45 protein-coding genes and 1 riboswitch are annotated in these 53,320 nt (G+C 63.7%); of the genes, 26 read left to right on the forward strand and 19 right to left on the reverse strand.

Going from position 1 to position 53,320, the window contains the following annotated elements; genetic code table 11:
• A partial coding sequence (gene tilS, locus NKI06_RS24355) for a tRNA lysidine(34) synthetase TilS (RefSeq protein WP_352987463.1) occupies nucleotides 1-1,220 on the forward strand: 1,220 nt, incomplete at its 5' end.
• Between the two features lie 103 nt (nucleotides 1,221-1,323).
• Nucleotides 1,324-3,249, forward strand: a complete 1,926-nt coding sequence (gene ftsH, locus NKI06_RS24360) for an ATP-dependent zinc metalloprotease FtsH (RefSeq protein WP_023673598.1) — start codon at nucleotides 1,324-1,326, stop codon at nucleotides 3,247-3,249.
• 67 nt (nucleotides 3,250-3,316) lie between these two features.
• On the opposite strand, the gene NKI06_RS24365 is transcribed toward ftsH, so the two are convergent.
• The gene (locus tag NKI06_RS24365) at nucleotides 3,317-3,655 is read right to left on the reverse strand and encodes a winged helix-turn-helix transcriptional regulator (RefSeq protein WP_348626559.1); all 339 of its coding nucleotides are present in this window, start codon (nucleotides 3,653-3,655) and stop codon (nucleotides 3,317-3,319) included.
• Between the two features lie 215 nt (nucleotides 3,656-3,870).
• Here NKI06_RS24365 and NKI06_RS24370 point away from each other — a divergent pair, with 215 nt between their 5' ends.
• Nucleotides 3,871-4,635, forward strand: coding sequence for an SDR family oxidoreductase (locus NKI06_RS24370; protein WP_023742245.1), 765 nt, complete (start codon nucleotides 3,871-3,873; stop codon nucleotides 4,633-4,635).
• A 27-nt stretch (nucleotides 4,636-4,662) separates the two neighbouring features.
• On the forward strand, nucleotides 4,663-5,538 hold the full coding sequence (locus tag NKI06_RS24375; protein ID WP_352987464.1) for an NAD(P)-dependent oxidoreductase: 876 nt from the start codon (nucleotides 4,663-4,665) through the stop codon (nucleotides 5,536-5,538).
• A gap of 73 nt (nucleotides 5,539-5,611) precedes the next feature.
• Here NKI06_RS24375 and NKI06_RS24380 read toward each other — a convergent pair whose 3' ends face one another.
• A complete protein-coding gene (locus tag NKI06_RS24380; protein WP_023834647.1) occupies nucleotides 5,612-6,064 on the reverse strand; it encodes a hypothetical protein in 453 nt (150 codons plus the stop codon).
• A 241-nt stretch (nucleotides 6,065-6,305) separates the two neighbouring features.
• A complete protein-coding gene (locus tag NKI06_RS24385; RefSeq protein WP_352987465.1) occupies nucleotides 6,306-7,307 on the reverse strand; it encodes a hypothetical protein in 1,002 nt (333 codons plus the stop codon).
• 343 nt (nucleotides 7,308-7,650) lie between these two features.
• Here NKI06_RS24385 and glmM point away from each other — a divergent pair, with 343 nt between their 5' ends.
• The 5 genes from glmM (at nucleotide 7,651) to serA (ending at nucleotide 14,137) form a co-directional block, all read left to right on the forward strand.
• Complete coding sequence (gene glmM, locus NKI06_RS24390; protein WP_023728611.1) at nucleotides 7,651-9,003, forward strand: phosphoglucosamine mutase; 1,353 nt, start codon at nucleotides 7,651-7,653, stop codon at nucleotides 9,001-9,003.
• Nucleotides 9,004-9,254: 251 nt separating this feature from the next.
• Entirely contained in the window at nucleotides 9,255-10,100 is an 846-nt protein-coding gene (locus NKI06_RS24395) for an outer membrane protein (protein WP_352987466.1), read from the forward strand.
• A gap of 229 nt (nucleotides 10,101-10,329) precedes the next feature.
• Nucleotides 10,330-11,100 carry an outer membrane protein gene (locus tag NKI06_RS24400; protein WP_023684192.1) on the forward strand — a complete coding sequence of 257 codons (771 nt, stop codon included), beginning with the start codon at nucleotides 10,330-10,332 and terminating at the stop codon, nucleotides 11,098-11,100.
• A gap of 201 nt (nucleotides 11,101-11,301) precedes the next feature.
• On the forward strand, nucleotides 11,302-12,477 hold the full coding sequence (locus NKI06_RS24405; protein WP_023742248.1) for a phosphoserine transaminase: 1,176 nt from the start codon (nucleotides 11,302-11,304) through the stop codon (nucleotides 12,475-12,477).
• Between the two features lie 58 nt (nucleotides 12,478-12,535).
• The gene (gene serA, locus NKI06_RS24410) at nucleotides 12,536-14,137 is read left to right on the forward strand and encodes a phosphoglycerate dehydrogenase (RefSeq protein WP_023688974.1); all 1,602 of its coding nucleotides are present in this window, start codon (nucleotides 12,536-12,538) and stop codon (nucleotides 14,135-14,137) included.
• A 64-nt stretch (nucleotides 14,138-14,201) separates the two neighbouring features.
• Here the strand turns inward: serA and NKI06_RS24415 are convergent, their stop codons facing one another.
• Both NKI06_RS24415 and NKI06_RS24420 read right to left on the reverse strand, forming a co-directional pair.
• Nucleotides 14,202-14,666 (reverse strand): DUF2231 domain-containing protein, encoded by a 465-nt coding sequence (locus NKI06_RS24415; protein ID WP_352987480.1) that lies wholly within the window; start codon nucleotides 14,664-14,666, stop codon nucleotides 14,202-14,204.
• Between the two features lie 105 nt (nucleotides 14,667-14,771).
• Nucleotides 14,772-15,677 (reverse strand): DMT family transporter, encoded by a 906-nt coding sequence (locus NKI06_RS24420; protein WP_352987467.1) that lies wholly within the window; start codon nucleotides 15,675-15,677, stop codon nucleotides 14,772-14,774.
• A gap of 208 nt (nucleotides 15,678-15,885) precedes the next feature.
• Between NKI06_RS24420 and NKI06_RS24425 the strand changes: the two genes are divergently transcribed.
• Both NKI06_RS24425 and NKI06_RS24430 read left to right on the forward strand, forming a co-directional pair.
• On the forward strand, nucleotides 15,886-17,184 hold the full coding sequence (locus tag NKI06_RS24425) for an adenylosuccinate synthase (RefSeq protein WP_023684197.1): 1,299 nt from the start codon (nucleotides 15,886-15,888) through the stop codon (nucleotides 17,182-17,184).
• Between the two features lie 76 nt (nucleotides 17,185-17,260).
• Nucleotides 17,261-18,919, forward strand: a complete 1,659-nt coding sequence (locus NKI06_RS24430; protein WP_352987469.1) for a hypothetical protein — start codon at nucleotides 17,261-17,263, stop codon at nucleotides 18,917-18,919.
• Between the two features lie 26 nt (nucleotides 18,920-18,945).
• Here NKI06_RS24430 and NKI06_RS24435 read toward each other — a convergent pair whose 3' ends face one another.
• From NKI06_RS24435 to NKI06_RS24450, 4 genes are read right to left on the reverse strand one after another with little or no spacing between them, the layout of a single operon-like run.
• Entirely contained in the window at nucleotides 18,946-19,245 is a 300-nt protein-coding gene (locus tag NKI06_RS24435) for a CcdB family protein (RefSeq protein ID WP_023673676.1), read from the reverse strand.
• The gene (locus tag NKI06_RS24440) at nucleotides 19,245-19,487 is read right to left on the reverse strand and encodes a type II toxin-antitoxin system CcdA family antitoxin (protein WP_031215587.1); all 243 of its coding nucleotides are present in this window, start codon (nucleotides 19,485-19,487) and stop codon (nucleotides 19,245-19,247) included. Before NKI06_RS24440 ends, NKI06_RS24435 begins: the two co-directional genes overlap by 1 nt.
• A gap of 55 nt (nucleotides 19,488-19,542) precedes the next feature.
• A complete protein-coding gene (locus NKI06_RS24445) occupies nucleotides 19,543-21,363 on the reverse strand; it encodes an ABC-F family ATP-binding cassette domain-containing protein (protein ID WP_023690493.1) in 1,821 nt (606 codons plus the stop codon).
• A 1-nt stretch (nucleotide 21,364) separates the two neighbouring features.
• Nucleotides 21,365-22,021, reverse strand: coding sequence for a thiamine diphosphokinase (locus NKI06_RS24450; protein ID WP_352987470.1), 657 nt, complete (start codon nucleotides 22,019-22,021; stop codon nucleotides 21,365-21,367).
• Nucleotides 22,022-22,183: 162 nt separating this feature from the next.
• A riboswitch (TPP riboswitch) is annotated at nucleotides 22,184-22,298 on the forward strand.
• 43 nt (nucleotides 22,299-22,341) lie between these two features.
• Between NKI06_RS24450 and thiB the strand changes: the two genes are divergently transcribed.
• The 4 genes from thiB (at nucleotide 22,342) to NKI06_RS24470 (ending at nucleotide 27,703) form a co-directional block, all read left to right on the forward strand.
• The gene (gene thiB / locus NKI06_RS24455) at nucleotides 22,342-23,349 is read left to right on the forward strand and encodes a thiamine ABC transporter substrate binding subunit (RefSeq protein ID WP_352987471.1); all 1,008 of its coding nucleotides are present in this window, start codon (nucleotides 22,342-22,344) and stop codon (nucleotides 23,347-23,349) included.
• 249 nt (nucleotides 23,350-23,598) lie between these two features.
• Entirely contained in the window at nucleotides 23,599-25,206 is a 1,608-nt protein-coding gene (gene thiP / locus NKI06_RS24460; RefSeq protein WP_352987472.1) for a thiamine/thiamine pyrophosphate ABC transporter permease, read from the forward strand.
• A complete protein-coding gene (thiQ, locus tag NKI06_RS24465; RefSeq protein WP_352987473.1) occupies nucleotides 25,203-25,967 on the forward strand; it encodes a thiamine ABC transporter ATP-binding protein in 765 nt (254 codons plus the stop codon). The genes thiP and thiQ overlap by 4 nt, the downstream gene beginning before the upstream one ends.
• A gap of 329 nt (nucleotides 25,968-26,296) precedes the next feature.
• Entirely contained in the window at nucleotides 26,297-27,703 is a 1,407-nt protein-coding gene (locus NKI06_RS24470) for a M48 family metalloprotease (RefSeq protein WP_245260366.1), read from the forward strand.
• 96 nt (nucleotides 27,704-27,799) lie between these two features.
• On the opposite strand, the gene NKI06_RS24475 is transcribed toward NKI06_RS24470, so the two are convergent.
• Nucleotides 27,800-28,657: an RNA polymerase factor sigma-32 gene (locus NKI06_RS24475; RefSeq protein WP_023731851.1), complete on the reverse strand. Its 858-nt coding sequence runs from the start codon at nucleotides 28,655-28,657 to the stop codon at nucleotides 27,800-27,802.
• 397 nt (nucleotides 28,658-29,054) lie between these two features.
• On the opposite strand from NKI06_RS24475, the gene NKI06_RS24480 reads away from it, so the two are divergent.
• From NKI06_RS24480 to NKI06_RS24490, 3 genes are all read left to right on the forward strand, one after another.
• Nucleotides 29,055-29,828, forward strand: a complete 774-nt coding sequence (locus NKI06_RS24480; protein WP_023673667.1) for an amino acid ABC transporter substrate-binding protein — start codon at nucleotides 29,055-29,057, stop codon at nucleotides 29,826-29,828.
• A gap of 137 nt (nucleotides 29,829-29,965) precedes the next feature.
• Nucleotides 29,966-30,646, forward strand: coding sequence for an amino acid ABC transporter permease (locus NKI06_RS24485; protein WP_352987474.1), 681 nt, complete (start codon nucleotides 29,966-29,968; stop codon nucleotides 30,644-30,646).
• The gene (locus NKI06_RS24490) at nucleotides 30,643-31,410 is read left to right on the forward strand and encodes an amino acid ABC transporter ATP-binding protein (RefSeq protein ID WP_023673665.1); all 768 of its coding nucleotides are present in this window, start codon (nucleotides 30,643-30,645) and stop codon (nucleotides 31,408-31,410) included. Before NKI06_RS24485 ends, NKI06_RS24490 begins: the two co-directional genes overlap by 4 nt.
• A gap of 190 nt (nucleotides 31,411-31,600) precedes the next feature.
• Here NKI06_RS24490 and NKI06_RS24495 read toward each other — a convergent pair whose 3' ends face one another.
• The 6 genes from NKI06_RS24495 to NKI06_RS24520 all read right to left on the reverse strand — a co-directional run bounded on the left by NKI06_RS24495 (nucleotide 31,601) and on the right by NKI06_RS24520 (nucleotide 39,904).
• A complete protein-coding gene (locus NKI06_RS24495; RefSeq protein ID WP_023673664.1) occupies nucleotides 31,601-32,182 on the reverse strand; it encodes a CarD family transcriptional regulator in 582 nt (193 codons plus the stop codon).
• Between the two features lie 427 nt (nucleotides 32,183-32,609).
• Nucleotides 32,610-32,948, reverse strand: coding sequence for a ferredoxin FdxA (fdxA, locus tag NKI06_RS24500; RefSeq protein ID WP_013529180.1), 339 nt, complete (start codon nucleotides 32,946-32,948; stop codon nucleotides 32,610-32,612).
• Nucleotides 32,949-33,201: 253 nt separating this feature from the next.
• A complete protein-coding gene (locus tag NKI06_RS24505; RefSeq protein ID WP_023699303.1) occupies nucleotides 33,202-33,588 on the reverse strand; it encodes an RNA-binding S4 domain-containing protein in 387 nt (128 codons plus the stop codon).
• Between the two features lie 75 nt (nucleotides 33,589-33,663).
• Complete coding sequence (locus NKI06_RS24510) at nucleotides 33,664-37,170, reverse strand: helicase-related protein (protein WP_352987482.1); 3,507 nt, start codon at nucleotides 37,168-37,170, stop codon at nucleotides 33,664-33,666.
• A 694-nt stretch (nucleotides 37,171-37,864) separates the two neighbouring features.
• Nucleotides 37,865-38,590 carry an acetoacetyl-CoA reductase gene (gene phbB, locus NKI06_RS24515; RefSeq protein ID WP_023707257.1) on the reverse strand — a complete coding sequence of 242 codons (726 nt, stop codon included), beginning with the start codon at nucleotides 38,588-38,590 and terminating at the stop codon, nucleotides 37,865-37,867.
• A gap of 129 nt (nucleotides 38,591-38,719) precedes the next feature.
• The gene (locus tag NKI06_RS24520; protein ID WP_352652190.1) at nucleotides 38,720-39,904 is read right to left on the reverse strand and encodes an acetyl-CoA C-acetyltransferase; all 1,185 of its coding nucleotides are present in this window, start codon (nucleotides 39,902-39,904) and stop codon (nucleotides 38,720-38,722) included.
• A gap of 302 nt (nucleotides 39,905-40,206) precedes the next feature.
• Here NKI06_RS24520 and phaR point away from each other — a divergent pair, with 302 nt between their 5' ends.
• The gene (gene phaR / locus NKI06_RS24525; protein WP_023685813.1) at nucleotides 40,207-40,821 is read left to right on the forward strand and encodes a polyhydroxyalkanoate synthesis repressor PhaR; all 615 of its coding nucleotides are present in this window, start codon (nucleotides 40,207-40,209) and stop codon (nucleotides 40,819-40,821) included.
• Between the two features lie 45 nt (nucleotides 40,822-40,866).
• Here phaR and NKI06_RS24530 read toward each other — a convergent pair whose 3' ends face one another.
• Together NKI06_RS24530 and NKI06_RS24535 are read right to left on the reverse strand one after the other, a co-directional pair.
• Nucleotides 40,867-41,322, reverse strand: coding sequence for a GNAT family N-acetyltransferase (locus tag NKI06_RS24530; RefSeq protein WP_031194243.1), 456 nt, complete (start codon nucleotides 41,320-41,322; stop codon nucleotides 40,867-40,869).
• Between the two features lie 50 nt (nucleotides 41,323-41,372).
• On the reverse strand, nucleotides 41,373-41,792 hold the full coding sequence (locus NKI06_RS24535) for a rhodanese-like domain-containing protein (protein ID WP_352987475.1): 420 nt from the start codon (nucleotides 41,790-41,792) through the stop codon (nucleotides 41,373-41,375).
• A gap of 89 nt (nucleotides 41,793-41,881) precedes the next feature.
• Between NKI06_RS24535 and ftrA the strand changes: the two genes are divergently transcribed.
• Entirely contained in the window at nucleotides 41,882-42,874 is a 993-nt protein-coding gene (ftrA, locus tag NKI06_RS24540; protein ID WP_023737350.1) for a transcriptional regulator FtrA, read from the forward strand.
• Here the strand turns inward: ftrA and NKI06_RS24545 are convergent.
• On the reverse strand, nucleotides 42,871-44,010 hold the full coding sequence (locus NKI06_RS24545) for a citrate synthase (protein WP_352987476.1): 1,140 nt from the start codon (nucleotides 44,008-44,010) through the stop codon (nucleotides 42,871-42,873). The two genes, ftrA and NKI06_RS24545, sit on opposite strands and share 4 nt — an antisense overlap.
• A 93-nt stretch (nucleotides 44,011-44,103) precedes the next feature.
• On the opposite strand from NKI06_RS24545, the gene NKI06_RS24550 reads away from it, so the two are divergent.
• The 6 genes from NKI06_RS24550 (at nucleotide 44,104) to NKI06_RS24575 (ending at nucleotide 52,656) form a co-directional block, all read left to right on the forward strand.
• Nucleotides 44,104-45,192: a citrate synthase/methylcitrate synthase gene (locus tag NKI06_RS24550; RefSeq protein ID WP_023702794.1), complete on the forward strand. Its 1,089-nt coding sequence runs from the start codon at nucleotides 44,104-44,106 to the stop codon at nucleotides 45,190-45,192.
• A 386-nt stretch (nucleotides 45,193-45,578) separates the two neighbouring features.
• Nucleotides 45,579-46,709: a patatin-like phospholipase family protein gene (locus NKI06_RS24555; RefSeq protein WP_352987477.1), complete on the forward strand. Its 1,131-nt coding sequence runs from the start codon at nucleotides 45,579-45,581 to the stop codon at nucleotides 46,707-46,709.
• A gap of 518 nt (nucleotides 46,710-47,227) precedes the next feature.
• Nucleotides 47,228-48,406, forward strand: a complete 1,179-nt coding sequence (locus NKI06_RS24560) for an efflux RND transporter periplasmic adaptor subunit (protein WP_023816386.1) — start codon at nucleotides 47,228-47,230, stop codon at nucleotides 48,404-48,406.
• A 65-nt stretch (nucleotides 48,407-48,471) separates the two neighbouring features.
• On the forward strand, nucleotides 48,472-51,636 hold the full coding sequence (locus NKI06_RS24565; protein ID WP_352987478.1) for an efflux RND transporter permease subunit: 3,165 nt from the start codon (nucleotides 48,472-48,474) through the stop codon (nucleotides 51,634-51,636).
• A 96-nt stretch (nucleotides 51,637-51,732) separates the two neighbouring features.
• On the forward strand, nucleotides 51,733-51,891 hold the full coding sequence (locus NKI06_RS24570) for a DUF3309 family protein (protein ID WP_023707271.1): 159 nt from the start codon (nucleotides 51,733-51,735) through the stop codon (nucleotides 51,889-51,891).
• A 348-nt stretch (nucleotides 51,892-52,239) separates the two neighbouring features.
• Nucleotides 52,240-52,656 carry a DOPA 4,5-dioxygenase family protein gene (locus NKI06_RS24575; RefSeq protein ID WP_023712827.1) on the forward strand — a complete coding sequence of 139 codons (417 nt, stop codon included), beginning with the start codon at nucleotides 52,240-52,242 and terminating at the stop codon, nucleotides 52,654-52,656.
• The last annotated feature ends 664 nt before the right edge of the window (nucleotides 52,657-53,320 follow it).

Raw genomic sequence — 53,320 nt, forward strand, 5'->3', positions numbered from 1 at the left:
CCGCCCCCGACCCCCGCGCCGGGCCAACGCTGTGGGCCGCGCGCGGCTTCGCCCCCCTCCCGAGCAACGGCCCCGGCGCCACGCGGTCGGCCGGCCTGCCCGCGGCGGCGCGCGAGGCGCGCTACCGGTTGCTGGCCGAGGCAGCGCAGGCGCAAGGCATTGGTGTGATCGTAACCGGCCACACCGCCGACGACCAGGCCGAGACCGTCCTGATGCGAGCCGCGCGGAATGACGGGCGAGAGCTTGCAGGCCGAGGTCTCGCCGGCATGGCGCCTGCCACCCTCTATGACTGGCGGATCTGGATCGCGCGGCCGCTGCTCGGCGCTCGGCGCGCGGCGTTGCGCGCCTTCCTGCAGCGCGAACATGTCGGCTGGGTCGAGGATCCGACCAACATCGACACGAATTTCGAACGCCCGCGCATCCGCGCCGTGCTCGGCGAAGACCGGAGCGGGCAGCGTTTTGCCGAAGCGATCGGCCTGGCCAGGCGGGCCGCCGGCGAGCGCGAACAACTCGGTCGCCGCGCCGCCGCCCTGATCGGTGAATTTGCCAGCCGGCCGGCGAGGGGTCTCATCCGTCTCGATCCCGGTCTTGCCGAAGCTGACGACACGCGAGCCTCGGTCTATGCGCTGCGTGTCCTGCTGGCGGCGACGGGCGGCACCGCCTTGTTGCCGGACCAGGCGCGCGGCGAAGCGCTGTTCGAGCAAATGCGGGCCGGTCGGCTTTGCGCCACATTGTCGCGGGCGGTCGTCGATATCAGGCGAAACGGCATCTTCCTGCGCCGTGAATCGCGCGACCTGCCGCGTTCCGCGCCGATAGCTGGCACTCTGCTTTGGGACGGTCGCCGGCGGATCACGCCAGACATCGAAGCCGGGGCGATCACATTGGGCGACAGTCCGGGTGCATGGTTGATCGCGCCGCTTGGCGCCGCTGCCGCCGCCAGAACGCCGATTGCCGGGGATGGCGCGCCGCCAAGCCTTGTGCGCGCCGCCCTGGCTGCGGAACCGGCGCTATGGCGCGGCGGCGAATGCCTTGGTTTTGCAGGGGATGTAGCGGCGGCGGCGGCAATCGCCGTCAGTCCCGCCGTTGCGCCCTTTGCCCGTTTTCTGCCGTGCTTCGATCTGGTGTTGGCGCAGGCCGTGGCCGAGTTGATCGGCGCACCGCCTGTCCCGGCTTGCCCTTTGGCCGCCACAGTGCCGGTTGATCATGGCGCGAAAGCTTAACCCAGACGTGCTGTTATGCTTGGCAAGGGGGGGCGCTCTCCCTATGTTAGGCGCAAGTTTCCTCTCATGACGCGTGTCCCAGCGGGCACCAACGGGACAATTGATGAATCCGAATTATCGCAATCTCGCGCTCTGGGCGATCATAGCGGTCCTGCTCATTGCTCTCTTCAATCTGTTCCAGACGCCGCAGACTCGCGGGGCCTCGACCGACGTTCCCTATTCGCAGTTCCTGCAAGAGGTCGCGGCCGGCCGGGTCAAGACGGTGGTCATTGCCGGCGCCCGCATCACGGGCACCTACGCCGACAACGCCAATGGCTTCCAGACCTATTCGCCTGGCGATCCGCAGCTGGTCTCGCGGCTGCAGGACAAGAACGTCACCATCAATGCGCGGCCTGAGTCGGACGGTTCCAACTCGCTGTTCAGCTATCTGATCTCCTACCTGCCGATGATCCTGATCCTTGGCGTGTGGATATTCTTCATGCGCCAGATGCAGTCCGGCTCCGGCCGCGCCATGGGTTTCGGCAAGTCGAAGGCCAAGCTTCTCACTGAGGCGCATGGCCGCGTCACCTTCCAGGATGTCGCCGGCGTCGACGAGGCCAAGGAAGATCTGGAAGAGATCGTCGAGTTCCTGCGCGATCCGCAGAAGTTCCAGCGCCTCGGCGGCAAGATCCCGCGCGGCGTGCTTCTGGTCGGCCCTCCTGGCACCGGCAAGACGCTGCTTGCGCGCTCGGTCGCCGGCGAGGCCAATGTGCCGTTCTTTACCATTTCGGGTTCCGACTTCGTCGAGATGTTCGTCGGCGTCGGCGCAAGCCGTGTCCGCGACATGTTCGACCAGGCCAAGAAGAATGCTCCCTGCATCATCTTCATCGACGAAATCGACGCTGTGGGCCGCCATCGCGGCGCCGGCCTCGGCGGTGGCAATGACGAGCGCGAGCAGACGCTGAACCAGCTGCTGGTCGAGATGGACGGCTTCGAGTCCAACGAGAGCATCATCCTGATCGCCGCCACCAACCGGCCCGACGTGCTCGATCCGGCGTTGCTGCGTCCGGGTCGCTTCGACCGCCAGGTGGTGGTGCCGAACCCCGACATCGTCGGCCGCGAGAAGATCCTCAAGGTGCATGTGCGCAACGTGCCGCTGGCACCGAATGTCGACCTCAAGGTAATCGCACGCGGCACGCCGGGCTTCTCGGGCGCCGACCTGATGAACCTTGTCAATGAATCCGCTCTGATGGCGGCGCGCCGCAACAAGCGCCTTGTCACCATGGCCGAGTTCGAGGACGCCAAGGACAAGATCATGATGGGCGCCGAGCGCCGCTCGTCGGCCATGACCCAGGCCGAAAAGGAACTCACGGCCTATCACGAGGCCGGCCACGCCATCCTGGCGCTCAACGTGCCGTCGGCCGATCCGCTGCACAAGGCGACCATCATCCCGCGCGGTCGCGCGCTCGGCATGGTCATGCAACTGCCGGAAGGCGACCGCTATTCGATGAGCTACAAATACATGATCTCGCGGCTTGCCATCATGATGGGCGGCCGCGTCGCAGAGGAGTTCAAGTTCGGCAAGGAGAACATCACCTCCGGCGCGTCCTCGGACATCGAGCAGGCGACAAAGCTGGCGCGCGCCATGGTCACGCGCTGGGGCTTCTCCGACAAGCTCGGCCACGTCGCCTATGGCGACAACCAGGAAGAGGTTTTCCTCGGCCATTCGGTGGCGCGCACGCAGAACGTCTCGGAAGAGACTGCGCAGATCATCGACGCCGAAGTACGCCGCCTGATCGACGAGGCCTATGTCACGGCCAAATCCATTCTGACCAAGAAGAAGAAGGAATGGATCGCTCTGGCGCAGGGCCTGCTCGAATACGAGACGCTTTCGGGCGAAGAGATCAAGCAGCTGATCGCCGGGCAGAAGCCCGCGCGAGATTTGGGGGATGATACCCCCACAAGCCGCGGCTCGGCTGTGCCGAAGTCCGGCCGCCGCAAGAAGGGTCCCGAGCCCGAAGGCGGCATGGAGCCTCAGCCGTCGAGCTGAGCTGACATCATGTGATCCAAGAAAACGCCGCGGCTTCGATCCGCGGCGTTTTGCTGTTCAGGGTTGATCAAAGAGCATGCGGGGCGGATGCATTTGCTTTGCCGGGGCGCACACCGTCAGTCCGGCCAGCATGTTGCTTGCCCCATCTGGCCAGCGGGATCAGGGCATTGTCCAGCTCGATGCCGAATTCGGTAATCGAGTATTCGACCCTCGGCGGCACCTCGGGAAAGATTTCGCGATGGACGATGCCGTCGGCCTCCATTTCGCGCAGCTGTTGGATCAGCATCTTTTCGCTGATGTCAGGCACCAGCCGCTTCAGCTCACCGAATCGTGCCGGCGCCTTGTGAATCTGCCAGAGCAGTAGCGCCTTCCATTTGCCGCCGATGACCTCCAGCGCCGGCCCCAATCCGCAACTATCTGGCTGTTTCTTTCCCATGTTTCATCCAATTCTGAGCAATCGGTGGGTAGCTTACATTTTTGTCGGTACTTGAGAAAAACCAAGCCGGTCCATAGCTTCAAACCAGCTCGCCGGCATCGGCGAACACCACAACATCATATCGGTACCTCGCTTCGACCTGCAAAGGCCGTCGGCGGCCGGATTTTGTCAAAAACGGATGGATCATGACACGATACGCAAACAAGAAGGCCGTTGTCATCGGCGGGACGCACGGCATGGGGCTCGCCGTTGCCGAAGCCCTGATCGAAAGCGGCGCCGAGGTCCTGGTCACCGGCCGCGACCAGCGCAACATCGAGGCCGCGCGAGCCAAGCTGCTTTCGCGAGCTCATGTCGTGCGGTCCGATATCTCAGACATGGCCGATATCGTCACGCTCGGTGCCGAAGTGGGGCAGAAGCTTGGCCAGATCGACTTCCTTCACGTCAATGCCGGGGTGGCCAATCTCGAACCCGTCGAGCGGGTCACCGAGGACAGTTACGATCGCACCTTCGACATCAACACCAAAGGCGCTTTCTTCACCGCGCAGCGCCTGCTGCCCCTCATCAGGGATGGTGGCGCCATAGTCTTCACCTCGTCGATCGCCGACGAATCCGGCACTGGCGGCATGAGCGTCTATTCCGGATCGAAGGCGGCACTGCGCGCCTTCGCCAAGGTCCTGGCCGCCGAGCTTCTGCCGCGCCGGATCCGCGTGAATGTGGTCAGCCCTGGTTTCATCGATACGCTGACGATGGGTGTGGCCGACGCCTCGGCCGAGGAGCGGGCCGCCTTCATGGCGATCGGCGACGCGGTCACGCCGATGAAGCGCCACGGCACGATGGAGGAGGTGGCGCGCGCAGTGCTGTTCCTGGCGTTCGACGCGACCTTCACCACGGGCGCGCGGCTGACCGTGGACGGTGGCCTTGGCCAGGACCTGACCCCGACACCGGCGTAACCGCGCAACCAACCGAGGAGAAGCAGAATGAGCGACATAACAGTAATCGGTCTCGGCGCCATGGGCACTGCGCTTGCCGAAGCCTTTCTGAACCAGGGACATGCGGTGACGGTGTGGAACCGTTCTCCGGCAAGGGCTGAGGCTTTGGCAGCCACGGGCGCCATTGTGGCCAAGAGTGTCGAGGAAGCCGTCAGATCGAGTCCACTGATCGTGGCGTGCCTGCTTGTCTATGACACCGTTGGTGAGGTGCTCGGCCCAAGCCGAGCCGCGCTGTCGGGCCGCACATTGGTCAATCTCACCAACGGCACCCCCGAGCAGGCGCGGGCGATGTCGGGCTGGGCGGTGAGCCAGGGCGCCAGCTATATCGACGGCGGCATCATGGCGGTGCCGCCGATGGTGGGCGGGCCGCACGCCTTGATTCTCTACAGCGGTTCGCGCCAGGCGTTCGATGCCTGTTCGGGGCAGCTCGGAGCGCTCGGCACCAGCAAATATCTCGGTGAGGATCCAGGCCTCGCGCCGCTCTATGATATTTCGCTTCTGACCGGCATGTACGGCATGTTCGCGGGCGTTCTGCAAGCGTTGGCATTGACGGGCGCAGCAGGAATCCCTGCCGGCGAGTTCATGCCGCTGCTGGCCTCCTGGCTTCAGTCGATGCAAGGCCTGCTGCCGAAATGGGCGGAACAGATCGACAGTGGCGATCACACCAGCAATGTCGTTTCCAACCTGGGCATGCAGGCTGATGCCTACGTCAATCTCATCGATCCCAGCAGGTCGGCTGATGTCAGCACCGAACTCGTCTTGCCGATGCAAAGCCTGATGAAGCGCGGGGTGGCTGCCGGCCAGGCCAATGCCGATCTTACAAGACTGGTCGCACTGCTCCAACTCTCGAAACAAGGCGCTTGACGGGGCAAGACCCAAGAGAAGGCCCGCCAACCTTGCGGTTGGGGGCCTTCGATCTTCAAACGCTGCTGGTCGATCAGCTCTTCAGCTTGGCGTTGCAGAGGCTGTAATAGCCGCCGCCCTTCTGGATCCAGCGAAGGCCGTTCAACGTACCCGCGTCCTTGTTGCCGTGGTAGCCCTGCAGGCAGGTCTTCATACGCGCCTTCGAGGGCTTCTCGGTCTTGAATTCGGCGGCGAGGGTGGTCGGGAATGTCACGCCCGTCGGCGCTACAACGGGGGCGACCGCCGCGCTGGTTTCCTTCTTCGGCTGCGGCTGGGTTTTGACCGCATCCGTACTGGCACTCTCCGCAGCTGACGTCGCACACTTCTCGGTGCGGAAAGCGGTCCAATCCATGCCGTTCAGAGTGCCGCCTTCCTTGGCTGTGCGATAAGCCTCGCCGCATTCCTTCATTGTCAGTGCGCTTGCAGGGGTGACGCTCCACGCAATCCATGCCGTCACAGCCAATGCCGCCAATTTCAATCTGGACATAAGACCCTCCTGGTTGACAAAAGTTCGATGTCCTTTTGTATACCATTTGTTCTGCATATGTTCAATTGGAATCTTTGCGAACCACCGATATGTCTGGGGTGGGCAGTGTGGGCGAATAGATGATGCCGACAGCTTCCGCGATATGTAGACGTCGATCAACGCCGGGTGTGTTCGAGCGCAATAAAAAGGCCCGCGCATGCTGCGATGCGCGGGCCTCTGTCTGGAGAATATGGCTACGCGATCAGCTCTTCAGCTTGGCATTGCAGAGGCTGTAGAAGCCGCCGCCCTTCTGGATCCAGCGCAGGCCATTCAGCGTGTTGGCGTCCTTATTGGCGTAGTAGAGCTCGAGGCAGGTGTGCATGCGGCCCTTGGCCGGCGTCTCGCCGGCGTATTTCTTCGAGATCGCGGCCGGGAACTTCACGCCCTTGGGAGCGGTGACCGAGGGCTTCTCGGGCTCGCTGGTATAGGTCGACTCGCTCGGAGCGGGCACGGTGTCGTCGTCGTCTGCGCCTGCGCCGCATTCGGCCTTGCGGAAGTCGTTCCACTTCTTGCCGCCCAGAGTATTGGCAGACTTGGCAGCCTGGTACTTGGCGCTGCAATCGGCCATGCTCAGGCCCTTGCCGCTGCTGTCGGCAGCTGCCTTGGTGGTTGCCTTGGCGGGTGCTGCCGCGGCCGAGGCCCCGGCGGCGCATTCGGTCTTGCGGAAGTCGTTCCACTTCACGCCGTTCAGCGTGCCGGCGGCCTTTGCCGCCTGGTATTTGGTGCTGCATTCCTTGGCCGTCAGGCCCTTGGCGCCATCGTCGGTTGTGGCTGCGGCCTTGGTCGTGGCCTTGGCCGGTTCTGCCGAGGCGGATGCGCCGGCGGCGCATTCGGTCTTGCGGAAGTCGTTCCACTTTGCGCCATTGAGCGTACCGGCGGCCTTGGCAGCCTGGTACTTAGCGCTGCATTCCTTGGCCGTCAGACCCTTGGCGCCGTCATCAGCAGCGGCGGCCTTGGTCGTGTCCGTCTTGGCCGCAGCGGCCTTCTTGGCCGCCGGCTTTGCGGTCTCGGTGGTGGCCGCCGCGTCGGTGCCGCACTCGGCCTTCCGATACTGATTCCAGGTCTGCCCGTTCAGCGTGCCGGCGTCCTTGGCGGCATTATACTTGGTACTACACTGGGCCATGGTCAGCGCGTTGGCGGGCGCCGCCATGAACAAGGTTGCGACGGCAAGACCCGTCAAAGTTGCAAGTCGGTGGATGAGCATGGCGTTCTCCCGTTGCTGCGCCCATAGGTTGTACCTGTGTCAATCAATAGCTCTCAACGCTAGGCTGCGCCAGATGCTAAACGGCGTTCTCCCGATAAGGTGATGGACCCTTGCGATCTGCCCCTCCAACAGTCCGGCTTACCGGCCCAATCTGCGCAGTGTGGCCCAGTGTGAATGCTATATTGCGGCAACACCGTGTCATGATACGCTGCCAACGCTCCGAACAGCCTGCTACAATGATTTTCTAAGAATTGGTAATATACAATCACACAATGTGATAGTCGGGCTCGGACCAATTGTGGCATTACGAGCCGGCTGAAAACCGACGGGGATTCTGGCAAGCATGGCAGGACGTTATTTTGGCACCGACGGCATTCGCGGGCGCGCCAACAAGTTTCCGATGACGGCTGAGATTGCGATGCGGGTCGGCATGGCCGCCGGCCTGTCGTTCCAGCGCGGCAGCCATCGCCACCGCGTCGTGCTCGGCAAGGACACCAGGCTGTCCGGCTACATGATCGAAAACGCCATGGTGTCCGGCCTGTGCGCGGCCGGCATGGATGTGTTCCTGCTCGGCCCGATCCCGACACCGGCGGTCGCCATGCTGGTACGCTCGCTGCGCGCCGATATCGGCGTCATGATCTCGGCCTCGCACAACCCTTATTACGACAACGGCATCAAGCTGTTCGGTCCCGATGGCTACAAGCTCTCCGACGAGATCGAGGAGCGCATCGAGAGCATGCTCGACAAGGATATCGAACTGGCGCTCGCCGATTCCGACGGGCTCGGCCGCGCCAAGCGCGTCGACGGCGTGCATGACCGCTACATCGAATTCGCCAAGCGCACGCTGCCGCGCTCGATGTCGCTGTCGGGTCTCAGGATCGTCGTGGATTGCGCCAATGGCGCAGCCTACAAGGTGGCGCCTGCCGCACTTTGGGAACTGGGCGCCGAGGTCATTGCCATCAATGTCGATCCGAACGGTTTCAACATCAACAAGGAATGCGGCTCGACCCATCCGGCCGGCCTGCAGAAGAAGGTGCATGAAGTGCGCGCCGATATCGGCATCGCACTCGACGGCGATGCCGACCGTGTCGTCATCGTCGACGAGAACGGCGCCATCGTCGACGGTGACCAGATCATGGCGCTGATCGCCGAGTCCTGGCACCAGAGCGGGCGATTGGCCGGCGGCGGCGTCGTCTCGACGGTGATGTCCAATCTCGGCCTCGAACGCTTCCTTGGCGACATGAAGCTGCAGCTGCATCGCACCAAGGTCGGCGACCGCTATGTCGTTGAGCATATGCGCGCGCATGGGTTGAATGTCGGCGGCGAGCAGTCGGGCCACATCGTGCTGTCCGATTTCTCGACCACTGGCGACGGGCTGGTCTCGGCGCTGCAGGTGCTGGCCTGCATCAAGCGGCAGAACCGGCCGGTCAGCGAACTGTCGAAGAAATTCGAGCCGGTACCGCAGCTGCTGAAGAATGTCCGCATCGCCGGCGGCAAGCCGCTTGAGGAAGCCACGGTCAAGGCGGCGATCGAAGACGCGCGCAACCGTCTCGGCAAGGCCGGCCGCCTGGTCATCCGGCCCTCCGGCACCGAGCCGCTGATCCGCGTCATGGCCGAGGGCGACGACCCACAGCTGGTCGAGGCCGTGGTCAACGACATCGTCGACATCATTTCGGAAACGCGCAGCGCCGCCTGATTGCGCTGCCTACAACGGCAGGGGCGGACTGCCGGCTCAAGACTTCAAGCCCGCCTGCAGGCGGGCTTTTTGTTTCGGCCAGGGTTGGTCCCAGCGTCATGCCGGCGGAGGCCGTTTGCTAAAATGTCGAGAATTCGTGGTTAATCGACAGGGTTAAACGCCTTTTAACTTTTGCAATTCATTATCCACAACTGAGGTCAAACACATTCGAGCGGATTCAAAGTTCCGACGGGTTCTCAGGGGTGACAAACATGTTCAATACAGCAAAAATGGCTTTCCTTGCCGCGCTGTTCGCAGGCGTGGCCGGGCCAGTATTCGCCGCCGATCTGGCGGAGCCGCCAGTGGTCGAAGAGGCGCCGGCGCCGATCGCCTATGAGCAGCCGGCCGATTTCGGCGGCTGGTACATCCGCGGCGATATCGACTATCACTGGTCGAAGTTCCGCGGTGGTGACTATATTACCTACGGACCCGGCACGAACGACTTCGACACCGGCAAGCTCAAAAGCGCATTTTCGGCCGGCGCCGGTGTCGGTTACCAGATCAACCAGCATTTCCGTACCGATCTCACACTCGACTGGATGAGCAAGTCCAAATTCCGCGGCTCAACCAGCGGAACCTGCGGCGATCTGCTTCCTTGTACTTCCGTCGACACTTCCTCCTATTCGGCATTGTTGCTCCTCGCCAATGCCTATGTCGATATCGGTACTTGGCACGGCGTGACGCCCTATGTCGGCGCCGGCATCGGCGGTGCATGGCTGAAGTGGGATACGCTGCACAACACCGACAGGGACGGTTCGTTCGAGCACCGCGGCGGCAAAGGCTGGCGTTTCGCCTACGCCCTCATGGCCGGCGCCTCCTACTGCCTGACCGACCGCGTCAAGCTCGATGTCGGCTATCGCTACAGCCACATCAATGGCGGCCGCATGTTCGAATACGCTTCTGGACTGGGCGGCACCACCGGCGCTGGTCCGGGCTTCGATCGCGGCATCAATGTGCACGAAGTGCGCGGCGGCCTGCGCTACCAGTTCGGCCGGTCGGACTGCGCCCCGCCGCCGGAGCCTTACGAGCCCGAGCCCGAGCCGATCTACACCAAGTAAACGCTTCGAAACTTCCAGTTCGCGAACCGCCCGGCTTTTGCCGGGCGGTTTCGTTTGTGGTCTCAAAGAGACCTTCCAGACGGCGTTGACCGCCAGGAAAAAGCCCGGCGAAATCAATTCGGTAACGCTCCGTTATCCTTAACCCTGACTTAACCACTATGGTTAACAATGCTTGCTGAAACGGCGCCCGCGATTAAGGACGGGCGCCAATTTCAGGAGCCGGGGACCCATGAATTTCAAATCGCTGACAGCGCCGGCGCTCGCCGCACTCGTCCTTGTGCCGCTGACGCCGGCGCAGGCCGCGGACTACGATCCGCCGATCTATGTCGATCAGGCGCCGGACTATCAACCGGTCGAGGTCGGCTCGGGCTGGTATCTGCGCGGCGACGTCTCTTATCTGGCGCAGAAGAGCTACGAGGATCAGGATTTCACCTTCGCCCCCGCGAGCTTCAGCGAGAAGCAGGATCCGGCCTTTGCCAGCATCGGCTTCGGCTACCACTTCAACGACTATCTGCGCGGCGACGTCAATCTTGGCTATCTGCCCGGCAACAAGATCGGCGTCGGCTTTGACGATTCGGCGACGCCGCCGCCGGGTGGTGCGACCATCGCGTCGGCATCGCTGCAGAATTATTCCCTGTCGGGCATGGTCAATGGCTATGTCGATCTCGGCACTTATGTCGGGATCACGCCCTACCTCGGCGCCGGCATTGGGCTGGTCCGGAGCAAATACAAGCTGTCGGCGAGTTACTTCACCGACAATGTCGACCCTACGGATGATTTCGTCCGGAACGACAACAAGACCCAGTATTCCCTCGCCTACACGCTGGATGCGGGCCTGGCCTATCAGGTGACCAAGAATGTTTCTGTAGATCTCGGCTACCAGTACTTCTCCGCGCCGGATGCCGAATATGTCACGGCCGAGAGCCTGACCTCCTATCCGATCCGCAAGGGCATCAGCAATCATCAGGTCAAGCTCGGCCTGCGCTACGACCTCTGGTAGGAAGCTTGCTGTTCGGAAGCCCAACGGCGGATCTCTTCGATCCGCTGTTTGCGTTTTAGCCCACGACATGCTGATCCCGTATCGCCGGTATCCCGCCAGCGACAAAAACTTTCCTCTTGACGCCTGAGGGCTGAACGCATATCGCCGTCCGTGGGCCACCCCTCCCCAACGAGGGGCCACTATCTGGAAGGATAGACCACGATGACGACGCATACGAAGCCCGGACTCCGTCCGGCAAACCCCAATTTCTCCTCAGGTCCCTGCGCAAAACGCCCCGGCTGGTCGGTCGAGGCACTGAAGAATGCTGCGCTCGGCCGTTCCCACCGCGCCAAGATCGGCAAGACCAAGCTCGAACAGGCGATCGAGCTGACGCGCGAGATTCTCCAGGTTCCGGCCGATTACCGCATCGGCATCGTGCCGGCGTCGGACACGGGTGCTGTCGAGATGGCGCTGTGGTCGCTGCTCGGTGAACGCGGTGTCGACATGGTGGCATGGGAAAGCTTTGGCTCCGGCTGGGTGACCGATGTGGTCAAGCAGCTGAAGCTAGTCGATATCAGAAAGATCGAGACAGGCTATGGCGAGCTGCCGGATCTCACCAAGATCGATTTCGACCGCGATGCGGTCTTCACCTGGAACGGCACGACCTCAGGCGTGCGCGTGCCGAATGGCGATTTCATTCCAGCCGACCGCAAAGGCCTGACCATCTGCGACGCGACCTCGGCCGCATTCGCGCAGAGGCTCGATTTCCAGAAGCTCGATGTCGTCACCTTCTCCTGGCAGAAAGTGCTGGGCGGCGAGGGCGCACACGGCATGCTGATCCTGTCGCCTCGCGCCGTCGAGCGACTGGAAACCTACAAGCCGGCGTGGCCGCTGCCGAAAATCTTCCGCCTGACCTCGGGCGGCAAGCTGATCGAAGGCGTCTTCAAGGGCGAGACCATCAACACGCCGTCGATGCTGTGCGTCGAGGACTATCTCGATGCGCTTCATTGGGCGAAGTCGATCGGCGGTCTCGATGCGTTGATTGCCAGAGCCGATGCCAATGCCGCCGTGCTCGATGGCTTTGTCGACAAATCGTCCTGGCTCGGCCATCTCGCGGTCGATGCGGCGACACGGTCCAACACGTCCGTATGTCTGTCCTTCACCGACGCCGATGTCGCGGCGCTCGACGCCGACGGGCAGGCGGCTTTCGCCAAGGCGATCGTCTCTGTGCTCGACAAGGAAGGCGTCGCGTACGACATCGGATCCTATCGCGATGCACCTTCCGGCCTGCGCATCTGGTGCGGCGCCACCGTCGAGACATCCGATCTCGAGGCGCTGCTGCCTTGGCTCGACTGGGCCTTCGCCACGCAGAAGGCTTCGCTGAAGGCCGCAGCCTGAGATTTCGTGGTGGCCTGCGGGCCGCCCTTTCCCGACAATCCAGTTCAAGGAGGCCGCCATGGCGCCCCGCGTTCTCGTCTCTGACAAACTCTCCACCACCGCCGTCCAGATATTCAAGGACCGCGGCATCGAGGTCGACTATTTGCCCGATCTCGGCAAGGACAAGGAAAAGCTGCTCGAAGTCATCGACCAGTATGATGGTCTTGCCATCCGCTCGGCGACCAAGGTCACGGAAAAACTGATCAACGCAGCGACAAGACTCAAGGTCGTCGGCCGCGCCGGCATCGGTGTCGACAATGTCGACATCCCCGCGGCGAGCCGCAAGGGCATCATCGTGATGAACACGCCCTTCGGCAATTCGATCACCACGGCCGAACATGCGGTGGCCATGATCTTTGCACTCGCCCGGCAGATCCCGGAGGCCAATGCCTCGACCCATGCCGGCAAATGGGAAAAGAACCGCTTCATGGGCGTCGAGATCACCGGCAAGACGCTGGGTGTCATCGGCTGCGGCAATATCGGCTCGATCGTTGCCACGCGCGGCGTCGGCCTGAAGATGCATGTCGTTGCCTTCGATCCGTTCCTGTCGGACAAGCGCGCCGAGGAACTCGGCGTCGACAAGGTCGAGCTGGACGAGCTTTTCGCCCGCGCCGATTTCATCACGCTGCACACGCCGCTGACCGACAAGACGCGCAACATCATCGACGCGGCGGCGATCGCCAAAATGAAGAACGGCGTGCGCATCATCAATTGCGCGCGTGGCGGGCTCATCGTCGAAGCCGACCTAGTCGCGGCGCTGAAGAGCGGCAAGGTGGCGGGCGCCGGCGTCGATGTGTTCGAGGTCGAACCGGCGGAAAACAACGCGCTGTTCGGCATGGAGAATGTGGTGGCAACGCCGCATCTCGGCGCCTCGACAGCGGAAGCGCAGGAAAACGTTGCGCTGCAAGTAGCCGAGCAGATGGCCGACTATCTGATCAAGGGTGCGGTTTCGAATGCCATCAACATGCCCTCGATCACGGCCGAGGAAGCACCGCGGCTGAAGCCGTTCGTCAAGCTCGCCGAAGTGCTCGGCGCCTTTGTCGGCCAGGTCACCGAGGACCCGATCAACGAGGTCGAGATCCTGTTCGACGGCTCGACCGCGACGATGAACACGCGTGCCCTGATCAGTGCCGCGCTTGCCGGACTGATCCGGCCGCAGGTCGCCGACGTCAATATGGTGTCGGCGCCCATCATGGTGAAGGAGCGCGGCATCATCGTCGCCGAGGTCAAGCGCGACAAGTCGGGCGTGTTCGACGGCTACATCAAGCTGACGGTGAAGACCGAGCACATGACGCGCTCGATCGCCGGCACCTGCTTCTCCGACGGCAAGCCGCGCTTCATCCAGATCAAGGGCATCAATCTCGACGCCGAGGTCGGCCAGCACATGCTCTACACAACCAATGCCGATGCGCCCGGCATTATCGGCCTGCTCGGCACGGTGTGCGGCGAGAACGGCGTCAACATCGCCAACTTCCAGCTCGGCCGCAACCGGCCGGGCGGCGACGCGATCGCGCTGCTCTATCTCGACGCGCCGTTCCCGGAGAAAGTGCTGGAACAGGTCAAGGCGCACAAGTCCATCGACTCGGCCAAGCGGCTGCAGTTCGACGTCAACGCAATGTAGTTGACGGCGTGGCGGATGCGGCGGTCCTCCCCCCATCATTGGGGCGGCCGTCGCAGAGGCCGGTTCAGGTCAATTCGTCTGAGCCGTCGGAGACGCCCACGCGATGCCGATAGACCAGTTCCCAGCCCTTCCACCCTGTAAACAGCAGGATCAGAACCACGATCAGCGATAACATAAAGCCGGTCGGGATCACAGCCGCCGCTCCACCGGCATAACGCGAGTACCAGTTATAAAGCTCGATCAGCACGACGAGCACGTTGCCGCCGGCATGGAGCCATGCCGTCGTGAGATTGCGGATCTGAACATCGCCGAGAACATCCGTCAGGCCGGTAAGAGCGGCCAAGGCGCCCATGATCAGGCCGGCGCCGAGAAGCCAAAGCGATCCGGTGACCCACCCGGGATCGGCTGTTTGCCAGAAAATCAGATCGCAAACGAAGGTGCCGACAAAGAAGGCGATCGGAAACGGAATCAGCATTGGATGAATGGGGTGACCGGCAATGCTTGCTGTGCTGCGAGGGTTATGGCTCATCTTGTTGCCTCCCACGCAAGCAAACTCCGCCAGAGGTAAAATGTTCCAGGTCGGCGCGCGGCAGCAGTTATCGCGACGGCGGCGCAGCGCGGCAGCAGCCAAATGTTATCCGCGGCGGTTCGGTGCCGCCATCTTGCGCCCGCTGTATTCGGCGAGCGAAATGCCGCCCAGCACCAGGACGAGCGCCAGCGCCTGGTAGAGCTGGAATGTCTCGCCGACGATCAGCACTGACAGCAGCGTGCCGAAGATCGGCACCAGATTGATGAACAGCCCGGCACGGTTGGCGCCGATCAGTTCGTTGCCCCGGATGTAAGTGATCTGCGAAATGACCGAAGCGCCGATCGCGGTATAGACGATGACCACCCAGCCGCTGATATCGGGGACGATAACCTTGCCGGCGGCGACCTCCCACAGGAAGAACGGCAGCGAGGTGATGAGGGCAGCGATCGCCAGGGACAACATCAGGCTCTGCCAGCGCATGACCGGCTTCAGCCGCAGCCCGACCGAATAACCGCTGTAGAGGACGACCGCGACCAGCATGATGGCGTCGCCGAAATTGAGTTCCAATGTGAGCAGCCGGCGCGGATCGCCGTGGCAGGCAGTCAAGATGACACCGAAGATGGTCAGCACCACGCCCGCAATCTGAGCCCAGCTCACGCGCAGGCGGAAGAAGAAGAAATTGGCAATGATGATCAAGACCGGCATCGCCGCCTGTTCGATCGAGACATTGATCGCCGTCGTGTAGTTGAGCGCGGTGTAGAAAATGGTGTTGAACAGAGTGAAGCCGCTGGCGCCAAGTGCAGCCAGGATGAACCAGTGTTTGCGCACCACCGGCCAGTCCTCCCTGATCGTGCGCCAGCCGATCGGCAGCAGGATCGCGACGGCCAGCACCCAGCGCAGGAAGACCAGCGTCATCGGCGAGACGTGACCGACCGCCAGCTTGCCGGCGACGGAATTGCCGCCCCACAGCAAGGTGGTCAGCAGCAGGAACAGGTAGGCGCGTCGATGCATGCGGGATTCCGGCCGCCTGGGAAGTTGTGTTTGCCGGCCTATTGCCCCCGCCGACGCAAGTAAATGATGTCAAAGCCGAAAATTGTTGTGCCTCAGGGCATTTTCGACGGCAAAGAAAGGTCGCGCTTGCGAGGTCTTGACGCTATAGAGGCCTGTCGTTTCGAACCATATCCAGGCCGCCAGGGCGGCATCTCAAGGGAAAAGAAACATGGCCAATGTGGTGGTCGTCGGCTCGCAATGGGGCGACGAAGGCAAGGGCAAGATCGTCGACTGGTTGTCGGAGCGCGCCGACGTGGTCGTGCGCTTCCAGGGCGGCCACAATGCCGGCCATACGCTGGTCGTCGATGGCAAGGTCTACAAACTGTCGCTGCTGCCGTCGGGCGTGGTGCGGCAAGGCAAGCTGTCGATCATCGGCAATGGCGTCGTCTTCGACCCGCACGCCTTTGTCGCCGAAGTGGCAAAACTCAAGGCGCAAGGCGTCGAGGTCACGCCGGACCGCCTGAAAATAGCCGAAAACACCGCGCTTATCCTGTCGCTGCACCGGGAGCTGGACGGATTCCGCGAGGACGCCGCCTCCAATTCCGGGACGAAAATTGGCACGACGCGTCGTGGCATCGGCCCAGCCTATGAAGACAAGGTGGGCCGGCGCGCGGTTCGGGTGATGGATCTGGCGGATTTGGAAACGCTGCCCCTCAAGGTCGACAGGCTGCTGACGCATCACAATGCGCTGCGTCGCGGGCTTGGCCATGGCGAAGTCACGCATGAGGCGATCATGACCGAGCTGACCTCGGTCGCCGATGAGATCCTGCCCTATATGGACCGCGTCTGGAAAATCCTCGACGACAAGCGCCGCGCCGGCGAACGCATCCTGTTCGAGGGCGCGCAAGGCACGCTGCTCGACATCGACCACGGCACCTATCCGTTCGTCACCTCGTCCAACACCGTTGCCGGCCAGGCAGCCGCCGGCTCGGGGGTGGGCCCCGGCGCCATCGGCTATGTCCTGGGCATCACCAAGGCCTATACGACGCGTGTCGGCGAAGGCCCGTTCCCGACCGAGCAGAAGAACGAGATCGGCGAATTTCTCGGTACGCGTGGCCACGAATTCGGCGTCGTCACCGGGCGCAAACGCCGTTGCGGCTGGTTCGACGCCGTGCTGGTGCGCCAGGCCGTCGCCGTCAACGGTATCAAGGGCATCGCCCTGACCAAACTCGACGTGCTCGACGGGCTGGATGAGATCAAGGTCTGCACCGGCTACCGTCTCGACGGCGAAACGATCGACTATCTGCCGGCCAGCCAGGGCGCGCAGGCGCGTGTCGAGCCGGTCTACGAGACGCTCGAAGGCTGGAAAGGCACCACAGCCGGCGCGCGCAGCTGGAACGACCTTCCGGCGCAGGCCGTCAAATATGTCCGTTACATCGAGGAGCTGATCGGGGCACCCGTCGCGCTCCTTTCCACCAGCCCGGAACGGGACGACACGATACTTGTGACCGATCCGTTTCAAGACTAGTTTTCTGAAGCCTTTCCGGGCATCGCGGCCGATTTGCGGGGGCCGGCGCGGAAACAAAATACAGGTCGACTGAAGCATGGCAGATTTCGTTGCTATTCTGAAAAAGGCGCTCGACAAGCACGGCGACGAAACGCCCGAAAAGCGTACGCGGATCTATGAAAGCGTTCGTACCATGCTGGCAAAGAAGCTTGCGGAGTATTCGCCGCCGCTGGCCGCCGAAGCCATAAGCACGCAGAAGCGATCCCTGGAAGATGCCATCTCGAGCGTCGAGCGCGACTATGCCAGGGCGGTGCCGGCATCCGATCCGCTGGCGGAGCTGGAGCACATCTTCTCCTCCATAGACCGCAACAAGAACCAGTCCAGTCATGTAAAGCCTTCCGCCACGCCTGCGCCGGCCTGGCAGCCGGCGAAACCCGTGCAGCCGGCGCCGACCGCCAGGACAGAGCCGAGCTGGCAGAGGCCCGCGCCGACACCGCCGTCGCCTGCGGCGCGTGCAGAAACCATCGACAAGCAAGCCGTGGAGCTGGACGCCGACGACGACAGTGCCGATGTGTTCGCCAATGACGAGCAGCCGGGCGCGGACACGTTCCAGCGCCTGCGCCCAGCCGAGCGCAGGCGCAGCTATGGCGGGTTGATCGCGGCTGTCGTCGCGCTTCTGGTGGTCGCCGGCGGCGGCTATGGCATCTGGCTGAACAAGGATGCCTTTGGCTCGATGCTGGGCCTCGGCGGCGACACCAAGACGGTCTCGACCGAACCGCTGGTAAAGCCGGCGCCGGCCAAGCCCGCGGCCGATGCACCGGCACCGGCCGCTGCCGGCGAGGGAACGAAGTTCACCCAGCGCCTGTCGCCCGAAGGCGGTGAAACCGACCCCGGTCCCGCGGCCGGTCAAAGCGGCATCGGCGAGGGCGAGTCCGTCGCCGCGCTGACCACACCGCCACCCCCGCCTCCCGCGCCACGTGCGGCTCCCGCGCCGGCGCCCCCGCCGGCGGGCGACGCCGCAGCCACGGGCGCGCCCGCCACGCCGGCGCCCGACGCTTCCGCCACGCCAACGGCAACGCCGCCCGCCGATGGCGTCGCTCCGCCGGCCAACGGGGCAGCACCGGCTGATGCCGCCACCACGCCGCCCGCGGCCGGCACGCCGCCCGCTGCGCCGGCGGCCGCCGCTCCCGCGCCGACCGTTGCGGTCGGCCAGAAGGCGATCTTCTACGAGGAACGCACCTCGACCGCGCAAGGTTCGGCCGAACCCGGCAGCATCGTCTGGTCGCTGGTGCAGGAATCGCCCGGCGGCGACCTGCCGCCCGAGCCGGCGATCCGCGCCGAGGCGACCATTCCCGGCAAGGACATCCAGCTGCGCATGACCATCCGGCGCAATACCGACCAGACGCTGCCGGCCAGCCACATCATCGAGATGATCTTCCTGACGCCCGAGGGCTTTGACGGCGGTGGCGTCGACAACATCCTGCGCGTCGCCATGAAGAGTTCGGAACAGGATGCCGGCAGCCCGCTGATCGGGATTCCGGCCAAGATCGCCGACGGCTTCTTCCTGGTGGCGCTCAACGACACCAAGGCCGACGAGGACGCCAATATGACCTTGCTTCGGGGCCAGGACTGGATCGACGTGCCGGTGGTCTACAAGACCGGACGCCGGGCGCTGCTGACAATGGAAAAGGGCATTCCGGGCGAGAAGGTGTTCGACGAGGCGCTGAAGGCCTGGCAGGCCAAGACGGCAGGTTGACGGGCGGCAGTAGCGGCTGCCTTCGCTCAGAAGCCCTGGAACAGCATGTCGAGCGCGGCGACGATGTCGTCGTGATGTCTAGAAAGGTTTCCCTCTGGCATCCGCAATTCGGACGCGCTGAAGGCCGACACAAACTGTGTGACCATCACAAGATCTTTGCCGTTTATAGCGAAGGTCGGGTTCAGGCGGCGGCCAGGAAGCGGGGCAATCTCGGGCGGCATCAAAGGAACGACCACCCTCGTGCTCAGCCCTTCAAGCATATCTGACTGCACGTCGAGAAGATAACCGTCGCTCTCGGTACTCCGATAGAAATCGTAACGCGCCATCAGAACGGCCGGTGTTTAGCCAATGGCAGTCCGTTCTTTCGGACATATTCGTTGGAGCTTTCGATGGCTTCCCAGTTTTCTTCTTGCCATCGACGCGTTTTCTCCGCCGCAATCGCTTTCGCGATCCCTGCTTCGGCAGCGCGGGAGATGTTGATGCCCAACGCTTTGGCGTCCTTGATCAACTGAGAGTCAATGGACGTGTTGACAGAGGTCCGCTGAGTTTTTGGCGTCGATTGAAGCACGGAGATGCCTCCTTTCATGCGCACAATATACGCGCATAAAAGACCACAGGCAATGCTACCCCTCCATCTCCTCACGCAGCATTTCCAGTTCCAGCCACTCTTCCTCGAGTGCGGCCAGCGTGGCGCGTTCCTTGTCGAGGGCGGCGATGGTCTTTTGGAACGAGGCCGGGTCGCGCTCGTAATAGGCGGGATCGGCGATGTTGTTTTCCAAACGCGAGATCGAGGCCATTACCGCCTCGATCTTCTTGGGCAGCGATTCCAGGGCGAATTTCTGCTTGAACGACAGTTTCTTCGACGGCCCTTTTGGCGCTGCCGGCTCGCTCTTGCCCGGCGCCGGCGCATCGCTGGCTTCGGCCTTGGCGCGCGCCTTGCGGTCGTCGAGCCGGGTGCCGCCGCGCTGCGCCAGCATGTCGGAATAGCCACCGGCATATTCGATCCAGCGGCCGCCTCCGTCCGGGGCGATGATGCTGGTGACGGTGCGGTCGAGGAAGTCGCGGTCGTGGCTGACCAGGATGACCGTGCCGGCAAAGCCGGCGACAAGTTCCTGCAACAGTTCCAGCGTCTCCATGTCGAGATCGTTGGTCGGCTCGTCGAGCACCAGAAGGTTGGCCGGCCGCGCCAGAACACGCGCCAGGAGCAGCCGCGCCCGTTCGCCGCCGGACAGCTCGCGCACCGGGGTGCGCGCCTGTTCCGGCTTGAACAGGAAATCCTTCATGTAGGACACGACATGGCGCTGCTCGCCATTGATGACGAGGTTTTCGCCGCGCCCGTCCGTGAGATACTGCGCCAGGGTCTCGGCCGGATCGACCGCCTCGCGCTTCTGGTCGAGCGTGGCGATTTCCAGATTGGTGCCGAGCCGCACCGAGCCGGCATCGGGCTTCATCTCGCCGGTGAGCATCTTCAACAGCGTCGTCTTGCCGGCGCCGTTCGGCCCGACAAGGCCGACGCGATCGCCGCGCTGGATGCGGGTCGAGAAGCCCTTGACCACGGTCAGGTCGCCAAAACTCTTCTCGATGTTCTTGGCCTCGATCACCAGCTTGCCGGACTCGGCGGCGTCGCTGGCCACCATGGTCGCCGAGCCTTCGGCGCCGCGATGGCCGCGAAAACGCTGGCGCATGGTCTGCAGTTCGCCTAGGCGGCGCATGTTGCGTTTGCGGCGAGCCGTCACGCCATAGCGCAGCCAATGCTCCTCGCGCACGATCTGGCGGCCGAGCTTGTGCTGTTCGCGCTCTTCCTCTTCCAGCACAAGGTCGCGCCATTCCTCGAAATGGCCAAAGCCCTTGTCGAGGCGGCGGGTCTGGCCACGGTCGAGCCAGACAGTGGCGCGCGAGACGCGTTCGAGGAAGCGACGGTCGTGCGAGATGACGATCAGCGCCGAAGATGTCCGGACAAGCTCTTCTTCCAGCCATTCGATGACCGACAAATCGAGATGGTTCGTCGGCTCGTCAAGCAGCAGAATATCGGGTTCGGGCGCCATGACGCGGGCAAGTGCTGCGCGGCGCGCCTCGCCGCCGGAGAGATCGTTGGGGTTCTCCGTGCCGGCGAGGCCGAGATGCTCCATCAGATATGTGGCGCGGTAGGGATCGTCGGCAGGCCCAAGCCCGGCCTCGACATAGGCACGCACATTGGCAAAGCCGTCCATGTCGGGCATTTGCGGGAGATAGCGCACCGTTGCCGAAGGCTGGCGGAAGACCTCGCCGTCTTGCGGCTCGATCAGACCGGCGGCAATCTTCAGGAGTGTCGACTTGCCGGAGCCGTTGCGGCCGACGAGCGCGATCTTGTCACCGGCGGACGCCGTCAGTTCGGCGCCATCGAGCAGCGGCGTGCCGCCAAAGGTCAGTCTTATGCCGTCGAGGTTGAGAAGGGGCGGGGCCATGTCAGCTTTCAGGCAAGGGATAGGGGTGGGCGAGCAGCAGCGCGCGGCCATGGCCGAGCGCGATTTCGAGGCCCCCGGTCTTGTTGGACTTGACCTCGTTCGAGATGGTCAGCGACGAGCCGAACACGACCTCGACATGGTCGAGCGGCCACTTCGCGCCGGACACGGTGAGGCCCGAAAGATCGGAAAAGCCGAGCACCGAAAACAGCGTTCCGTCGGCATAGTCGAAGCCGGCCTTGCCAGGCAGCAGAGGGGCGCCTTCCTGCGCTCCGCTGGTCAACAGCACTTTTGTGCCGGCCTCGGCCAGCCGCAGGCTGAGCGCCAGATGGAGGAAGGCGTGGTCGGCGCGCCTGCCGCCGAAAGCGCCGGCCAGCACCAGGCTGGTGGCGCCGCGTTCCAATGCCGCCGCGATCGCCAGTTCGCCATCGGTCTTGTCCTTTTCGGGAGGAAACACCTCCCGCGGCACGGCGGCGAGATCGGCAGGCAGGTCCGCCGGCACGGAATCGAAATCGCCGACCCACAGCTCCGGCATCACGCCGAGCAGGCGGGCATGATCGATGCCGGCGTCGGCGGCGATGACGCGCGTGCCCGCGACCTGGCGGTCGAGCCGCGGCGTGCGGACGAGATCGCCGCCAAGCAGGATGGTGAATGTGCTCATATCCGCTGGCCCTTACCAGCCCCGCCGACGAAACGGAAGGCCGAGCGGCACCGTCACTCTTTGTTGGAGCATGATCTTTTTCCGGAAACGGATTCCACTTTCCGGGATCATGCTCGGGCAAACTTCCGCTTGCGTGGCACCTTGGCCGGGCCTATGTGTCGAAACGCTCTAACGGGGTGCCGGACGCGATCTTCGCGGACCGGCTGAGAGGCAGTCTCGCCAACCCGCTGAACCTGATCCGGTTTGTACCGGCGGAGGGATTAGACGCTTCGGACAGCCCGACGCCTCAATTCCTTTCAACACGAATGAAGGAGGCGCCGATGCGCATGTTTTTGTCCCGTCTTGTCCCAGCGCTGGGGCTTGCTGTTTCGCTACTGGCAAGCCCTGCGTCCGCGCAGGAAAAACTCACGATCTATACCTATGAGAGTTTCACTGCCGACTGGGGTCCAGGCCCCCAGGTGAAGAAGGAATTCGAGGCCGAGTGCGGCTGCAGCGTCGACTTCGTCTCGGTGGCCGACGGCGTCGCGCTGCTCAACCGCGTCAAGCTCGAAGGTGCCTCGACCAAGGCCGATATCGTGCTTGGCCTCGACACCAACCTCACCGCGGAAGCCAAGGCTTCCGGCCTGTTTGTCCCACATGGCGCGGTGGCTGAAAACAACGTGCCGGGCGGCTGGAGCGACGACACTTTCGTGCCCTACGATTATGGCTATTTCGCCGTCGTCTACGACACCGAGAAGCTGAAGAGCCCACCGAAGAGCCTGAAGGAATTGGTCGAGGGCGATGCCGCCGACAAGATCGTCATCCAGGATCCGAGGACGTCGACGCCGGGCCTTGGCCTGCTGCTGTGGGTCAAGTCGGTCTATGGCGACAAGGCGCCGGAAGCCTGGGCGAAACTCAAGGGCAAAGTGCTGACGGTGACGCCGGGCTGGAGCGAGGCCTACGGCCTGTTCACCAAGGCCGAGGCGCCGATGGTGCTGTCCTATACGACATCGCCGGCCTACCACATGGTGGCCGAGAACACCGGGCGCTACCAGGCGGCCTCGTTCGAGGAAGGCGAGTATCTGCAGATCGAGGTCGCCGGCATCACCACCACGGGCGCGAAGAACCCCCTGGCGGCGAAGTTCCTGGCCTTCATGACCGGGCCGAAATTCCAGGACGTCATTCCGGAGACCAACTGGATGTTCCCGGCCGGGAAAACCGCCAAGCCGCTCAATCCGGCTTTTGATAGGCTGGTCAAGCCGGCGAAGACCTTGCTGTTCAGCCCGGAAGAGGTCGCGGCAAATCGCAAGGCCTGGGTGGATGAATGGCTGGCGGTGATGAGCAAGTAGGAATTCAGGATGCTGCTTGAACACCCCCCTCTGGCCTGCCGGCCATCTCCCCCGCAAGGGGGGAGATCAAGCGCTCGGAAGCTTTCGCCAACCTCCAACGCTGCGAGGATGGGGCGGGGAGCGAAGCTGCTAATCTCCCCCCTTGTGGGGGCGATGTCCGGCAGGACAGAGGGGGGTGGGCGGGAACTCGACGTCCGTGAAATATTTCCGTCAGCAGCCAACGTGCGATGTAGGGTTGGATAGCGCAAAATGCGTGCGCACTATCCCTCTGATCCCCGCATCACCCCCGGCACCATCGCGCTTGCGGCAATCGCGCTGCTGATCGGTGGCGCCTTCGCCGGCCTTATCCGCGAAGGCGCGCACGACCTTTCCGGCGCCGCGTCCGCCTTTGACCTCTATCTCCTGCGCGTTGTCCGCTTCACGCTCTGGCAGGCTGCGCTCTCGACTCTGCTTTCCGCCGTACCGGCGCTCTTCGTCGCCCGGGCGCTGTCGCGGCATCCGCGCTTCTTCGGACGCGGCTTCATCCTGCAGCTGTTCACTGTGCCCCTTGCCTTGCCGGCAATTGTCGGAGCGCTGGGCATACTGGCGCTCTATGGCCGCGCCGGTTATTTCGCCGCGATCGGTGGCCAGAGCTGGCCCGACATCTATGGGCTGTCGGGCATCCTCGTCGCCCACGTCTTCTTCAACCTGCCGCTGGCCACCCGGCTGTTCCTCGAAGCGCTGGGAACGGTGCCGGCCGATCAATGGCGGCTGGCGAGCCAGCTCGGCATGGGGGCGAGGCCAGCCTTCCGGCTGATCGAGTGGCCGGTGCTGCGCGCCGCGCTGCCGGGCGTCGCCGGGCTTGTCTTCATGCTTTGCATCACCTCCTTCACCATCGTGCTGATCCTCGGCGGCGGGCCGGCGGCGACGACGCTGGAAGTCGCCATCTATCAGGCGCTGCGTTTCGACTTCGATCCGGCGCGAGCGGTGACGCTGACCGTGCTGCAGATCGCGCTGACTTTTGCCGTCATGCTGGCGCTGACGCGGCTTGGCGCCAATACGACCGGCGACGCCAATTTGCCTGTCGCGCCGCGCCGCTATCACTTGGCCAGCAAAGCAGAAACAGCGTTCAACGCCGTCCTGATCGTGCTCGCCTTGCTGTTCGTCGCCGGACCGATGGCGGCCACCGTTGCCTCCGGCCTCGGCGCCGATCTCGGCCGGCTGGCGGGCGAGAGTGCCGTGCGTCAGGCGACGCTGACCAGCGCCGGTCTCGCCTTCTCGGCGGCGCTACTTTCGGTGGCGCTGGCACTGTCGCTGATCATGGCGCGGCGGGCACTGTCGCTGCGCCGCCGGTCCAGTGCCCGTTCATTGCTCGAACATGCCACCGACACCGGCGCCGGCTTCGTCCTCGTCGTGCCGCCCATCGTTATCGGCGCCGGCTGGTTTCTCCTGCTGCGCACGGTCAGCGATGTCTTTGCCATTGCGCCGGTCATGGTCGTCACCGTCAATGCGGTGATGGCGATGCCCTTTGCCATCCGCGCGATGCGCCCGGCCTATGATGCGGCGAGCGAGCGCCACGAAAAGCTGTGCGCGCAGCTCGGCATTGCGGGCTGGAACCGGCTGCTTCTGGTCGACTGGCCATCGCTGCGGCGGCCGCTGGCCACCGGCTTTGCCTTCGCCATGGCACTGTCGCTCGGCGATCTCGGCGTCATCGCGCTGTTCGGCAGCGATTCGGTGCAGACCTTGCCCTATCTCCTGCTGGCGCGCATGGGCAGCTATCGCACGGCCGATGCTGCCGGGCTGGCTTTGCTGCTCGGGGCGGTCTGCCTTGCATTGGTGGTCGCGGCAGACTGGCTGGGACGGGGAGAGAGATCGTGACGTCCGCTGTGGAGAAAGGCACGACTGTCCGGCTGGACAAGGTCTCGTTCAGCTATGGCGAAACGTCATTCCTGTTCGATGTCGAATTCCATACATCTAAGATCACCGCCATCATGGGGGCAAGTGGTTCGGGCAAATCGACCTTGCTCAATCTGGTGGCTGGTTTCGAGACGCCGGAGTCCGGTCGTGTGCTGATCGGCGGCGCCGATGTCAGCGCCGAGCCGCCTTCGGCGCGGCCGGTGTCGATGGTATTCCAGGAAAACAATCTGTTTGCTCATCTCTCGGTGGAGAAGAATGTCGGGCTCGGCCGCTCGCCATCGCTCAACCTGACCGACGCCGATCGCGCCGCAATCGCCGAGGCGCTTGACCGCGTCGGCCTGGCCGGCAAGGAAATGCGCCTGCCGCGCGAACTCTCCGGCGGCGAAAGGCAGCGCGTGGCGCTCGCCCGCGTTCTGGTGCGCGACCGGCCGGTGCTGCTGCTCGACGAGCCGTTCGCTTCGCTCGGGCCAGCACTGCGCGACGACATGCTCGACCTGGTGGCCGGCGTTCATGCCGAGCGGGCGATGACGGTGCTGTTCGTCACGCATCAGCCGGAAGACGCTCGCCGTATCGGCGAGCAGATGGTTTTTCTGGACAATGGCAGGGTTGCCGCGACGGGACCTGCCGCCGATTTTTTCGACGGCACTGGCCCTGAAGCGTTTCGGCGCTATATCGGCGCAAGTTCGGGCGGATCACGCGATATTGCCCGGAAGCGGACATAATTTACGACCAAACCGGCTACAGGTGATGTGGCGCTTGCTTGCCATGGTCCAGTCGATGTGGCTAGGTCCGCTTAGTACTGGTCCGGCACGAGCCGTGATTTGCCCCTACAGCGCCGCACCCGGCCGGATGCGTAAACGCTGTAGGTTTTTTGATGTGTGCAGGATTGCCAACGAAAACCGATTTTCGCTGGCGCGGACCCCGGTCCAAATCATGCGCCGAGAGCTGAAGGAACGCCGTGCTGCCGACCGGCACTGACACTTTGAAACGCAGACCGCTGGTGCGCTTCCTCGCGCTGGCCGGCCTTGCCGTGGCGCTGGCCAGCTGCCAGATGTTCACGCCTCCCGAAGTGCAGGAATCCGGCTTCCAGCCTTCCGACAAGCCGATCACGGTCGACAATGTCGCCGCCAACAGCAAGCTTGCCGAACTGGCGAAGGCGCAACATCCGCGCATCCTTGCCACCTATGGCGGCGAATATTCCGATCCCAAGCTCGAGCGCATGGTGGCCAAGGTTGTCGGCAGCCTGACCGTGGTATCGGCCAATCCGACCCAGACCTATCGCATCACCATCCTCAATTCGCCCAACGTCAACGCTTTCGCGCTGCCGGGCGGCTATCTCTACGTCACCCGCGGCCTGCTGGCGCTGGCCAATGATTCGGCCGAACTCGCCGCCGTCATCGCGCATGAGATGGGCCACGTCACCGCCAATCACGGCTTGCAGCGCCAGCAGCTCGAGGCCGAGGAAGGCCTGGCGACCAAGGTGGTCTCCGATGTGCTGGGCGACAGCCCGACCGCCAAGCAGGCGCTGATCCGTGGCAAGCTGAGGCTGGCGCAGTTCTCGCGCAACCAGGAGCTGGAGGCAGACGCCATCGGCATCAAGTCGATCGGCGAGGCCGGTTACGACCCCTATGCCGCCGGGCGTTTCCTGCAGTCGATGTCGGCCTATACCGATTTCCGCTCGATCAGCGGCGCCACCGACGCCAGCCTCGACTTCCTGGCCACGCACCCCAACACGCCGCAGCGAATTGATCTGGCGCAGCGCCACGCCCGCCAGTTCGGCGCGCCGGGCATCGGCACGCGCGACCGCGATTCCTTCCTGGCCGGGATAGACGGCCTGCTCTATGGCGACACGCCGGAAGAGGGCTATGTGCGCGGCCAGACCTTCCTGCATCCGGGCCTCGGCGTATCGTTCACGGTGCCCGACGGCTTCATCATCGACAATTCGGCGGCGGCGGTGACGGCGACCGGTCCCGGCGACATGGCGATCCGCTTCGACGGTGTGTCGATCGACAAGGATCGTGCGCTGACCGACTACATCAGAAGCGGCTGGGTGGCCGGTCTCGACGAGACCAGTGTGCGCCAGGAGACGATCGACGGCAACGAGGCGGCGACAGCGCACGCCGGCGCCGATGGCTGGCAGTTCGACATTGCGGTGATCCGCGCCGGCGGCCAAGTCTACCGGCTTTTGACAGCGGCCCCCTCGGCCAGCACGACACTCGATCCGGTGGCACGCTCGGTCAGCGGTTCGTTCCGCGTGCTCAGCCCCGCCGAGAAGGCGGCACTGAAGCCGCTGCATATCCGCGTCGTCACGGTACAGGCCGGGCAGACGATGGGCACACTTTCGGCGCAGATGGTCGGCGTCGACCGCAAGCTCGATCTGTTCCGCGTGCTCAACGCGATGTCGCCGGGCGCCTCGGTTTCGGCCGGCGACAAGGTCAAGATCGTCACGGACAGATAGCGCCGGTCTTCGTCAGAAACCCCAGCCTTCGTAGTGCTTTTTTCTGAGATAACTTTTCTGAGATAACTCGGGGCGGTACCCCTGTTCCTGGCAATCTCACGCTGCCATGAATTCGGGGTTCTGCTTGACCAGCGCGAGCTTGAGCTTTTCCATGGCGCGGGCCTCGATCTGGCGGACACGCTCCTTGGAAATGCCGAGCGTCTCGCCGAGCGCCTCAAGCGTCGCACCTTCGTCGGTCAGCCGACGCTCCTCGATGATCCTGAGTTCGCGGGCATTGAGCGCGCGGAGCGCCGTCTTCAGCCACATCAGGCGCCGTTCGACGTCGATGGTGTCGCCGGCGACCTCGTCAGGCAATGGATCGTCCGAAATCAGGAAGTCCATCCGCTCGGTGGTACCGGCCTCATCGGCGAGGGGTGCGTTGAGCGAAGAGTCAGGTGCTGAAAGCCTGGAATCCATCTTCGCGACATCGGCCTCGGAGACGCCTAGGGCTACCGAGACTTCGCGGTAGAGCGTGGCGTTGGAGATCGGCTCGGCGCCATTGGCAAGACGGGCGCGCAGGCGCCGCAGGTTGAAGAACAGCGCCTTTTGCGCCGAAGAGGTGCCGCCGCGAACGATCGACCAGTTGCGCAGGATATAGTCCTGCATCGAAGCGCGGATCCACCATGTCGCATAGGTCGAGAAGCGCACCTCGCGCTCCGGCTCGAAACGCGCGGCTGCTTCCAGCAGCCCGACATGGCCCTCCTGGACCAGATCGCCGAGCGGCAGGCCGTAATGTCGGAACTTCGAAGCCATGGAGATGACCAGCCGCATATGGGCGACGGTGATCTGATGCAGCGCCTGCTGATCCTGGTCCTCCTTCCAGCGCAAGGCGAGAACATGTTCCTCATCGCGCTCGAGGTAGGGGGCTTTCATTGCCGTGCGGACCATGGTCCGTCCTGCCGTGTCTTCGATCATGCCGCGCTCCTGCTCCCGGACATTTTCGGACGGCCTGGCGGCCGTTATCTCTGTTTGACGCAATTCCGAAGGAAACCGCTTTCCCACTTTCCTGGAATTGCTTCGGGCCTAGCGCAGCCAAGGGTTCTTGAAATGGAAACGCGGCGCCCTACAACAAGCCATGAACGTGCCATACCGGGGATTGGTTCCGCCGCCGAGGGCGGTTGTTTTGTGCGGTCCGACAGGGCGCATCGACACCGCAGATCGGGACTATTGGCACCGATCGGAGCTGCTTTGAGAATCTGATTTCTGGATCGCCGTTTTTTTGAAATCTGGTTCCTTATTTTGCTGCGCTGTATCTGTCAGTTTCCGGCTCTCACAAGCGCCGGACACCGGCCAAGGACGGGATCACATAGAAATGAAATGGCTCAATTCGCTCATCATCGCCGGAACGCTGCAGGTTCTGGCTGTTACATCAGGCCACGCCGGCGCCAATCTCGACCAGATCAAGCAGGCCGGCACACTCAAGGTCGGCACCGAAGGCACCTATGCGCCCTTCACCTATCATGATGCTTCCGGCGCGCTGGTCGGCTTCGACGTCGAGATCGCCAAGGCGATCGGCGACAAGCTCGGCGTCAAGGTCGAGTTCCTCGAAGGCAAATGGGACGGGCTGATCGCCGGCCTCGACGCCAACCGCTACGACGCCGTGATCAACGAGGTCGGCATCACCGACGCGCGCAAGGCCAAGTACGATTTCTCCGATCCTTACATCGCCTCCAAGGCCGTGCTGATCGTGCGCGGCGACAACACCGACATCAAGACCTTCGCCGACCTCAAGGGCAAGAAGTCGGCACAGTCGTTGACATCGAATTTCGGCAAGCTCGCCGAGACCAACGGCGCCGAACTTGTCGGCACCGACGGCTTCGACCAGTCGATCCAGCTGCTGCTCACCGGCCGCGCCGACGCCACCATCAATGACAGCCTGTCTTTCCTCGACTTCAAGAAGCACAAGCCGGACGCCAATGTGAAGATCGCCGCGCAGGAAGAGAACGCCGACTATTCCGGCGTCATCGTGCGCAAGGGTGATCCGGAGCTGGTCGCGGCGATCAACAAGGCGCTGGCCGACATCAAGGCCGACGGCACCTACAAGAAGATCGCCGATACCTATTTCGGCCAGGATGTCTCGCAGTAAAGACCATCTCCCGGCGGTTTGCCGGCAATGACAAATAGCGGCGGGCCGTCTTTGACGGCTCGCCGTTATTCGCATGATATGAGAAGCACACAATCGCACTGCCGTCACCGCGGCGGTCTGTGAGGGAGGAGCCGTTCGTGCCGCACTGGCTACACCTGATGCTGGACTCGTTGCCGACACTGCTGTGGGCGGCGTTGATCTTCACCGTACCGCTGACATTGCTATCGTTCGCACTCGGCCTGTTCGTCGGCCTGGTTGTCGCCCTGGTGCGGCTGTTCGGCCCCAAGCCTCTGGTTGCCGTGGTCCGCTTCTATGTCTGGATCTTTCGCGGCACGCCGCTTCTGGTGCAGCTGTTCCTGATCTTTTACGGCCTGCCTTCGGTCGGCATATTGCTGGATGCTTTTCCGGCGGCGCTGATTGGCTTCACCCTCAACATAGGCGCCTACAGTTCGGAAATTATCCGCGCCGTGATCGGCTCGGTGCCGAGGGGCCAGTGGGAAGCGGCCTATTCGATCGGCATGACCTGGAGCCAGGCGATGCGGCGCACCATCCTGCCGCAAGCCGGCCGCGTCGCCGTGCCGCCGCTGTCCAACACCTTCATCTCGCTGGTCAAGGATACGTCGCTGGCCGCCGCCATCACCGTGCCGGAGATGTTCCAGGCGGCGCAGCGCATCGTCGCCACCACCTATGAACCGCTGATCCTCTATGTCGAGGCGGCGATCCTTTATCTGGCGATGAGCTCGGTGCTTTCGGCCTTGCAGACGCGGCTGGAGGAGCGGCTCAACCGCTATGGCGGCTTCCTGGAGGCGCGCTCATGATCGGCCTCACCGATATCGAAAAGCGCTTCGGCGACAATCTGGTGCTGAAGGGCGTGACGGTCACCATTGCCGAAGGCAGCGTCACCGCGCTTGTCGGTCCCTCCGGCGGTGGCAAGAGCACTCTGCTGCGCTGCATCAACCTGTTGGAGATCCCGACCTCGGGCATGGTGCGCATCGGCGACGAGACGCTGGAATTCCGTCCCGGCATCAAGATCCCCAGCCGCGACATCCAGCGCCTGCGGCTGCAGACCGGCATGGTGTTCCAGAACTTCCAGCTGTTCCCGCATCGCACCGCGATCGAGAACGTCATGGAAGGCCTGGTGACGGTGCTGAAATGGCCGACGGCAAAGGCGCGCGAGCGGGCACTGGCGCTGCTCGAGAAGGTCGGCATGGCGCACAAGGCGGATGATTGGCCGGCAACGCTGTCGGGCGGCCAGCAGCAGCGTGTGGCCATCGCCCGCGCCCTGGCGCCGTCGCCCAAGGTTCTGCTCTGCGACGAGCCGACCTCGGCGCTCGATCCGGAACTGGCGCAGGAAGTGGTCGACGTGCTCGGAAAACTCGCCAGCGAAGGCACCACCATGGTGATGGCCACGCACGACCTTCGCCTTGCCTCCAAGATCGCGCAGGAGGTGGTGTTCCTCGATGCTGGTGTCGTCGTCGAGAAGGGGCCGTCCACCGTGGTGTTCAGCAATCCGGAGCGGGAACGGACCAAGCGTTTTATTGCGACGCTGAAGCAGGAGGCGGAGAAGGAAGCCGGCGGCTGAGCCTTCTACCTCCCTCTTGTGGGGAGGTCGGACGGAAGGTCCGGGTCGGGTCTGTTGCCGTCCCCCATCTTCGCAGCGACCTGCCTGGGCGAGCCACGGGTCTCGCCCGTCCTTGGAACCCCACAAGGGGAGGGTAAAAACATAAACCCGGCACAAGGCCGGGTTTTCATGAATTCGACGGTGAAAGCGATCAGGCAGCTTCTTCCTGCTCGGCTTCCTCATTGTCGGCCTTGGCGCCGCGCTTCGGGCCCTTGTTGAGGTTGACCTCGATCAGGCGCACGGCTTCGGTTTCCGACATGCGGTTGACTGCCGCGATCTCGCGCGCCATGCGGTCGAGTGCCGCCTCATAGAGCTGGCGCTCGGAATAGGACTGTTCCGGCTGGTTGTCGGCACGGTAGAGGTCGCGCACGACTTCCGAGATCGAGATCAGGTCGCCCGAATTGATCTTGGCATCATACTCCTGCGCACGGCGCGACCACATGGTGCGCTTGACGCGGGCGCGGCCCTGCACGACCTTCAGCGCGCGCTCGACATAATCCTCTTCCGACAGCTTGCGCATGCCGATGGAGGTCGCCTTGGCGACCGGAACCTTCAGGCGCATCTTGTCCTTCTGGAAGTCGATGACGAACAGTTCCAGCTTGTGGCCCGCAACTTCCTGCTCGTCGATCGAGACGATCTGGCCGACGCCGTGTGCCGGATAGACGATGTACTCGCCGGTCTTGAAACCGTGGCGTGCCGAGGTGGACTTCTTCTGCGGGGTGATCGTTGCCATTACGCCCTGAACTCCTTGTTGTGGCACCGGCGGCCTGCCGGTCCGAACGCATGCGACCGGGGACACCGATCGTTAGCCGCACAACAAGATGAACCCATCGGAAAAAGCCGGGACCGGCAAACCGCATACATAGCGACTGCCTGGCCCAGATCGCTCTGGTCCGATTGGGGATTTCACCTTTCAGTGATTTGGGGCGCTTGCGCCATAAATCGACGTTGTGTCACCGGCATGTTTCAACTGGTGTAGCACAAAAAGTCGGAAGAATCAAGGTTTTGCTGCAAACGCGAAGGTCGAGCGACATCGCCGCCTGTCAAGGCAGTTAATGTATGATGCGCGTTACGCAGCGTTATGACGATCCAATAGGCCGCACTTTTTTGCTTTGCGCATCACCCTTTCCGAAATCGATTCCGATTCCAGGGTCATGCGCTCAATCGCCTTCGCCGGGCTCGGCGGAGAAATATTTCTCGAACTTGCCGGCCTCGCCGTCGAAGCTCTTGGCATCTGCCGGAGGCTCCTTCTTGGCGGTGATGTTGGGCCATTTCTCGGCGTATTCGGTGTTGACCTGCAGCCATTTGTCGAGGCCCGGCTCGGTGTCGGGCTTGATTGCATCGGCCGGGCATTCCGGTTCGCAGACGCCGCAGTCGATGCACTCGTCGGGATGTATGACAAGCATGTTCTCGCCCTCGTAAAAGCAGTCGACCGGACAGACCTCGATGCAGTCCATGTACTTGCATTTGATGCAGTTGTCGGTCACGACATAGGTCATTGGTCGGCTCCGGGACGTCCCGTTCTTGCTAGAGCGACGTGCGTCCACTTGGACGCACAAAGTACGCTCTAACACTTTGAATCTGCGCATCGTGCCTTCCGAAAAATCGATTTCCGATTTTCGCGCCGATGCGGCGGCTTTTTTGGTGAGGTAACGCCTTTGCCTGCCGCTTGCAAGGGCAGCCATTGCAGGCGGGGCCCGCGTGTCCGGAATGAAATTCCAGACCGCCGGCATGGCGCAGACGGCCAAGGCTTCAGTCTTCGCCGAACAGCCGGTCGGTTTGCCTGCGCTCTTTCTTGGTCGGCCGGCCGCTGCCGGCGTCGCGCAGCGCCGGAATGGCATCGGCAACAGCCTCGCCTTTTGGGACCGGCGGCGGGGACATGTCCTCGTAGAGCGTGCGCGCTTCCTCGGCCGGACCGCGCCGCACGCCGGTGCCAAGCACCTTCCAAATGAAAATACGGCGCTCGTGCGTAATGGTCAAAACGTCGCCAGGCTTGACCAGATCGGAGGCCTGCGCTGCTTTGTCGCTGTTGATGCGGACGCGTCCCGCGACAACCAGCTTGGCCGCCAGCGAGCGCGATTTTATCGCGCGCGAAAAGAACAGCCACTTGTCGATGCGCTGACGACCTTCAGCAACCATCGCAGCGAGTTATTTCTTGTTGGAGCATGATCTTGTCCGAAAACCGGTTCCACTTTTCGGGATCATGCTCAGAGCTTACTTCTTCAGCTGGTCGCGCAAGGCGGCGAGCTTGGCGAAGGGCGAGTCCGGATCGAAGCGCACCGGCCGTTCTTCGCGTGGCTTGGCCTGGAAGGCCGGCTTGGCGCCTTGCGGTCCGCCTTTGCCTTCCGGCCTGCCGCCTTTCCAGTCAGGCCGGCCCTCGCGCGGACGCTCGCCTTGCGGCTTGCCGTCGCGGCGCTGTTCGCCCTCGGCCTGCGGCTTGGGCTTGAACTTCGAACGGTCGAAACGTGGCTTGGCGGCACCGTCGCGCTGGTCGCGCCGGCCCTGATAGGCCGGCCGCTCGCCCGTTGCCGGCTGTCCGCCGGCAGCGTCGGCCGGCGCATCGGCGCGGGCAGCCTGGCCGTTACGCGGGCGATTGTCCCGGCCTTGACGATGGCGCGGGCGCTGCTCGAAACGACCCTGCCGCCACAGCAAGATGGGCTTTGGCGCTTCGGCCTCGGGGACAGGCTCAGCGCTTCCACCCTCCCCCTCGTGGGGAGGGTCGGCGCGCAGCGCCGGGGTGGGGGCAGCGCCGGCGTCGGCGGTTGCGCCTGCATCGGCTACGCGGTCTGCACTATCGGTTTCGTCAGCGCTGTCACCCCCACCCGCGTCGCTTCGCGCCGCGACCTCCCCCATCGAGGGGGAGGTAAAAGCGTCGGCGCTTTCGGTGACAGTGTCGTCAGCCTCTGCAACGGCCGGAGCGTGTTCTTGCGCTGCAGGCTCTGCAGTTGTTTCGTCGATGGCTGGGACCTCGGCGGTAGCTTCAACGGCCGCAGCTGGCTCCGAACCCTCGGCAGGCGCTTCCGGCTGAGCGTCTGCAACAGCCTCCGATGCGACTTCGGCAACGGGCTCCTCAGCCGCAACCTCAGTGGCGGAAGCCGCATCCGGCTCCGAACTGTCGGTCGGCGCTTCAGCGACAGCTTCGCCTGCAGCGGCTTCCGCCGTCTGGGCCTGCTCGGCCTTCGCTGCCGCTTCCGCCAGCTTTGCCGCCGCGGCTTCGCGCGCGGCATTGTCCTGCGCTTCCAGCCGCGCCTTCACCTCTGCGGGCGGCTTCGGCTCGGCGCGATAGCCGAGACCTTTCAGGATCTCTTCCATGTCGTCGGCGGTGGCGCCGAGGATGGACATCATCGGCGGCGTCACCATGAAGGACTGGCCGTCATAAGCGCCGTCGGGGCGCTGTCCCAGACCGGGCTTCCAGTTGGTCGCAGGCCGGATCAGGTCGGCCAGCCGTTCCAGAATGTCGATGCGCACGGCGCGGCGCCCGAGATTGCGGTAGCCGGCGAGCCTGTAGAAGCTCTTGTCGAAGGCCGGGTCGATGACCACCGATGTGCGGCCGGAGGCCAGCGCGTGCACCACGTCGCCAAAGCCGGGCTTGTCCTTGCCGTCGTTCTTCAGCGCCCACAACAGCGTAATCAGTCCGGCGGGCGCCGGCTTGATCAGCGCCGGCACGAAGACGTGGTAGGCGCCGAAGCGCACACCGAGCCGGCGCAAGGCGGCGCGACCCTCCTGGTCGAGCGACTTCATTTCCTCGGCGATGTCGCGGCGGTTGATGAGGCCGAAATGCTCGACGAGCTGGAAGGCGATGCCACGGCCGATGCCGGCGATCTGCTCGGCATTCTTCAAGTCGACCAGCGGCTTCAGCAAGGATTCGATCTGGAAATTGACGAAACGCTCGGCGCGCGCGGCGACCTTGTCTCGGGCGGGGCCGGTCAACTGCTCGTCGGCCAAAAGCACCAGGCGCGGCTTCAGCGCGTCCTCGCCGGCAACCAGCGTGCCGATCGGCGCGCCGATCCAGCGCAGCGTGCCGTCGGAGCCGAGCGCAAGGTCGCAATTGGCGCAGGCGCCGAAGCGTTCGGCACGCGCCTCGAACTCGGCGGCCAGCGCTTTTTGCGCTGCCGTACGCACGGCCTTGGCGTCTTCGCCGCCGGCGCTCTGGTCGGCGGTGAAGCGGAACCCTTGCAACTCGCCGACATGATGGCCTTCGACAAGGACGGTTCCGGTAGGACTGATTTCGGCTTCAGGCATTGTATTTTCTCTAAGGCGCCGCATGAGGACGGAAGTCCTGCGGTCTACAAACCGTTTCGTCAACCGCTCATGCAGCGCATCCGACAATCTGTCTTCGATTTCGCGCGTCTTTTCCCGCCAGTGTGCCTGATCGGCCAGCCAGCCCGGCCGGTTGGACACGAATGTCCAGGTGCGGATCTGCGCAATGCGGTGCGACAGCGTGTCGATGTCCCCCTCGGTCGTATCGGCGCGGCGCACCTGCTCGGCCATGTAGTTCTCGTCGACATGGCCGTGTTTGGCCAGGTCGGTGTAGATAGAAGCGATCAGGTCGGAGTGCTGGGCCGGCGCGATCTTGCGGTAGTCCGGCAACGCGCAGGCTTCCCACAGCAGCGCGACGCGCTTGGCATTGGTAGCCAGCGCGCGGATGTCCTCGTCGCGGGAGAGATGTTCGAGCGCCTGGGCATCGACCGCCGGCAGCGCCCGCGTCAGGCCTTCGACCGGCGCGTTGGTTTCGATCGAGCGCTTCAGCGCGTCGAGGCTGGCGAAGTCGAAATGCGCGGTGCGCCATTGCAGCACCTTCACCGGATCGAACTCGTGCCCCTCGATGCGCTTGACCAGTTCCTCGTCCAGCGGATCGACCTGGCCGGTGACGCCGAAGGTGCCGTCGCGCAGATGGCGGCCGGCGCGGCCGGCGATCTGGCCGAGCTCGGCCGCCGTGAGATTGCGGTACTGATAGCCGTCGAATTTGCGGTTCTGGGCGAAGGCGACATGATCGAGATCAAGGTTGAGCCCCATGCCGATGGCGTCGGTGGCGACGAGATAGTCGACGTCGCCTGCCTGGAACATTGCCACCTGGGCATTGCGGGTGCGGGGCGACAGCGCGCCGAGCACGACCGCCGCTCCTCCTTGCTGGCGGCGGATCAGCTCAGCGATGGCATAGACCTCGTCGGCGGAGAAAGCGACGATCGCCGTACGCCGCGGCAGGCGGGTCAATTTCTTCGAGCCGGCATAGGCCAGGTGCGACAGGCGAGGGCGCGTCACCACCGAGACGCCTCTCAGCAGCTTTTGCAGGATGCCATGCATGGTGGCCGCGCCGAGCAGCAGCGTTTCCTGGCGGCCGCGCAGGTGCAGGATACGGTCGGTGAAGATGTGGCCGCGCTCGAGGTCGCCGGCGAGTTGCACCTCGTCGATGGCGACGAAGGCAACGTCGGTCTCGCGCGGCATGGCTTCGACGGTGCAGACCGAATATTTCGCGCCGGGCGGCTGGATTTTTTCCTCGCCGGTGATGAGCGCCACCTTGTGGGCGCCGACCTTTTCGCAGACGCGGGCATAGACCTCGCGCGCCAGAAGGCGGAGCGGCAGCCCGATAATGCCGCTCTCATGCGCCACCATGCGCTCGATGGCGAGATGGGTCTTGCCGGTGTTGGTCGGACCCAGCACGGCAGTCACGTCGCGGCCCGACAGGATCAGCGGCTCGGTGTGTTTCGGCTGGATGTTCATCGGCCTGGAGATGAGGCTTTCTGCATCGTGTTGTCGGGAGCGCGCCTCGCGTGGCGCGTATGACAGGCGACACATAGGGATTTCAGGCGCGAAGCGAAAGCGGAATGTTCCGGCCGGCAGTCCCACGGTTCGTCGTTGAGGTCTCAATTAACAGTTGGAACGAGTCTGGAACGAATCGGAGACGAATCAGTGACTCCGGCAGATTCAGCTTTTGTTCACGGCTACATGTGGATTTTGCGAGCCTGATTCTCACCATATGCTGAATCGCGGAAACTGGCCCGATTCCTGCAAGGCGACCATTGGCGTTAACCTTTGCCGGCCGGCATCGTCGTGATCCGATACGCCTCGGCCAACATTATGAAATTGCTGAATTTTCTTAATCGGCCTTAACCATTTTCCGGTGGTATTCGGCCTTGGTCGTTAACGTTCCGCTCAAAGCCGGAACGAATGGGTGACGAATCGGCGATGGCGGGATTTTCCTGGTTTGTTCACCCCAACATCTTGTGTTATCCACAGCTTGTCCACCGAGAATTCACAGCTTGCGAACCGGGTTTTGCACAGGGCGCCTAAAAATCGTTAATCTTTGCGTGCCGGAACGGGTCAATGTCTCGCGCGCAGCCCGGGGAACATCGCCGGCCGGCGATGAAAAACGGGCCATAAGGCGGCCCGTCCTACCGGGCGAAATTGCTGTCGTTCAGACGAAGTACTGGCCGCCATTGGCGGTGATGGTCGAGCCGGTGATGAAACCGGCGTCCTCAGAGGCGAGGAAGACGACGCAACGCGCGATCTCTTCCGGTTCGCCGAGGCGGCCGACCGGGATCTGCGGAATGATGCGTTCATTCAGCACCTTCTCGTCGATCGCCTTGACCATCTCGGTGGCGATGTAGCCGGGGCAGATGACATTGACTGTGATGCCCGCGCGCGCGCCCTCCTGCGCCAGCGCCTTCGAGAAGCCGATGTCGCCGGCCTTTGCGGCGGAATAGTTGACCTGGCCGGCCTGGCCTTTCTGGCCGTTGATGGAGGAGATGGTGATGACGCGGCCGAATTTGCGGTCGCGCATGCCGCCCCACAGCGGATGCGTCATGTTGAAGACCCCAGACAGATTGGTGTCGATGACTTCCTTCCACTGCTCGCGCGTCAGCTTGTGGAACATGGCGTCGCGGGTAATGCCGGCATTGTTGACCAGCACCGAGACCGGGCCGAGATCGGCCTCGACCTGTTTGATTCCGGCGGCACAGGCGTCGTAGTCGGCGACCGACCATTTGTAGGCCTTGATGCCGGTTTGTGCGCTGAACTTCCCCGCTGCCTCGTCATTGCCGGCATAGTTGGCGGCAACGGTGTAACCGGCATTCTTCAGGCCGATCGATATGGCGGCGCCGATGCCGCGCGATCCACCGGTGACGAGCGCTACTTTGGTCATTGAAAGTTCTTCCTCCCTTTGGTCGGAAGAAGGGAATAGGGAGTAGGGAATAGCGAGTAGGGATCGATATCCCGCCGCGCTGCTCCTTCTTCCCTATTCACTACTCCCTATTCACTACTCACTTCTTGTTCACAGCGCTTCCACGCACAGAGCGACGCCCATGCCGCCGCCGATGCACAGCGTGGCAAGGCCCTTCTTGGCGCGGCGGCGGCGCATCTCGAAAACCAGCGTGTTGAAGACGCGGGCGCCCGACGCGCCGATCGGATGGCCGATGGCGATGGCGCCGCCATTGACGTTGACGATCGACGTATCCCAGCCCATGCCCTTGTTGACGGCGCAGGCCTGCGCAGCGAAGGCTTCATTGGCCTCGACAAGGTCGAGGTCCTTGACCGACCAGCCGGCCTTCTCGAGCGCCCGCTTCGAGGCGGGAATAGGTCCGGTGCCCATGATCGCCGGATCGACGCCGGCCGTCGCCCATGAGGCGATGCGCACCAGCGGGGTGATGCCGCGCCTTGTGGCTTCAGCCTCGCTCATCAGCAGCGCGCCGGCGGCGCCGTCATTGATGCCCGACGCGTTGGCGGCGGTCACGGTGCCGTCCTTGTCGAAAGCCGGCTTCAGCTTGGACATGGCGTCGATGGTGGCGCCGTGGCGGATGTACTCGTCCTGGTCGACGACAGTGTCGCCCTTCCTGCCCTTGATCGTGAAGGCGACGATCTCGTCCTTGAACTTGCCGGCCTTCTGCGCGGCCTCGGCCTTGTTTTGCGAGGCCAGCGCAAACTGGTCCTGGTCGTCGCGGGTGATCTGGAACTGGCGGGCGACGTTCTCGGCGGTGTTGCCCATGTGGTAGCCGTTGAAGGCGTCCCACAACCCGTCCTTGATCATGGTGTCGATCATCTTGTAGTCGCCCATCTTGACGCCGGCGCGCAGGTGCTCGGCGTGCGGCGACAGCGACATCGATTCCTGGCCGCCGGCGATGATCACAGTGGCGTCGCCGGCGGCGATCTGCTGCATGCCGAGCGCGATGGCGCGCAGGCCAGAGCCGCAAACCTGGTTGAGCCCCCAGGCGGTGGTCTCCTGGGGCAGGCCGGCATTGATCGACGCCTGGCGGGCGGGGTTCTGGCCCTGCGCGGCGGTCAGCACCTGGCCGAGAATGACCTCGTCGACTTCACCCGGCTCGACGCCGGCGCGCGCCAAAAGCTCCCTGATGACGACGGCGCCAAGTTCATGCGCCGGGGTGGCGGCGAAGGCGCCGTTGAAAGAGCCGACAGCCGTGCGTGCGGCGCTGGCAACGACGATTGAATTGGAAGCGGACATTTTTCTCTCCAGACTTCGAGGTGTCGTGTTCTTGGGGGCTTGTTGGGACTTTTCTTGCCCGTTCCACACCCCAAGTCAAACCGGAAATGGGCATGCCGGCCAAGCGCCGCAAGCAGGGCGCGGGCGGCCGGCGGGATCGCCCAACCTTTGCTGCGCAGCATAATTGGCCGGCCATGCAGCAATTAATGATGCCGCACTGCACAAAGCGCTTGGAATTATAGAGCTTTTGCGCATATCCTTAAAAATGGCGCAATCGTTACCGGCGGCTTACTCAGGCGCGCCGGTGTCCCGGGAGGATGCTGATGGCCGCGAAAGACGACCCTATCATTATCAAGAAATATGCCAATCGCCGGCTCTACAACACCGGCACCAGCACCTATGTCACGCTCGAGGATCTGGCCGAGATGGTCAAGAAGGGCGAGGAGTTCACCGTCCAGGACGCCAAGACCGGTGACGACATTACCCATCCGGTGCTGACGCAGATCATCTTCGAACTGGAGAACAAGGATGGGCAGAACATGCTGCCGATCCCGTTCCTGCGCCAGTTGATCGCTTTCTATGGCGACCAGATGCAGCAGATCGTGCCGAGCTTCCTCGAACAGTCGATGATGGCCTTCTCCAAGGAACAGGAGCGGTTCCGCGAGCAGATGAAGGGCGCGATCGGCAAGTCGCCGCTGGATGTGATGAAGATCGCCACGCCGATCAAGGCGCTGGAAGAGCAGACACGCCGCAACATGGAAATGTTCCAGAACGCGATGCGCCTGTTCACGCCCTTCCCGACCGCCGCCACAAATGCTGCGGCCGCGGCTGCACCCGAGCCGGCCCGCAAGGACGTCCCGGAAAAGAGCGGCGACGACCTTCAGGAACTGAAGCAACAGATCGCCGCCATGCAGCGCAAGCTCGACACCATGTCGTAAGCGACCGCCGCATGGTCGACCGCCCTCAGTTGGTCGAGGCGGCCGTTACGGGTCGATTTTCAGCTGCCACGGTTCCCAGATATCGTCGGGCTGGCCGTCGAGCGAGCGGTAGAAGGCTTTGGCCGGCGAGTTGGATTTCAGCACCGTCCATTTGATGGCGGAGGCGCCAATGCTCAAAGCGTGTTGGCGAAGCTGTTCAACAAGCGCATGGCCGACCCCCATGCCGCGCGTCGCTTCAGTGACGTAGAGTTCCTTCAGCCAGACAACCGGCTTCAGGTCGTAGGTCCAGGGGATGAGGTAGTGGACGGCGATGCCGACGATCACGCCCTCTCGCTCCGCCACCAACACGCCGAACCGGGGCGATGGCCCCAGCCCGTGCTCGATGAGGTTCGCTTCGGTGACGCGAAGCTTGTCGTCATAACCCTCGAAGACAGCTAGCGCCCGCATGAGGGCGAGCACCGCACCGACATCCTGGCGCTCGAATGGACGAATTCTAACCATCGCCTTCTGCATGCTTGCTCAGTCTTCAAGGCCGACCATATCGCGTGGCCTCACGCGTGCAATACACCGGGCTCCTTGCCTGAAGCGAAAGGAAGGTCCTCGTCCTGCCAACCGGTTATGCCGCCGATCATGATCTTCACGGGACGACCGAGGCTGGCCAGCTTGAAGGCCGCCTGATCCGCGCCATTGCAATGCGGTCCCGCGCAATAGACGACGAACAGCGTCCTTTCGGGCCATTGCACCATCCGCCCGGCCGATATTTCGCGGTGGGGCAGATGCAGCGCGCCCGGCACATGGCGGCGTCCATAGGCTTCCGGCGAACCGACCACATGCAGGAGAACAAAGTCCGGCTCTCCGGCACGCAGTGCGGCGGCGACGTCGGAACAGTCGGTCTCGACGGAAAGCCGGCGCAGAAAATGGTCGCGGGCGATATCCGGCGATGCCGCCGGAATGTCTGTCACGTGCCTCATCCTCGTATCTCCATTGCTGATGCGACGGAGAGATAAGACAGGAAGCAGGGCGATTGCAGCTGGCAGCTTTGCCATATATCGTCAAGATCATGCCATCCTCTGCGAATCCGCGCCCTGCCAACCCTCTTGTCGTTGCCGTTGCCTATGACGGGCTGTGCACGTTCGAGTTTGGCGTGGCGGTTGAGATCTTCGCCTTGCCGCGGCCGGAAATGGGTGAGGATTGGTACCGTTTTGCGGTTGCCGGTATTGATACCGGTGAAATGCGCGCGCTGGGCGGCGTGCGTATTGTTGCCGACGGCGGGATCGATCTGATCGGCCAGGCCGGCACGGTGATCGTACCGGGATGGCGCGGAACGGAGGCTCCGGTGCCGCCGGCGCTGATCGAGGCGCTTCGAAAGGCACACGAGCGCGGCTCTCGCATTCTTTCGATCTGTTCGGGCGTGTTCGTGCTTGCCGCCGCCGGCCTGCTGGCGGGCAAAAGAGCGACCACGCATTGGCGCTACAGCGAGAAGCTGACGGAGATGTACCCCGACATCACCGTGATTCCGGACGTTTTGTACATCGATGAGGGCAATGTGCTGACATCGGCAGGCAGTGCCGCGGGCATCGACCTTTGCCTGCATCTGGTGCGGCGCGACTTCGGCACCAAGGCGGCAAACATGGTGGCGCGGCGTCTGGTGGTGCCGCCGCATCGCGACGGCGGTCAGGCGCAGTATGTCGAGAGCTCCGTTCCCGAGCCGCACGAGCGCAGCCGGCTCGGACCGTTGATCGACAGGATGCGCGCCAATATTTCCGCCGACTATCCGGTCGCCATCTTGGCCGAGCTTGCCGGGATGAGCGAGCGGACGTTCCTGCGCCGGTTCGCGGCCGCGACCGGCGTCACGCCGGCGCGCTGGCTGCTGTCGGAACGGCTTTCGCGGGCGCGCACGCTGCTGGAAGACACCGCCATGCCGATCGAACGGATTGCCGAGACCGCCGGCTTTGGCGCGGCAGGCACGCTGCGGCATCATTTTCGTCAGCAGTTCGCCACGACGCCCGTCGCGTACCGTGCGCGGTTCGGGAACACGGCCAGGTCGGCTTAAGTCACGCGTCCCTCATAGCGGCCACGCGGCCTGATGATGCTGCCGCTAATGATCTGTTCGACCATATGCGCGGCCCAGCCGACACTGCGTCCGAGCGCAAACAGCTGGAACGGTGCATCGCGCGGCAAGCCAAGGCCGCGCGTCAGAGCGGCCAAGGCGAAGTCGATGTTGGGCTGGGCACCGACCGCCGCCATGGCGGCTTTTTGCAGCTGTTGCAGCGTCTCGTCGACAGGGATGACTTCCAGAAGTGCGGTGGCACGGGGATCGCCGTCGGGATAGAGCGGATGGCCGAACGCCGGCAAGGGCCGATCATGGCCGAGCCAGCGCCGGATCGCCGCATCCGCGCCGTGGGCTGCTGCATCTTCAGCCAGTTGCATCGCCGCTTCGCCGGCGCCACCGTGGCGCGGGCCGGACAGCGTTGCCAGGCCGGCCAGCAGGCATGCGGCAGGCGAGGCGCCTGTGGACGCTGCGACGCGGGCGGCAAAGGTCGATGCGTTGAGTTCATGATCGGCGAGCAGGACGAGGGCGCAGCGGATCGCTTCCGCGCCGGCATCATCCACCGACCAGCCCTGCGCCAGGCGCTTATGGACGGGCGCTGTGCCGGCTTCAGCGCCCAGCGACTGCGCCAGCGCTCCGACTGTGCGCGCGGCCTCGGTGCACAGCGAGGCGGCGCTGCGTCCTAGCGAAGGCCGCCCGTGGCCTGCAAGCATGGCAAGCTGCGCAAAGGCCGAGGCGCGGCCGACTGGATGAGGCGCTTCAGGTGACGGAGCTTTGAAAGCCACCGGTTCAGGCGAGGCCCAGAGCACAGCAGCGGTTTCCTCCAGCGTCGCCGATTTGGATAGCGCAACAGCGTCTTGTCCTCGATAGATGAGGCGACCGTGCAGAACGGTCGAAATTGCTGTTGCGATCGAGGGTTCGCCCCAGGCGATCGCGCTCGCGGCGATGGCCGAGGGACTGCGGCCGTGCGCCCGGCGGGTCGCCAATGCCGCGATGTCGTCGGCGCGGTACTGGCTGCGGCGCGGGTCGCTCTCATCCGGCCGCATGCCGATGCGGCCGCGGCTGACATAGGCGTAAAGCGTCTGCGGCCGGACCTTGAGCCTTTCCAGCGCCTCTTCCCGCGACAGCCATTCGGACATTTTTAGCCCATACATTGATTATATTGATCAAGATTGATCGAGGCGCAGCCTAACCCTTATCTCCCATGCAGAAAAGCTGCAAGGAGATGAGATATGGCGAACGGGCTCGATGATGTGGTGGCGGCGGAGACCGTGCTCTCCGATGTCGATGGCCTTGGTGGCCGCCTGACGATCCGCGGTCATTCGCTGCCGGAATTGGCGGGACGCTGGCGCTATGCGCAAGTGGTTCGCCTGTTGCTCGACGGCTTCTTCGACGGCCTTCCCGGCGATGCCGAACTGGCAGCGAGGCTGGGCAAGGCTCGCGTCGAGCTGTTCGAGCGGCTTGCACCCTCGCTGCCGCTGCTCGCACCGATTGAGATCTATGGCGCCATGCGCGCCGGCATGGCGCTGCTGCCGGATGGCGAGACGCTGACGGACGCCTTGCGGCTGATCGCGGCGCCCGCCGTGCTGACGCCGGCTCTGCTGCGGCTGGCGCGTGGCGAGCAGCCGATCGCACCTGACGCGAAGGCCGATCATGCCGCCGACATGCTGAGGATGCTCGAGGGATCCGTCCCGTCGCCGGCGCTGGCAAGGGCACTCGACACCTATCTGGTCACCGTGTGCGATCACGGCCTCAACGCCTCGACCTTTGCCACCCGCGTCGTCGCATCGACGCTGGCAGGGCTGACATCGTCGGTGCTGGCCGGGCTCGGCGCGCTCAAGGGGCCGCTGCACGGCGGCGCGCCCGGCCCGGTGATCGAGATGCTCGATGCAATCCAGGCGCATGGCGACGCGGCCGGTTGGCTGCGCGAGAAGGTCGCGCATGGCGAGCGCATCATGGGTTTCGGCCATCGTATCTACCGCGTGCGCGATCCGCGCGCCGATGTACTGAAAGCCGTCGTGCGGCAGCTCGGCAGCGAGGGCGAAGCCGGCCGCCGCCTGGCCTTCGCCGAACAGGTCGAGCAGACGGCGCTCGAAGTGCTGCGGATCGCCAAGCCGCAGCGCTCGCTGCAGACCAATGTCGAGTTTTACACAGCGCTTGTGCTTGAGGCGGCTGGCTTTCCGCCACAGGCGTTCAGCAATGTCTTTGCCGCCGGACGTGTCGCCGGCTGGATCGCGCATGCGCGCGAACAGCAGACGACGGGGCGGCTGATCCGTCCACAATCGCGCTATGTCGGGCCGGTGCCGGACCTCGTGGCCTGAGGTTCCAAGTTCAGATTGTTGCGAAGAGGACCCCACCCTAGCTTGCCGGGGCGAGCCACGGGTCTCGCCCGTCCTTCGGACCCCCACAAGGGGGAGGGCAGCTGGCGCGCGCCGCCGAAACGTCGGTGGTTTGCTGAGATCAGCGTCTACCAAGTCTCCCTCCCCCTTGTGGGGAGGGATCAAGGGTGGGGGTATTCGTAGGGCGAAGACCTGGGCGTGGAGGACCATTCCCCATGACCAAAATTTCATGTGATCACGCGACCGTGTTCGTGTTCTTGCCTTGGTCATCCCTTATATGCTGCGCTGCATTATAAGTCCGCTGCAGTCGAACCCGCCCGATCCCCGGGCGGAATGAGGCAGCAGCGACCAAACCGAACAGGAACGCCATGACCAAAAACGGCAAGGCGGAGGAAACGAAGAAGATCAACATCGCGCTGCAGGGCGGCGGCTCGCACGGGGCCTTCTCCTGGGGCGTGCTCGACCGGCTGCTGGAGGATGGCAGGCTGGAGATCGCGGCGGTGTCCGGCACCAGCGCCGGCGCCATGAATGCGGTGGCGCTGGCCGATGGGTTTGTGCGCGCCGGCGTCGAGGGTGCACGGCAAAAGCTCGACGATTTCTGGCGCGCGGTGGCGGCCAAGGGCCGCTTCAGCCCGGTGCAGCGCATGCCGTGGGACGTCGCCTGGGGCAACTGGTCGATCGAGAACACGCCCGGCTATTTCTTCTTCGACACCATGTCGCGAGTGTTTTCGCCCTATGTCGCCAATCCGCTGGGCTTGAACCCGCTGCGCGACGTGGTCGAGCAGGAGATCGATTTCAAAAATGTCCACGCCTGCAAGTCGATGGAGCTGTTCATTTCGGCGACCAATGTCGAGACCGGCCAGCTGCGCGTCTTTTCCGACGGCGAGATCGACCTCGACACGGTGATGGCCTCGGCCTGCCTGCCGCAATTGTTCCGCGCCGTCGAGATCAAGGGCGTGCCCTATTGGGATGGCGGCTATGGCGGCAATCCGGCGCTGTTTCCGTTCTTCAAGACGGCGGCGACGGAGGATGTGCTGCTGGTGCAGATCAATCCGGTGGTGCGCGAGGGCACGCCGAAAAGCGCCAACGAAATCCAGAACCGCATCGACGAGATCACCTTCAATGCCGGGCTGCTGAACGAATTCCGCTCGATCGCCTTCGTCAAGGAGCTGATCGCCGCCGGCCGGCTGCCGCCTGGCGAATACCGCGACATCCGCATGCACCGCATCGATGCCGACGAAGCGTTCAAGGATCTGTCGGCGTCATCCAAGGTCAACGCCGAATGGGCTTTTTTGACCTATTTGCGCGACCTTGGCCGTATAGCGGCCAGCGACTGGCTGGAGGAGAATTACGACGCCGTCGGCAAGCGGCCGACGCTCGATCTTTCCGGCGAACTCGATGACGGCTTCAAACCGGTGCGCGGGCCGGCACCGGGACGGCGGGTGAAGGAATTCCTCGCCGCCCGCAAGAAGCCGGAGGCGGAACGCCGGCGGGCCTGAGTCCGCCCGGATCGATCAAGACGATCAGCGAAGTGTTCGGCAAATCGGAGTAGCGCCGACGACCTTCCGTCCCGGAACAACCGTTGCGTGTGACGGTATACAAAATCATACTGACGCCTGCTGCCATTCACTGAGTGGCTACGCAGGTCGCGCCCACATTTGAGCGTCAAAAACTAGTGCGGGCACAGGGGGGTATCAGTGCTCAAAACGCCTTGAAAACAAAGCGCCTCCAACATCCGTATGGTTCCGAGACTGTCGTTCCGCCGCCTGACGGGGCGCCGATAAAACCGTTTTCGTTGGCCACACTACATCGCCTGGCACAATGTTCCTGCAACTTTTCGACTGTATTGCGATGCAACTTTGATGTAGAAGCGCGGCTTCGCCGTTCACGGCAAATTGAACACGGCCTGGCGCGCACCCATATCGGCGACGCGCCCGAGTTGGAAGACACGGTAGCTGTTAGACGACGGACTCCTGTTGGATAACGACTTGGCCGAACCCCGCAGTGGAAAAAAATGATGCCGAAGATCAGGTTTCACAAGCTTGCCGCTATTGTCGTGCTCATCGGCTTCGCCGCCTGGATGGGAACAGGCGCGTTCTCGTCCGTCGGCAGCGCCGCTGTCGAAGGTGCTGGCAAGGCAGGCGATCAGGCCAAGCCGGGCGATCAGGCCAAGGCACCGGATGCAACCAAGACCGCCGAGGCCGAACCGAAGGCGCCGCTGCGCACCGTCGCGGTGGTGACGCCGCCGCGCAAGACCTATGCCCGCGCCATCCGCATTTCCGGGCTGACCGAGGCCGACAAGCGCGCCGTGCTGGCGACGCGCGTCGCCGGCGTCATCGAAAAGCTGCCGGTCAAGCAGGGCGATCACGTCAAGACCGGCGACCTGGTGCTGATGCTGGCGGCCGAAGAAAAGATCTCGATGGTCGACAGTGCCAGGCAGCTCGTCGCGCAGCGCCAGGCTGAACTCGACGCATCGCTGCGGCTCATGAAGACCGGCAATCTGCCCAAGCTGCAGCTCGACACGGCGCGTTCGAACCTGACCGCTGCGCAGTCGCAGCTGGAAACGGCGCAGGCCGAACTCGACCGCAATCTGGTCAAGGCGCCCTTCGACGGCGTCATCGACCGGGTGCCGGTGGAGCTCGGCAGTTCCGTCATGCAGGGCGGCGAGGTGGCAACCATCCTCAAGCTCGATCCGGTGATTGCGCGCGGTGAAGTCAGCGAACGCGACCTCGGCTATCTCAAGCTCGGCGACAAGGCTGCTGTCCGGCTGGTCAGCGGCCAGACCGTCGAAGGCACCGTGCGCTACATCAGCCGCGACGCCTCGTCGGCGACGCGCACCTTCCGCGTCGAGATCGCCGTCCCCAATGCCGACGGCTCGGTGCCGGCCGGCATGACGGCAGAGATTGCGCTCAGCGCGCAGCCGACCGACGCCGTCATGTTGCCGCGCTCCGTGGTGACGCTGGGCGACAAGGGAGACCTCGGCATCCGCGCCGTCGACAAGGACAACAAGGTGGTGTTCTTCCCGATCGACCTGGTCGATGACTCGCCGAAGGGCCTGGTGCTTGGCGGCATTCCCGCCGATGCCCGCGTCATCGTCGCCGGCCAGGAGCTCGTCAAGGAAGGGGACGTCGTCAAGCCGGTCGAGGCCGACCAGGCGACCATCCAGAAACTGTTGGGCGAAGCGACAACGCAGTAGCGCCGGGTGGCCCCGGGCGGGGACAACCGGCCGCCATGCGGCTCCTGAAATCTTGAGAACAGGCCATGGATATCGTCAAACTCGCGATCAACAATGCCCGGCTGACCATTGCGGTGCTGGTCTTCCTGCTGCTGGCGGGCTGGGTCGCCTATCAGTCGACACCGAAGGAAGCGGAACCCGACGTTCCTACCCCTTATGTTTATATAAATGTTGCCTATCAAGGCATCGCGCCCGAAGACGCTGAAAGACTTCTGCTTAGGCCTCTGGAGGCAAAGCTTAAGAGTCTCAAGGGGTTAAAGGAGATGAAATCATCCGCCTATCAGGGCGGTGCCTTTGTCTTCCTTGAGTTTCTGCCGTCTATAAAAGTCGACACCGCGGTGACTGATACACGCTCGAAGGTTCAGGACGCGAAGGCTGACCTTCCCCAAGCGGCAGAAGAACCGGTTGTTACCGAGGTCAACATTTCCGAGTTTCCCGTCCTGGTCGTCACGCTGTCCGGCGATGTGCCCGAGCGTGTGCTTACGGCGGCGGCGCGCGAACTGCGCGACCGCATCGAGGAAGTCCCGGGCGTTCTTGAGGGCACCATACAAGGCGCGCGCGACGATCTCGTCGAGGTCGTCATCGACCCGATGAAGCTGTCCTCCTACGGCCTGCAGCTCGACCAGTTGATCGGCGCGGTCGGCGCTTCCAACAGCCTGGTCGCCGCCGGCAATATCGAGGGTTCGGAAGGCAAATACGCTGTCAAGGTGCCGTCGCTGATCGAGACACCCGAGGATGTGGCTTCGCTTCCGGTGGTCGCCGGGCCCAATGCCGTGGTGCAGGCGAAGGACATCGCCATGGTGCGTTCGACCTTCGCCGATGCCGAGACCATCACCCGCCTCAACGGCAAGCCGGCCATCGCCATTGAAGTCAAAAAGCGCATCGGCGCCAATCTGATCGACACGCTGGCCAAGGTGCGGGAAGTATCCGACGCCTACGTCAAGACGATGCCGGAAGGCATGAACATCACCTACACGCAGGACAAGTCGGTCTTCGTCAACCAGCTGCTGGGCGACCTGCAGAACCACGTGATGATCGCCGTCATCCTGGTGTTCATCGTCATCCTCTATGCGCTGTCCGGCCGCGCCTCGCTGCTGATCGGGCTAGCCATTCCGTCATCGTTTCTGATCGGCATCCTGCTCTTGGCGATGATGGGCTACACGATCAACATGATCGTGCTGTTCAGCCTTATCCTGGCGGTCGGCATGCTGGTCGACGACGCCATCATCGTCACCGAATTCGCCGAACGGCGCATGGGCGAAGGCATGCCGAAGGCGGAAGCCTTCACGCTTGCCGCCAAGCGCATGGCCGGTCCGGTCATCGCCGCGACGATGACGCGCATCGCGGCGTTTTCGCCGCTGCTGTTCTGGCCCGGCATCATCGGCGACTTCATGAAATACATGCCGATCACGCTGATCGTCACGCTGTCGGCCTCGATGCTTTATGCGCTGGTGTTCGCGCCGACGCTGGGCGCGCTTTTCGCCAAGGCGCCGGAGCATCACGAGGAACAAAATCGCGACGGCTGGTACATGGCGCTGGTCAAGCAGGCGGTGCGCTTCCCCATCACTGTGCTGGTGCTCACCGCCGTGCTGCTCACCGGCGTCGGCTTCGCCTATTCGAAATATGGCGCCGGCGTCGAGTTCTTCCCCAGCGTCGAGCCCGATTACGGTCTGCTCTATGTGCATGCCCGCGGCAATCTCTCGCTGGCCGAAATGGATACGGCGACCAGGATCGCCGAAAACCGGCTGCTCGGCTGGCCCGGCGTCAAATCGGTCTACACCCGCGTCGGCAAGACGCAAGGCGGCGGCCAGGACGTGCCGGAGGACGTCGTCGGCGTCATCCAGTATGAGTTCATCGACTGGCGCGAGCGCAAATCGGCGAACCATATCCTGGATGAGCTGCGCACCGTCATGGCCGGCATTCCCGGCGTCGATGTCGAGGTGCGCGTGCCGGAGGCCGGTCCTCCCACGGGCAAGGCGGTGCAGCTCAGGCTTTCGGCCATCGATCCCAAAGGGCTCGACGACCAGGCCCGCGCCGTTGCGGCGCGCATTGCCAAGGTGCCCGGTGTCATCGACGTTTCCGACGGCCTGCCGCCGCCCGGCGTCGACTGGGCGCTCGAGGTCGACCGCGCCAAGGCGGCGCAGTACGGCATCAGCCCGACCGCCGTCGGCACCGTGGTGCAGTTGGTGACCAACGGCCTGAAGCTGTCGGAATACCGGCCGGCCGGCGCCGACGATGCCGTCGATATCCGCCTGCGCCTGCCCGAAGACCGGCGCACGCTGTCGACGCTCGACGAGCTCCGGGTGCAGACCGCGCAAGGCTCGGTGCCGATCTCGAACTTCGTCGTGCGCAAGCCGGAGCCGACCGTCGGCATCCTCAACCGCATCGACGGCGCCCGCACAGTGGTCGTCCAGGCCAACGTCGCCGCCGGTAACCAGGTTGCGGCGGTGCAGGCGGAGGTGACCAAGGCGGTCACCGACATGAAGCTCGACAGCGGCATACGCTGGAAGCTGGCGGGGTCGAACGAGGACAGCGCCGAAGCCAGCGCCTTCCTCGGCAAGGCCTTCGGCGCGGCGATCTTCCTGATCTTCCTGGTGCTGTTGATGCAGTTCAACAAGTTCACCAGCGTGCTGCTGGTGCTGTCCTGCGTGGTCATGGCGACGATCGGCGTGTTCCTGGGGCTGCTGCTGACCGGCGAAGCCTTCGGCATCGTCATGTCGGGCATCGGCGTCATCGCGCTGGCCGGTGTGGTGGTGAACAACAACATCGTGCTCATCGACACCTATGACCGGCTGCGCGAAGAGGGCTGGGACAAGATGGAAGCGGTGCTGCAGACCTGCCGCGAACGTGCCCGCCCGGTGGTGCTGACGGCGGTCTCGGCCATCCTCGGCGTGCTGCCGATCGCCTTTGGTCTCGGCCTCGAAATCTTCCATCACGAGACGACGATCAACGCGCCGTCGACGCAATGGTGGATTTCGCTGTCCTCGGCCATCGTCTTCGGCCTGTCCTTCGCCACGCTGCTGACGCTGGTGGTGACGCCGTCGATGCTGATGATCTTCACGCGCAGCAAAAACAGCCGCTTCTACGCGTTCTTCCGCAGGCTGTTCGGGCGCGAAAAGAAATGGGATGCGTCCACAGGGCCGAAGCCGCTCGATGAGCCGGCAATCGCCTTCCCGAAAGCCGCGGAATAGCTGCATTCGAGCAGTCGGACAAAAGGCCGTCCGGAACTACCGGACGGCCTTTTGCATTGTCCCTTCGTATCCGACCAGCAAGGCGAGGGACTCTTAATGACCGTCAGCACCATCCTCATCATTGTCTTGATCCTGATCCTGATCGGCGCCGTCCCGGCCTGGCCACACTCGCGCTCCTGGGGTTATGGGCCGTCCGGAATAGTCGGCGCTGTGCTGGTGGTGCTGCTGATCCTGGTGCTGATGGGCAGGGTTTGATCGGGGCAAGAGACCTCTGCGATCAGCGGGTCCTCGCCCGATGAAGTGCTGGCAATAGGCATACGGCGGCGCCCGCCCCCACTCCGGCCGCTGCGCGGCCACCTCTCCGCCATGTCCATGGGGGAGAGGAAATGCCAAGCTTTTCAAGGCCACGACCTCGGCGGTTAGCATTTCCTCTCCCCCACGAATGTGGGGGTAGAGGTGGCTCGGCGAAGCCGAGACGGAGTGGGGGAGCTCCCAATGCGATTGGCCCGAAATCGAGATGACGAGCACACGCTGTGCCCCTTGGCCACCCCGCTCCCTTGCGTATACGCTGCGCTCACCACAATCACCGAGGGAGCCATCAAGGTGAACACCGCCAGCCCGCCAAGGCCTCTCGCCGAGATCGCCAGCTATCACGCCCACATCTACTATGACGGGCAAGCCGAGCGGCAGCACGCCGAATGGCTGCGCCTGCGCATCGGCGAACGCTTCCGCGTGCGCCTGGGCAACTGGCGCGACGAGCCGGTCGGCCCGCACGAACAGGCCATGTACCAGGTCTCCTTCGCCACCGAGATTTTCGCCACGCTGGTCCCCTGGCTGATGCTGAACCACGGCGGCCTCAGCATCCTCATCCACCCCAACACCACCAACCCCAAGCGCGACCATCTGGTCGATCCGATCTGGATCGGGCGGCCGCTGGGGGTTCATGGCGAGGTGCTGGGTGAAGAGGATGAAGCGGAAGAGGCGCTGGAGGTGAACACGGAGCCGACGCTGGGGGCGTAGGGAGGCGTTCTGCAAAGTAGAGACTTGGCCTTGGAGACGCGTTCGCCAGTAGCCTAGCTCAGGCATGCATGACAGGCCGCTTTGCGCCTCAAGCCGTATCCTATGCCTTCATCATTACTTCGTCGAAGGTGCCGAACCAGCGCGGGGCCGTTGGAGCGATGGACCGTCAATTGATGGCAAGGGAGAGTTCTCCTTGGTCGCCGGTACGCCGAGGCGGGGTCGCCGAATAGGCAAAGATTGCAATAGAGGAGGCAGCCGGCACTCGTTCCCGCAGGGTCGGGCGCACCCGTTCGTACGGAACAACTGGCGCTCCGCACGAGGGACAGGGCAACTCACTGGTGACTGGGTGCGTGCCTGACGAAGCTCTTCGTTTCGGCTGAGATAAATGCTCTCACTTACGGAACATCGCAGGTTCGTCGAAGTTGGAAAGCTACGGAGGACGTGCACATGAACAGTGTCATCTATCTTATCGGCCTTATCGTCGTCGTGCTCGCGGTCCTCTCCTTCCTCGGTTTTCACTAGGTGGCCTCATGCAGCATGAGAAGGATCAGGGCGGACAGCCCACCGATTTCGACAAGGCGAAAAGCGACGTCTCCGAAAGACTTCGCCAGGAAAATGAGCGTGCCAGCGAGTTGCTTCACGACGCGCGGGACGAGGTGACCCG

The organism is Mesorhizobium sp. M0772 (genome assembly GCF_040320135.1).
In the GTDB taxonomy this organism is placed as follows: domain Bacteria; phylum Pseudomonadota; class Alphaproteobacteria; order Rhizobiales; family Rhizobiaceae; genus Mesorhizobium.

Coding starts and splice junctions, on each gene's coding strand:
- ftsH (WP_023673598.1), top strand. CDS start 1,324: ATGAATCCGAATTATCGCAATCTCGCGCTCTGGGCGATCATAGCGGTC.
- NKI06_RS24530 (WP_031194243.1), bottom strand. CDS start 41,322: ATGGTTAGAATTCGTCCATTCGAGCGCCAGGATGTCGGTGCGGTGCTC.
- NKI06_RS24545 (WP_352987476.1), bottom strand. CDS start 44,010: ATGTCCGAATGGCTGTCGCGGGAAGAGGCGCTGGAAAGGCTCAAGGTC.
- NKI06_RS24490 (WP_023673665.1), top strand. CDS start 30,643: ATGATCGGCCTCACCGATATCGAAAAGCGCTTCGGCGACAATCTGGTG.
- NKI06_RS24555 (WP_352987477.1), top strand. CDS start 45,579: ATGACCAAAAACGGCAAGGCGGAGGAAACGAAGAAGATCAACATCGCG.
- NKI06_RS24405 (WP_023742248.1), top strand. CDS start 11,302: ATGACGACGCATACGAAGCCCGGACTCCGTCCGGCAAACCCCAATTTC.
- fdxA (WP_013529180.1), bottom strand. CDS start 32,948: ATGACCTATGTCGTGACCGACAACTGCATCAAATGCAAGTACATGGAC.
- NKI06_RS24430 (WP_352987469.1), top strand. CDS start 17,261: ATGGCAGATTTCGTTGCTATTCTGAAAAAGGCGCTCGACAAGCACGGC.
- NKI06_RS24470 (WP_245260366.1), top strand. CDS start 26,297: ATGTTCACGCCTCCCGAAGTGCAGGAATCCGGCTTCCAGCCTTCCGAC.
- phbB (WP_023707257.1), bottom strand. CDS start 38,590: ATGACCAAAGTAGCGCTCGTCACCGGTGGATCGCGCGGCATCGGCGCC.
- NKI06_RS24435 (WP_023673676.1), bottom strand. CDS start 19,245: ATGGCGCGTTACGATTTCTATCGGAGTACCGAGAGCGACGGTTATCTT.
- NKI06_RS24495 (WP_023673664.1), bottom strand. CDS start 32,182: ATGGCAACGATCACCCCGCAGAAGAAGTCCACCTCGGCACGCCACGGT.
- ftrA (WP_023737350.1), top strand. CDS start 41,882: ATGCCATCCTCTGCGAATCCGCGCCCTGCCAACCCTCTTGTCGTTGCC.
- NKI06_RS24520 (WP_352652190.1), bottom strand. CDS start 39,904: ATGTCCGCTTCCAATTCAATCGTCGTTGCCAGCGCCGCACGCACGGCT.
- NKI06_RS24445 (WP_023690493.1), bottom strand. CDS start 21,363: ATGGCCCCGCCCCTTCTCAACCTCGACGGCATAAGACTGACCTTTGGC.
- NKI06_RS24400 (WP_023684192.1), top strand. CDS start 10,330: ATGAATTTCAAATCGCTGACAGCGCCGGCGCTCGCCGCACTCGTCCTT.
- NKI06_RS24380 (WP_023834647.1), bottom strand. CDS start 6,064: ATGTCCAGATTGAAATTGGCGGCATTGGCTGTGACGGCATGGATTGCG.
- NKI06_RS24560 (WP_023816386.1), top strand. CDS start 47,228: ATGCCGAAGATCAGGTTTCACAAGCTTGCCGCTATTGTCGTGCTCATC.
- NKI06_RS24370 (WP_023742245.1), top strand. CDS start 3,871: ATGACACGATACGCAAACAAGAAGGCCGTTGTCATCGGCGGGACGCAC.
- NKI06_RS24480 (WP_023673667.1), top strand. CDS start 29,055: ATGAAATGGCTCAATTCGCTCATCATCGCCGGAACGCTGCAGGTTCTG.
- NKI06_RS24505 (WP_023699303.1), bottom strand. CDS start 33,588: ATGGTTGCTGAAGGTCGTCAGCGCATCGACAAGTGGCTGTTCTTTTCG.
- thiB (WP_352987471.1), top strand. CDS start 22,342: ATGCGCATGTTTTTGTCCCGTCTTGTCCCAGCGCTGGGGCTTGCTGTT.
- NKI06_RS24535 (WP_352987475.1), bottom strand. CDS start 41,792: ATGAGGCACGTGACAGACATTCCGGCGGCATCGCCGGATATCGCCCGC.
- NKI06_RS24570 (WP_023707271.1), top strand. CDS start 51,733: ATGACCGTCAGCACCATCCTCATCATTGTCTTGATCCTGATCCTGATC.
- NKI06_RS24415 (WP_352987480.1), bottom strand. CDS start 14,666: ATGAGCCATAACCCTCGCAGCACAGCAAGCATTGCCGGTCACCCCATT.
- NKI06_RS24375 (WP_352987464.1), top strand. CDS start 4,663: ATGAGCGACATAACAGTAATCGGTCTCGGCGCCATGGGCACTGCGCTT.
- NKI06_RS24475 (WP_023731851.1), bottom strand. CDS start 28,657: ATGATCGAAGACACGGCAGGACGGACCATGGTCCGCACGGCAATGAAA.
- NKI06_RS24565 (WP_352987478.1), top strand. CDS start 48,472: ATGGATATCGTCAAACTCGCGATCAACAATGCCCGGCTGACCATTGCG.
- serA (WP_023688974.1), top strand. CDS start 12,536: ATGGCGCCCCGCGTTCTCGTCTCTGACAAACTCTCCACCACCGCCGTC.
- thiP (WP_352987472.1), top strand. CDS start 23,599: ATGCGTGCGCACTATCCCTCTGATCCCCGCATCACCCCCGGCACCATC.
- NKI06_RS24450 (WP_352987470.1), bottom strand. CDS start 22,021: ATGAGCACATTCACCATCCTGCTTGGCGGCGATCTCGTCCGCACGCCG.
- NKI06_RS24510 (WP_352987482.1), bottom strand. CDS start 37,170: ATGAACATCCAGCCGAAACACACCGAGCCGCTGATCCTGTCGGGCCGC.
- glmM (WP_023728611.1), top strand. CDS start 7,651: ATGGCAGGACGTTATTTTGGCACCGACGGCATTCGCGGGCGCGCCAAC.
- NKI06_RS24395 (WP_352987466.1), top strand. CDS start 9,255: ATGTTCAATACAGCAAAAATGGCTTTCCTTGCCGCGCTGTTCGCAGGC.
- NKI06_RS24425 (WP_023684197.1), top strand. CDS start 15,886: ATGGCCAATGTGGTGGTCGTCGGCTCGCAATGGGGCGACGAAGGCAAG.
- NKI06_RS24420 (WP_352987467.1), bottom strand. CDS start 15,677: ATGCATCGACGCGCCTACCTGTTCCTGCTGCTGACCACCTTGCTGTGG.
- NKI06_RS24385 (WP_352987465.1), bottom strand. CDS start 7,307: ATGCTCATCCACCGACTTGCAACTTTGACGGGTCTTGCCGTCGCAACC.
- phaR (WP_023685813.1), top strand. CDS start 40,207: ATGGCCGCGAAAGACGACCCTATCATTATCAAGAAATATGCCAATCGC.
- NKI06_RS24550 (WP_023702794.1), top strand. CDS start 44,104: ATGGCGAACGGGCTCGATGATGTGGTGGCGGCGGAGACCGTGCTCTCC.